Genomic DNA, 56638 nt, shown 5'->3' with positions numbered 1-56638 from the left:
TCGTCGAACGGAAGGTGCGGGCGTCCGCGCCCTGTCCGGCGGACGACAGGTCCAGGCGGATGTCATAGCCGGTGACGTCGAGCAGACGACTCCGGTCGGTCGCCTCGACCTGGGTCAGGTTACGCACTCCTGGCACGTGAATCTCCATCCGGTCTTCCCGCTGGCTGTCAGCGTCGACAGCACCGAGCCATCCCCACGGCCCGACGTCGAGTGTTTCATGCCGGCGGGATTGGCACTGGTGCTCCATGTCACGGTCTCATCCCGCTGTCGGTGGCGGCCCTCACGGGTGAAGATCTGTAACGGTGTCGCCGATCCCGGCCTGCCCCGATGACGAAGGGAGTCGCGCCGTGTCCGAGCGCGCGTCAGTTGACATGTTCTTCGATCCGATCTGCCCCTGGGCCTGGATCACCTCCCGCTGGCTGCTGGAGGTCGAGAAGGTCCGTGCCGTCGACATCCGGTTCCGGGTGATGAGCCTCGCGGTGCTCAACTCGGGCCGGGACGATCTGCCCGAGCAGTACCGGGAGGGGCTGAAGACCGCCTGGGGCCCGGTGCGGATCTGCGTCGCCGTGGAACAGCGGCACGGCTCCGAGGCGGTCGCCAAGCTCTACACCGCACTCGGCAACCGGATCCACCTGGCCAAGGAGGAGCGGGGCCCGGAGCTGTACCGGGCGGCGCTGGCCGACGCCGGGCTGGACCCGGCGCTGGCCGAGGCCGCCGACTCCACCGAGTACGACGAGGCGCTGCGGGCCAGCCACGACGCCGGAATGAAGCCGGTCGGCCAGGACGTCGGCACCCCGGTGATCCACGCTCCCGGCCCGGTGCCGGGGGAGACCGTCGCCTTCTTCGGCCCGGTGATCACGCCGGCCCCGAAGGGCGAGGCGGCCGGGCGGCTCTGGGACGGCGTACTGCTGGTCGCCGGTACTCCGGGCTTCTACGAGCTGAAGCGCACCCGTACCGAGGCGCCGAGTTTCGACTGAGCGGGCCGACGTGGGCGGTTCGACCGGTACCGGCGCCGGTCCGGGCCGCCCACGGGGTGGAAACGGCCGGGGTATCCGTACGCCGGGTCCGGCGCCGCCGGTAGCGTTCCGGCACATGACGGTCGTGCATCCGATCAGCCGTGCCTGGGTCACCACTGGCGGCACCGGCGCCCAGAACTACGACGAGTTCGCCGACGACGCCGAGATCACGGCGATCATCCGGGACAACCCAGCCAGCGCACTCGCGATCGAGATGCCGCACCGCGCCCCGGAGAGCGTCGGGCGGTCCTTCACCGAGGCGCTGCCTGACGCGGTCGCCCGGTTGGCGCAGGCCCGGGCCGACGGCAGCTACACCCCGGCCGAGCAGGTGGTGGTGCTCTACCGGATCAGCGCGCCGGGCGAGGAGCCCGGTTACGGGATGTTCGCCATGGTCGACACCGACCAGATTTCCACAAGTGCGGACGAACCCGGACTGGTGATCCGCAACGAGGACGTCTTCATCGCCAAGGTGCGGGAGCGGGTGGCGCTGGCCGAGGCGACCGGCCATCTCCTCTCGCCGGTACTGCTACTCCAGACCGGCAACCGGGCCGGCGCCGCCACCACCGACGGCGGCGCGACCACCGGCGCCGCCGGTACGGGTGACGGCGGTGGTGCGAGCGGCGACGGCGGTGCGCGGCCCAATGCCGGCGAGGCGCTGCACCGGGCGCTGGCCGAGGCGACCGACGCGGCCGGTCCGCCCGCCGCGACCGACACCGACCAGGCGGGGCGGACCCACGCCATCTGGTTGCAGGGGCCCGGACCCCGCCAGGACGAACTCCTGGCGCTGGCCGGTGCCGGGGAGCTGGTCGTCGCGGACGGCAACCACCGCAGCCTGGCCGCGCAGATCGGCGAACTGCCCCGGTTCCTCGCGGTGGTCACCACCCCCGCCTCGGTGGCGATCCAGCCGTACAACCGGCTGGTCAGCGAGCTGACCAGCACCCCCGACGAGTTGCTCGACCGGCTGCGCGCGGCAGGCTCCCGGGTCGAGCAGGTCGCGGGTCCGGCGGCGGTACCCGACTCCGGCGGCACGATCCAGCTCTATGCGGCCGGCAGGACCTACGCGATCACCCTGCCCTCGGGTCCGGGCGGGGGAGTGGAGAACCTGGACCATGCGCTCGTCGAGCGCGTGCTGCTGCGGGACGCGCTCGGGCTCGACCCCGGCGACAAGCGGATCACGTACGTCGGCGGCGACTACCCGGCGCGGTGGCTGGTCGGCGAGGTCGACGCGGGCCGGGCGGAACTGGCGATCCTGATCGCCCCGGTGACCGTGCAGGACTTCGTCGCGGTCAACCTGGCCCGGCAGAAGATGCCCCGGAAGAGCACCTGGTTCACCCCGAAGGCCCGGGCCGGCCTGGTCCTGGCCGAGCTGGGCCGGGACACCCCGGAGTCCTCCCGGGACTGACCTCGGACGCGGCCCGGGCGGGGGAGGGCTGTGATCTGTCCGGCTGTCGCCGTGCCTGCCGGCGGGTGACGGCGACGGGCTGACAGACTGCGCGGTATGCGCGTCTATCTGGGATCCGACCATGCCGGTTACGAACTGAAGGTGCACCTGGCCAACCACCTGGCCAAGCAGGGCTACGAACTGGTGGACGTGGGGCCGTTCCTCTTCGACCCGGACGACGACTATCCGGTGTTCTGCCTGCACTGCGGCGCCCGGGTGGTGGCCGACCCGGGCAGCCTGGGCGTGGTGATCGGCGGCTCGGGCAACGGCGAGCAGATCGCCGCCAACAAGGTGGCCGGGGTACGCGCCGCGCTCGCCTGGAACGTCGAGACCGCCCAGCTCGCCCGGGAACACAACGACGCGAACGTGGTCGCGATCGGCGCCCGCCAGCACACCCTGGACGAGGCGACGGCGATCGTGGAGGCGTTCCTGAGTACGCCGTTCTCCGGCAACGACCGGCACGCACGCCGGATCGCACAGGTCGCCGAGTACGAGAGCTCAGGCGCGCTGCCGGCACTGCCGGCGTCCTAGCCGACGGGCCGCCCGCCCCGCTGGTCGGTGGCGGGCGCTGCGCGCCCGCCGCGCGGCAGTTCGTCCCGGGGCACCCAGTTGCGCCGGACCAGCACCAGACGTTCGGCCGCCTCCGCGAGGTCGGCCTCGGTCGGCCGGGCCGCGTCCCGGGCCCGCATCGCCGCCGTGACACTCACCTGGGAGGCGCCCGAGCCGATCAGCCCGCGCAGGCCACGTTCCGCGTCCCGGTCGTCCCCGGCTCCCGGTCCGGTGCCCGGGTCACCGCCGCGCCGCCCCTGTTCGGACGGGCCGCCGCTGCCACTCGACGGATCGTGCCGCAGCCTCCGCCGTCGACGTTCCGGCTCGGTCATGCCACCTCCGCGATCGGTTCGGCCATGCCACTTCCGCGATCCGCTCGGTCAAGCCACCCCGCGATCGGCTCGGCCACGGTGCCGACCCTACCGGTCGGTGGCGTGCCGGTCCCGGTTCAGAAGCTACCCGGGCCGGCGGGTGCCCGGTGCCAGCCGAACGCGGCGGAGGTCCGGGCCAGGACGTCGGGGCGGAGCTCCCGGACCAGCCCGGCACCGGCCAGCGCGGCCAGGGTCGGGCCGCCGAGATAGGCGGCGGCGAGGTCGCGTACGTCGCAGGCGAGTTCGGCAGGTGCGTCGGTCCGGGTACACCGTGCGGCGCCGGGGCCGGCGGTCAGCCGCCACCGTCCCGCGTTCTCCGGCAGGAGCGGGTCGGTGACCTCGAGTACGACGTCGACGTCGACGACGTACCTGCGGGCCGACAGCGCCGACGGCAGGTCCACGATCCGGACCCAGAGCCCGTGGTCGAGCCGGGCACCGAGTTGGCGTACCTCGTCGACCAGGTGCTGTACCGGCTCGTCGACCGCCGCGTAGCCGTAGTGCACGCTCCGGGTCAGGTCGATGCCGAGCAGGAACCGCCACAGTGCCGCGTACGCGGCCGGATCGGCGGCCACCAGCTCGTCGAGGAGTACCTGTCCCTGCGGCCCACGGTCGTCCCAGCCGGGCCGGATCCGCCACAGGGCGTACCCGACCGGACCGTCCGGCGTCTCGGCGAGTACGGCCTGCCGGCCCGTCGTGCCGGAGCGTTGGCTGGCGGCGTCGGTCAGCAGGTACTGCCACCAGGGGTTGTTTCGGCTGGACCAGCCCGGCCGGTCGGGGCGGAGCCGGTCCCAGAGGGCGGCGAGCGTGGGGCGCAGTGCCACCGGAGCACCGGTGCGGAGGGTGATCGCCGCACCGGTACCGTCCGGGTCGACCGGGCGGAGCCCGCTGCTCTGCACGTCGAGCCGCCACCGCTGCGCCGCGTCTCCGTAGCCGAACCGGGGATAGATCTGCCCCTCGCTGGCCCAGAGCACGGCGATCGGCTCCCGGCCGGCGGCCAGCACGTCCCGCAACTGCCGCCGCATCAGCCGGCCGAGCAGCCCTTGCCGGCGATGGGTGGCCGCCACGGCGACCCTGGTCACGTGCGCCGCCGGTACGACAGCGCCCGGCACGGTCAACTCCCGGGTGAACGCCGCCGCGTGTGCCACCACGGCGTCCCCGGCGCGGACCAGCAGCGACCGTTCCGGTTCGGTGATCGCCTCACCGGCCTCCGCCTCCTCCTGCGCCGCGGCCGGGTCGGCGTGGAAGGCGGTGCCGAGCAGTGTGACGATGGCGGCCCAGTCGGCTGCGGCGCCGACCTCGATCCGGGGTTCCGAACCGGGGGTCGTGGGGGTCATCGTCCATGTCTAGCCGATCGATGCTGGCTCGGCGAGGTGTTTGCCGGCTGGCTACCCTCGGAACTGGAGCGGGTTCCGGACCCGAGGAGCGGGTTCCGGGCCCGGGCCGATGGGGAGGACAGGGACAGATGGCAGACCAGACGCAGCCGTGGGCCGAGCGGACCGTGGAGATGCCGCCCGGTGCGGAGGGTCCGGGGATGCCGCCGGGCTCCGAGGGCTTCCGGCGGGGTGTGGCGCAGGTCGGGGTGCCCCGGCAGCGTAAGGAGCCGGAGGCGCCGCATGAGCCGACCGGTACCGGCTGGCCGATGGTGGAGCCGGAGCGGCAGCAGCTTCCGCCGGGTTACCACTGGCGGCAGCTGCGCATCGGACGGCACTGGAGCATGCTGGGTGGCCTCTTCGCCTTCGTCTGCTGGGGGATCTGGGCGATCTCGGCCCGGGGGGATCTGACCAGTCCGGTGGTCACCTTCGTGCTGACCCTCTTCGTCGCGGTCGGCCTCTTCGCGCTGGCCCGGCTGGTCGGTCGGGTCTTCTGGGAGCGTCAGCTCGGCCGGATCCGGCGCAGCGCCCGGGGCGCGCACCTGGTCACCGGGATCTTCCTGGTCGGGGTCGGGGTGGCCTACCTGCGCCAGACGGAGTGGGTCGTCGACCTGTGGAACTGGGTGGCAGGGCTCTAGATCCGGACAGGTGCTGATCGAAGTGACAAATCACAATTTGGTCACTCGGTAGTTACGCAACGCCAGACAGGCGATTACTGGGCGCTACTATTCGGTCTCCGTCCTCCCTCGGAGGTTTCCACGGTGACCCTGCTCAGCGTGATAGTCCCGGTCTACCAGGTGCGGGAATACCTGGCCGACTGCCTGGACTCCATCCTCGACGCGTCCTTTCGCGACCTCGAACTGGTGGCGGTCGACGACGGTTCCCGCGACGGCAGCGCGGCGGTCCTGGCCCGGTACGCCGAACGCGACCCCCGGCTGGTGGTGGTCACCCTCGACCAGAACCAGGGGCTCGGGGCGGCCCGCAACACCGGCCTGTCCCGGGCCACCGGCGAGTACGTGTGGTTCGTCGACGGCGACGACTGGCTGCCCGAGGGAAGCCTCGCCGCCGTCGCCGAGCGGCTGACCCGGACCCGGCCCGACCTGCTGGTCACCGCGTACACCCGGTACTACCCGAACGGCGGGACCCGGCACCTGTCGCTCTCCCAGGTCGGTGCCGGCGGCCCGGTGCCGGAGACGTTCACCCTCCAGCAGCGGCCCGCTCTGCTGTCGGTGCTACACATCACCTGCAACAAGGTGATCCAACGCAGGTTCCTCCTCGACCTGGGCCTGACCTTCGGCCCCGGCTGGTACGAGGACGTCTCGTTCAGCTTTCCGCTGCTGCTCGCCGCGCGGCGGATCGCCCTGCTGGACCGGTGCTGTTACGCGTACCGGCAGCGTCCGGAGGGTGCGATCACCGCGACTGTCAGCGAGCGGCACTTCGATGTCTTCGCGCACTGGGACCGGGTGCTCGCCGGTCTGGACGCCGACCCGGCGGTACCGGCCGAGCTGCGTCACCTGATCTTCCAGCGGATGATCTGGCACCTGTTGCAGGTGCTCAGCCATCCCCGGCGGGTGCCGCCCGAGCGCCGCCGGGAGTTCTTCGCCGAGATCGTCACCCGCTACCGGGCACACCTGCCGCCCGCGGGCTACCAGCCGCCGGGCGGTGCGGCCGGGCTGAAGCACCGGCTGGTGGGTCGCGGGGCGTACGGGCTGTTCGCCGCGCTCCAGGCCGCCCGGCGGGCACACGTCGGCATGGTGGCCCGGGTCCGGCACCCGCTCGGGTCACGGCCGCCGGCCGGCACCGCCGGGTCGGCATCGGTGGCCGTGCCCGGCAGCCGGGTCGGGTCGGTGCCCGGTGAGTTGACCGACCGGGTGGGCTGAGGGTCCGACACCGGTCACCTCGACATCAGCCGTGTTCGCCGAGCGGGCCGACCTGCCAACCCTGGCGCCTGCACTCCTCCAGCAGGGCGGGCAGGGCGGCGAGACTTGACCGCCAGGCACCCGGCGCCGAGGTGCAGTCGGAGTCGTGCAGCAGCACCGTACCGCCGCCGGCCAGGCCGTCGCGCAGTGCCTCGAGTACCGAGGACCGGGTCGCCGACCGGCTCCAGTCCCGCCCCCAGCAGGTCCAGAGCACCGGGGTCAGATCCAGCCGGCGGGCGGCGACCAGGGCGGCGGTGCTGAACACCCCGTACGGCGGGCGGAAGAACCGGGGTACCCGACCGGTCACCGCCCCGATCAGCTCGCGGGTCCGGGCCAGGTCGCGGTAGGTGGCGTGCGGGCCCTGGAGCAGCAGGTTCTGGTGTGTCCAGCCGTGCACCGCGACCTCGTGCCCGGCGGCGACGAGATCCAGCCCGAGTTCCGGCGCGCGGGCCAGCATCGACCCCAGTAGGAAGAAGGTCGCCCGGGTCCGGTGCGCGGCCAGGGTCTCGACGAAGAGCGGGGTGGAGGCCGGATCGGGGCCGTCGTCGAAGGTGAGCGCGACGTGACCCGGCGAGCCGCGTCCGCTCAGCCGGGGAAAGAACCGCAGCCGTACCCCGGGCAGCACCGTCACCGCCGGCACCACCTGGGCGGCCAGTGCGGCAGCGACGGCGGTCGCCGGCACCACGCGTCCGCGCAATCGTTGCTGCACCCGCCGCACCATCTGCTCCGCCCGCCGCCCCGGTCGCGGAGGCGGTTACCCGCCCGGCCGGGGTTCATCCTCACCCGGACGGGTGGCCCGGGCCCGGCGCTGCGGTTGCCTGCCGGGCGCCGTGGTCGCTACCTCGGCGCTGCGCTGCTGCCTGGGCTGTGGTTGCCGTCCGGCGGCCTGGTCTCCGGCGCGTCCAGGAGTTTGCCGGGGCACCGGCCGGGTAGCCGGCGCGCGGCGACCGGGGAGGGCGCAGCGGTCCGGGAAGGCGCAGCGGTCCGGGAAGGCGCAGCGGTCCGGGAGGGTGCGGGACGGGGGGCGGATGCGGGGGCGACCTGCGGCGCGGGTAGCGGTGATCACCGGAGCGAGTGCCGGGGTGGGCCGGGCCACGGCCCGGCTGCTGGCCCGCCGGGGGATGCGGCTCGGCCTGCTGGCCCGGGGCGGCACCGGGCTGCGGGGCGCGGCCGAGGACGTCCGCGCGGCCGGGGGCGTGGCACTGCCGATCGAGGTCGACGTGGCGGACCACCGCCAGGTGGAGGCGGCCGCCGACCGGGTGACCGACGAGCTGGGACCTATCGATCTGTGGGTCAACAACGCCATCGTCTCGGTCTTCGCGCCCTTCACCGAGATCGGACCGGAGGAGTTCCGGCGGGTGACCGAGGTCTGCTATCTCGGGTACGTCTACGGCACCCGGGCCGCCCTCGACCGGATGCGCCCGCGCGGGAGCGGCACGATCGTGCAGGTCGGGTCGGCACTGGCCTACCGGTCGATCCCGCTCCAGTCGGCGTACTGCGGAGCGAAGCACGCCATCGCGGGCTTCACCGAGTCGCTGCGCTGTGAACTGCTGCACGACCGCAGCCCGGTCCGGCTCACCATGGTGCACCTGCCGGCGCTGAACACCCCGCAGTTCGACTGGGTACTCTCCCGGCTGCGTAACCGCGCCCAGCCGGTGCCACCGATCTATCAGCCCGAACTGGCGGCCCGAGCCATCGTGCACGCCGCCGACCGGCCGGACCGGCGGGAGTACTGGGTCGGTGCCTCCACGGTCGGCACCATCCTCGCCAACCGGCTGGTACCCGGGCTGCTCGACAGGTACCTGGCCCGGACGGGGTACTCCGGCCAGCAGACGGAGCAGCCGGCGCCGCGGGATCGAACGGCCAACCTGTGGCACCCGGTCGACGACGGCAGCGGGGTGGACCAGGGCGCGCACGGCTCGTTCGACACGCCGTATCGCACAAGGAGTCCGCAACTGTGGCTGTCCCAGCATCGGGGCGTGGTGACAGCGGGTCTGCTCTCGGCCGGTACGGTGGCCGGTGTGCTGTTCGGCACAACGCCCTGGCGCCGACGGTGACCAAAGAATCACGCCACCGACCAACCTGGACACGTTTTCGCACGTCAGGCCGGTGACTACCCGCTCGGTAACCGGTGACAACGCGCTTGGTAAATAGCCGACAGCGGCTAGTCGATAATGGTGGGCAAAGCATGACCTTCGATGCGCCTGAGGCGCCGTGATTACGGATAGTCGTTGCCTGGCAACGCTTTTGCCCGCGATCGGGTATTGCCATTCGGGAAGTGAAACCGGGTATGCTGTCTGCCGTTCATAGCCGCCGGCTACCGCGTGGTACCGGCGCTGATCGCCGCCTAATCGCCACACGGCGAGCCGGGGACCCACGCACCCCTGGGGTGAATCCGCGACAGCGGTAGGGACCACTTCCATCCCGAACCCGTCAGCTAACCCGGTCGGCGGCCGACGGAAGGGATACATGTGAGGGCACCCCTACGCCGAAGGCTGGCGACTGCCCTGGCACTGCTCACCGCCGCAGCTCTGGTCGTGGTCCCGTCGGAGGCGTCGGCGGCGCCCGCGCCGAAACCGGCCCCCCATGAGGAGGCCGACTCGCCGGTGCTCGGTGACGTGCTCGCCAGCGCCGGCAAGCGGCTGGCGGAGGCGAAGGCAGAACGCGCCAAGTCCCAGCGGCGGCAGCAGCAGCTCGGCAACCAGTTGAAGCAGGCGGAGGCCAGGCTGGCGGCGCTCACGCCGGAGGCGAGCGAGATCGCGGCCGAGTCCTACCGCAGCGGCAAGCTCAGCGCCATCTCGATGCTGCTGACGAACAACTCGTCCGACTCCGCGTCGAGCTCGTTCATCGAGCGGGCCTCGGCGCTCAACGAGCTGAACCTGTTCAACAACAGCAAGCTTCGGGCGCTCAACCAGGCGCGTAACGAGGTCGGCGCGGCCAAGAAGGCGATCGACGACGAGGTCGCCAAGCAGGCCGCGCAGGAGAAGATCATCCAGAAGCAGCAGACGGACGCGAAGAAGGCGCTCGCCCTGGTGGGCGGCAACTCGCGTCCGAACAAGGGGCTGGTGGCGGCCACCTCGCCGGTCGCCCGGCCGGGGCCGGGAATGGCCGACGGCTTCCCCGGGCTGCCGTGCAACAAGGACGATCCGACCACCGGCGGTTGCATCACCGCCCGGACACTGCACATGTACAACGAGGTGCGCCGGGCGGGCTTCAAGAGGTTCGTCGGCTGCTACCGGCCCGGTGGGCCGTTCGAGCACCCGAAGGGCCGCGCCTGTGACTGGTCGCTGCGCAACTCCGGGTTCAGCCGGGCTGCCAACGACGACCAGATGAAGTACGGCAACGACCTGGCCGCGTTCCTGATCCGCAACTCGGACCGGCTCGGCATCCTCTACGTGATCTGGTACAAGGAGATCTGGTTCCCCGGCGAGGGCTGGAGTTCCTACAGCGGTCCGAGTGACCACACCGACCACGTGCACGTCTCGATGTTGTAGGCCCGAACGAACGCCACCGCCCCGTCACCTGCTGTTCAGGGTGGCGGGGCGGTGGCGTTGTGCGGACAGGTTGCGCGCCGACTGGCATCATCGGCGGATGGCCGGCCGGTCCGACGGACTGACCGGCCGGCCCGCCCCGCTACCTGGTCCGCCCGCACCCGCCACGGTGGCGGCGGATAGGATGCGGGCCTCCGATCGGAGGCAGTTTGCGACGAACTCGTGTCGGTGTGGCGTTCGTGGTCGGGATCGCGGTGGTCAACACGATCGCCTGGGCGCTCTTCTGGCCCGCCGACGACGGCCGACCGGACTTCCTTCGGCAGGTGGTCGCCGAGTTCTTCGCGTCCACCGCCGTGCTGCTCTTCGCCGTCGCGCTGGTACTCGCCACCCGGGCGCGCTGGATCGAGCCCTTCTTCGGCGGCCTGGACCGGATGTACCGGACCCACCGCCAGGTTGCGGTCGCCGGATTCCTGCTGCTGGTTGCGCACGTCACGGTCGTGCCGTGGCTGCTCGACTCGCCGGGCGGCACGCCGTCCGGCCTGATCGCCTTCGCCGGGTTCACGGTGCTGGTGCTGTTGAGCGTCGGCCCACGGCTGCCGCTGCTGCGCAGGCTGGTGACGGTGAGCTATCGGCGGTGGCGACACTCGCACTGGCTGGTCGGGCTCTTCTTCGTGATCAGCCTGGCGCACACGCTCCTCGTCGACCAGGTCGTCGAGGCCAGTCCCGTGCCGTTCGCCCTGCTCCTCGCGGCTTACGTGGTCGGGGTCGTGGCGTACCTTTATACGCTGCTCCTCGCGCGACTCGTCCGGCCCCGCTACCGGTACGTCGTCGACGAGGTACGGCGCCTCAACACCAGCACCGTGGAGATCGCGTTACGTCCCCGCAAGACGCGCCGGCTGGTCTTCACCTCGGGGCAGTTCGTCTTCCTCCAGATCCGTCGGCCAGGGCTGCGCGAGCCGCACCCGTTCACCGTGAGCAGTGCCCCGGCGGAGGATCGGCTCCGGCTGACCGTCAAGGCGATCGGCGACTACACGGCCCGGCTGCACGAGCGCGCCGAGGCCGGTAGCCGGGCCACTGTGGAGGGCAGCTACGGCATGCTGGACTACCGGCGTGGTGGGCGGCGGCAGATCTGGATCGCCGGAGGAATCGGCATCACCCCGTTCCTGAGCTGGCTGCGCGACCCCGACGGACCAGGTGACCGGCGGATCGACCTGTATTACACGGTCCGGCAGCCGGTGGAGATGCTGTTCCGGGACGAACTGCGGGACGCCGCGACCCGCAACCCCGGGTTGCGGGTACACCTGAACGTTTCGGCGCAGGCGGGGTCGTTGGCCGTGGCCCGGATCGTCGCCGAGCAGGACGGCGACCTCGCCGATGTCGACGTCTACATGTGCGGGCCGGTTCCGATGATCAGGTCCTTCGAACGAGGATTTCGGCAGCGGGGCTTGCCAGCCACCCGGATCCACTTCGAGGAGTTCTCGTTCCGCTGACCGAGCTCCGCGCCGGCCGCCCGCCCCGACCTCGACGGCGGCGCGTGGCGGACGGCACCCGGCCGCCGAGGCTCACCTGATGCCGAGGCAGGCCAGGCTCACGAGCCGGCGAGCCGGAGGTCGAGCGCGTTCCGGGCCGGGAATCGTCGTTCCGCCCCTTCGAGCCTGGGAATCTGGCGTACGCGCTGGCGCTCAACGACCGGCGCGTGCTGGTGAACAACAACGGCGCGGTGCGTCACGCACTCTGACGCCGACGCTCCGGACGGCGGCGCGTGGAGGTTCTTGTGATTACGTGACCGGTCGACGGCTCGGCGTGCCACCGGCGTGATCACCTGTCGAACTGTCGGCGGTCGATCTGGACTGGGAATTTCGACACCTCGACCGAGTGGGTGCGGGCCGGCCGGCTCGCCCGGGACGAGCCCTGGGACTTCTCATCACCGCCGCCGGCAACGCGGAGGACGACCTGGCGCCAGGTCCCCGAGGCGTGGCGCCAGGTCTAACCGTTCGGGCGGGACTCCATCGCCTGCAACGACCAGCGGTTGCCGTCCGGGTCGCGGAAGTAGACGAAGTTGCCCCACGGCTGCCGGTCGACATCGCTCGCCTCGACGCCCGCCTCCAGCAACTGCCTGCGTGCCGCCTCGGCGTCGGCCACCACGACCTGGATCTCCTGGGTGCCGGGAGTCTTGTCCGTGATGCCGTCCCCGATCACGATCGAGCAGGCCGAGCCGGGCGGAGTCAGCTGTACGAACCGGAGGCCGTCGTTGACCCTGTGGTCGTGGTCGGCGTTGAACCCCACCCTCTGGTAGAAGTCCTTGGCCCGGTCGACGTCGGTCACCGGGACGGGGATGAGTTCGATCTTCCAGTCCATCGCCCGAGCCTATGCGGCGGGTACGACATCCCGGAGCTGCTCGCGGTCGCGCCCTCCCGGACGGCAGCACCGTCGACCGGGCCGGCCTGCGTACGCGACGGCAACGGGTACGGTCGGCCCGTGATCGACGACGACACCTTCGCCCAGCGGGTCGAACAGCACCGGCGCGAGCTGCGGGTGCACTGCTACCGCATGCTCGGTTCGTTCGACCAGGCCGAAGACCTGGTGCAGGAGGTGTTCCTGCGGGCGTGGCGCGGGCGGGACGGGTTCGCCGGGCGGTCGTCGCTGCGCACCTGGCTGTACCGGATCGCCACCAACGCCTGCCTCGACGCGCTCGACGGCCGGAAGCGGCGCCTGCTGCCCGACCAGGCCGGCCCGCCGATCGGGGCCGGGCAGACGGCGGACGAGGGCGAGCCCGGGCCGTGGCTACAGCCGTTCCCCGACCACCTGTGGGAGCCGGTCGCGCCGAGCACGGACGAGCCCGAGACGGCGGTCGTCGCCAGGGAGACGTTGGAACTGGCGTTCCTGGCCGCGATGCAGCACCTGCCGCCCCGGCAGCGCGCCGCGGTGATCCTCTGCGACGTGCTCGGTTGGTCGCCCCGGCAGACCGCGGAGGCCCTCGACGGCAGCGTCGCCTCGGTCAACAGCGCGTTGCAGCGGGCTCGAGCCACGCTGCGCGAACACCTGCCGCCAGGCCGCGCCGACTGGGCGCCGGCCGCGCCGCCGAGCGAGGCGGACCGGCGGGTGCTGCGCCGGTACATGGCCGCGGTCGAGCGGGGCGACCTCGACGAGGTCGCCGAGCTGCTGGCCCAGGACGTGCGCGCGACGATGCCGCCCTACCCGGAGTGGTTCGCCGACCGCGAGTCGGTGGTGGCGGCGCTGGTCGCCAGCTGGGACGCCGGCTCGCCGGACTACGTCGGGGAGTTGCGCATGGTCGCCACGAGCGCCAACGGGCAGCTCGCCGCCGCCGGCTACCGCCGGCCGCCCGGCGGGCAGAGCTTCGAGCCGTTCGGGATCGGGCTGCTGCGGGTACGCGACGGCCGGATCAGCGAGATCGTCACCTTCCACGAGCCGGCGCTCTTCCCTGCGTTCGATCTGCCGCCGAACCTGGACGGGTGAGCCCGGACCGATGACGTTTCGCGGTGGTCGCCGTCTGCACGAGTACGAGAACGATCACCGCGAGGAGAACCGCATGAGCGACTTCACACCACAGACGGCCGACGGAAAGGTCCTGTGGCACTTCACGATGTCCCTGGACGGGTTCGTGGCCGGGCCCGACCACGACATGAGCTGGATGATGACCGGCATCTCGCCGCAGCCCGGCCTGGTCGACCAGTACGTCTCCACGACCGGCGCGGTGCTCGGTGGCCGGCGCGGCTGGGATCTCTTCCCCAGCGCCGACAACATCTACGGCGGAGCCTTCACCGGGCCGGCCTTCGTGCTGACCCACCACCCGGAGGACGCCGAGCCGGCCGACCGGGTCACGTTCCTCGACTGCGACCTGGCCGAGGCGGTGCGGATCGCGCTGGCGGCGGCCGACGGCAAGAACGTGGAGGTGCTGTCGGCGGACATCGGCCGCCAGCTCCTCCAGCGGGGCCTGCTCGACGAGATCGACCTGCACATCGCGCCGGTGCTGCTGGGCCAGGGCATCCGGCTGTACGAGCACCTCGGCGGCAGCCCGATCTATCTGCACCGGGTCGGTGCGGACGACCCGACGGCCGAGGTGAGCGTGCGGTACCGGCCGGCGCCGAGGTAGGCGTACGCCGGTCCGGTGGCGGCCGTGCGTCGCCACCGGACCGGCAGACACGTCGGTTGCCGAGGGAGTCGGCGGGCCGGGGCGGCTGCCGTACCCGGACGCCTTTCGCCAGTGGAGAGCCCGGCCTACCGGGTGGGTAGGTCGGCGCCGATATCGCGGAGCCGGTCCGGCTGGGCGTACAGCGCCGCTCGGACGGCGGCGAAGGACAAGCCCGGCGCACGTCTGGTGCGTTCGACGTCCCGGACGATCCGGCCGATCATGCCGAGCCGGACCCTGGCCTCGGTCAGCCGGGACTGTAGCTGGCACAGGGCCTGCTGGCAGGAGGCAAGCTCGGCTTTCAGCCGTAGGTTCTGCTGTTCCAGCGTCACCGCTGGCGGGTCGGAACTGTACGCGTCCACTCGCACGGGCGTGCCTCCTCGACTGGTAGGCGGGCGGGGGCTGCCGCCGGGCGCCGGAGGACTGGAAGAGGACCGGCGGCAGCTCCCGTGTTCGGCACCCCGCCCGACCGCTCGCCATGGCTACCCGGACGGGGGCCCGTCCGGATCCTCTCCTGGCTTGCATTGCCCTGTCAATGTGTGCGCGCTGCATCATGCGCGCAAATTTGGGTAGGTCAGCCTGTGCCTACCGTCGTGCGCATGGGACAGGACCCTCCTCCGGGACCTTTGGTCGGTCCGGCCGAGCTTCTCCAGATGCTTGGCGTCGGCAGGTCGCGGTTGCGGCAGATCACGGCCGATCGCCGGTTTCCCGCGCCGTTTCAGACCTTGATCGCTGGCTCGGTGTGGCTGCGTAGCGACGTGGAGGAGTACATCCGGAAGTATCGGCCCCAGCAGTTGCGGGACCGGGACGACGAGGACGAACAGGCGTAGCGGTTCGCGGGTTACCGGGGCGCGCCGGACCGATCACCGGACTCGGCGAGGAGCCGCAGGGCGAGTACGGTGATCCAGGTCCAGCCGACGGTGATCATCACCCGTTGGATCAGGCCGGTTGACGGATGGTCGACCTGCCACGCCGTACCGAAGGTGACCAACAGGGCCAGGCCGGCGAGTCCGGTCAGCAGGTCGTACCCGATCCAGCCGCGACCGGTCCGGCGGCCGGCGGAGCGACGGGCCAGTACGAAGCAGGCGACCGGTAGCGACCCGAACACCACGATGCCCAGGGTGTCGTGCAGGATGCCCGGCCAACTGGTGGCGACACCGTCCAGCGGCGCACCAGGCGGATAGCCGTGGGCCGGGTCCATCACGAAGACGCCGGAGAGCAGCAGCGCGAGCCCGAACACGCCAACCGCCAGCGGCGCCCAGAGGTCGGCACGGCCCGGACGCAGTACCCGGCGCATCCCGAGGGCGAAGGCGAGCAGCAGCAGCCCGGTCAGTACGAAGTTGGCGATCTGGATCCAGCCGCGCGACCCGAGACTCAGCGCACTCACCGGGTGGTACGTCGGGTCGTAGCCGGCCCGGGTGGCACCGTCGACCAGGAATATCAGGATGAACAGTGGTGGGCCGACCACTCCGCAGTAGAGCAGGACCCGGGTCAGCCGACGCGGTGACACGTGGCCTCCAGAGGTGATGCCTGCGGCGTCGAGAACTCGTGAACCGGCTCGGCCGAAGGCGTGACCGGCACCTCCGCGACCAGCGGGGCGAGCAGGCCGGGCACCACCTGCTCGGCGAGGTCGACCACGGCGTGCGCGGGCATGTCGACCGCCCCGTACCTGCCGTGACCGGCCGCGGTGGTCGCGGTCAGGGTGGCCAGGCCGAGCCGTCGCTGCGGCACCGACTGGCGCAGCCGCCAGCCGATCACCGCCGGCCGGGACAGCGCCGCCGTGCTCCGGCTGACCAACCCGGACCGGACCACCAGGTACTCGCCGACGAGGCCGTGCCCGAGCGCCCGCCACGCCACCACCGCTGCGCCCAGCGCCAGCGGCAGCAGACCCGCCCCGACCATCCACAGCCGGGACGGCAGCGCCTCGACTGTCCCGCCCAGCCAGGCCAGCAGTCCGGTGACGGCGAGCGTGACCAGCACCGCCCAGCCGATCCGGCGGCGCAACGCGGCCGGCGGATGCCGCCTCGGCGGTACGGCGAACGGGCTGGCCCCGGCCTCGAGGTCGAGCACCCGGGCGGCCACCGACCGCGCCACGCCGACCGGGCCGCGCGGCAGGATCGTGGTGGCCGGCGTCATGCTCCAGATCGTCAACCCGGTCGAGATGACGTTTGTGTCCGCCATCCCCATCCAGCGCCAGAGCAGCGGCTCGGAAATCTCCACTCCACGCAGCCGGCTGACGTCCCGGTTCACCTCCCTGGTCCGGAACAGGCCCTGCGACGTACGCAGCACGGCGCCGGTCGGCGTTTCGACGCGTACCAGCCGGAAGCCCCAGTTCTCGGTGACGAACGCGACCGCCATGCCCAGCACCCCGAGCGCGCCGGCGCCGACGAGCGCGATCGCACCGGTACGCCACGGGCCGAGAGCCTGCCAGTCGAGGAGTCCGGCGACGAACCCGGCCGCGTCGAACCCGAACGACCGCGCCAGCCAGTAGCCGCCCCAGAGCAGCCCGGCCGCGGTGACCAGCGCCCAGATGCTGAAGACGTTGTAGCAGACCCAGGACCAGCGGATCCGGGCGAAGACCCGCTCACCAGGCGACTCGCCGTCGCGGTCAGCACCGGTCGGCGCCGTCTCCGGCGAGCCGGTCAGCAGCTCCCGGCGGAGTTCCTCGGCGGCCGTCCGGGTGACCGCGTCGAGATGCAGCGCCTCGTACCCGGCCGCGCCCGGCTGGCCGACCCCGATGGTGAGCACCCGCAGCCCGGCGAGCCGGTGCCGCAGCCGTGCGGTCGTGGTGACGGTGCGGATCCGCTCGCGGCGCAGCGTGCGGTGTTGCCGGACCAGCAGGCCGGTGCGCAGCTCCACCAGCTCCTCGGTGAGCCGGTAACGGGTCTTGACCCAGCGCAGGGTGTCCCGGGCCGCGCCGAGAATCCCACCCACGGCCACCGCGAGCACCGGGACCAGCGTGGAGGCGCGCGGCTCGTCGGTGACGAGCAGGGCCAACCCGGCGGGTACGAGCGACAGCAGCACGTAGAGCCCGTCGACCCAGATGATCCGGGCGTCGAGTCGCCGCCACGGGATCTCCCCGGCGGGGGTCACGTCGCGTCCCCGGTGGTCTGCCGGACGACTTCGGTCAGCCGTTCGGCGGTCCGGGCGGCAACGGCCGCGTCGAGTCCCACCAGGACGACCGGACCGCTCGCCGAGGCCGTCGTCACGGTCACCGTGGCCAGCCCGAAGAGTTGTTCCAGCGGCCCCCGTACCGTGTCGACCGTCTGGATCCGGGAGATCGGGGCGGCCCGCCACTCCCGGACGAACCATCCCGACACCGCGTACACGGCGTCCGGGGTGACCTCCCAGCCGTGTACGGCGTACCGCCAGGACGGCACCACCGCCAGGTACGCCAGCCAGGCCAACACCGTCACCGCCAGAACCGGGCCGAGCCAGCCCCGGGCGGCGGGCAGTACGGCGTACCCGACGGAGAGGGCCGTGACCAGCGGCGCGACGCCGAGGATCACCCGGGTGCTCCACCAGCCGACGGCCCGGCGGTCGACCCGGTGCCGGAGCGGGCGCAACCCCAGCGACCCGGTCACCGCCCCCGGGCCGGGCTCGGCCGGCTCCACCGGACGCGCCGGCGCGGCGGAGGAGGCGTTCGGGCGGTCCGAATCTGTCGGGTCTGTCGGGTGCTCGGGGCCGGCCGGTGGCCGGCGGGTCTGCGGTTGCTGCTGTCCCATCCCTGGACGTTGCGGTACGGACCCGGCCGGGCGCCGCTGCCGGTCGGCCATCAGTTCTGGTCGGTTGGCCAGGGCTGATGGCCGGTCGACCAGATCGGCGGCGGGCCGGCCGTTTGTAGTCTCGCCCCATGGAGCTGGCCCGACGCCTTCGGTGGCCCGGTCGAGGCCGGACCGCCGCGCCGACCGGGGCCGGTCACGCCGACGCTGGTACGTCCCCGCGGCGTCGCACCGGCCGGGACTGGGTCGTGGATTCCGCGCTCTTCGGTCTGGCGGTGCTCTACTGGGTGTGGACCTGGCGCAGCCCTCCGCTGTACTACGTCGGCGCCATCCCCGACTGGATGGTCGCGGTCGACCCCTGGGTCGGTGCCCTCGGCTGCCTGGCCCTGTGGTGGCGGCGGCGCTTCCCGATCCTCCTCAGCATCGCGATGGTGCTGGTGCTGGCGCTGGCGTCGACCGGGTTCGGCGCGGTCCTGATCATGGTGCTCACCGTCGCGGTGCACCGCAACTGGTTGCCGGCGACCCTGGTCACGGTTCTGCACCTGGTGCCCTCGCTGTTGTTCGGAGCCGAGAATCCGCCGCCCGGCGTCACCCGGCAGGTGTACCTCACGCTTGTCGTGCTGATGTACCTGGTGCCGCTCGGCTGGGGAATCGCGGTCCGGGCCCGGCGGGAACTCATCGCCAACCTGCGCCGCGAGGTCGACCGGGCACGCGACGAACACCGGCAACGGCTGGCCGGGGCCCGCCGGGCGGAACGGGAGCGGATCGCCCGGGAGATGCACGACGTACTGGCACACCGGATCTCGCTGATCTCGGTGCACGCGGGCGCGTTGGCGTACCGCACCGCGCAGGCCGACGCGGGTGCCGGGGCGCCGTTGGGAGCGGCCGAGGTCGGCGGGGCGATCGAGGTCATCCGGGACAACGCCCGGCAGGCCCTCGTCGAACTGGGCGACGTGCTCGCCGTACTGCGGCCGGAGCGGGGGGACCGGGACGACGACGGCGAACCGGCCCCGGAAGCCGGTACCGCCGAACATCCGGCGTCGCACCGCTCGGCGCGGGACCGTTCGGCGTCGGGCCGTTCGGTGTCGGACCGTTCAGCACCGGACGACTCGGCGTCGCACCGGTCGGCGCCGCAGCCGAGGCTGGCCGACATCGTCCGACTGGTGCAGGAGGCGCAGGCGGCCGGTCAGCGGGTGGCGTTCGAGATGGTCTGCGCACCCGGCGCGGCCGAGTCCCTGCGGCCGGCGGTGCAGCGTACGGTCTACCGCACCGTCCAGGAAGGACTGACGAACGCCCGGAAACACGCCGGCCGGGGCGAGGTGACGGTACGGGTGGAGGTCGACCCCGGCACCGGCATCGTCGCCACGATCACAAATCCGCTGCCGTCCGCGGCTGAGCCGCCCCGACACCCGCCGGATTCCTCCCGGCAGGCGGGAGATTCCTCCCGGCACCCGGCGGATCCCTCCCGGCAGGCGGGTGTCGACCTGCCCGGGGCCGGTGCCGGGCTGACCGGGCTCGCCGAGCGGCTGGCCCTGGACGGCGGGACCATCGAGCACGGCGTGATCGGCGGGACCTTCCGGCTCCGCACCCGGCTACCCTGGCCGTCATGACTCCGGGTGCCGGGCCGGGCCGTCAACCGGCCGCGACGGGTGGTGCTCCGGCGATCCGGGTACTGCTCGTCGACGACGACGCACTTGTCCGGACCGGGCTGCGGCTGATGCTCGGCGGGGCGCCCGACATCGAGGTCGTCGGGGAGGCGGCGGACGGAGCCGACGTCGCCGACGCGGTGACCCGGCTGCGGCCGGACGTGGTGCTGATGGACGTCCGGATGCCGCTGCTGGACGGTATCGCGGCGACCCGGGCGATCACCGCCCGATCCGGGCAGCGCCCGGAGGTCATCGTGCTGACCACCTTCGACGCCGACGCGACGATCCTCGACGCGCTCCGCAACGGGGCGGCCGGGTTCCTGGTCAAGCACACTCCGCCGGAGCAGATCGTCGACGCGGTACGCCGGGCCGCCGCCGGTGAGCCGGTGCTCTCCCCGACGGTCGCCCGTACCCTGATCGACCACGTGGCGGGCGTCGGCCCGCACCGCCGCCCCGATGACCGCCGCCAGCAGGCCCGAGAACGGTTCGGGCTGCTCTCCGAGCGGGAACGGGCGGTCGCCGTCGCGGTCGCGCAGGGGCTGTCGAACGGCGAGATCGCCGACCGGCTGTTCCTCTCCGTCGGTACGGTCAAGGCGCACGTCTCCAGCGCGCTTGCCAAGCTCGACCTGGACAACCGGATCCAGCTCGCGCTGCTCGCCCACGACGCGGGCGACGGGTAACCGCCGGCACGCCGGCTCTCCGCCGGCTCCGCCGCCGTGTCGTCCCGACAGTCGGGCGATCTCGAAGAGAGCTGAACCTGTCGATGCATCCGTGCGTGTCTTCCGCCGGAACGGTGCCTTCCGGCACCGGAGAAGTGTCCGCGCACAGGAGTACGGATGGAGACTGCGCATGATCCGACGTAATGTCCTGACCGGCTTCGCCGCGCTGGGGATCGCCGCCGCGGTCGGCGCCCCGGAGAAGGCGAGCGCGCACGCACCGGGCGGGCGTCCCCGCAAGCGCTTCCCCGACACGTTCGAGCTGCCCGACGGCTGGATGCCGGAGGGGATCACCATCGGCAGGCTGCCGTGCGCGTACTTCGGTTCCCGGGCCGACGGGTCCATCTACCGGGTCGACCTGGCGACCGGCGAGGGCCGGGTGCTCAGTCGGGGGCCGGGGGCGGGCTTCCCGTCGATCGGGCTCAAACTGGACGACCGGGGGCGGCTCTTCGTGGCCGGCGGTACGGCCGGCACCGGCCGCATCGTGGACGCCCGCAGTGGCCGGTTGCTCGCTGACCTCACCTTCACCACCGGTACGAGCTTCGTCAACGACGTGGTGCTGACCCCGCACTCGGCGTACTTCACCGACTCGCAGAATCCGGTGCTGTACGTCGTACCGACCGGAGGGCGCGGCGCCGTGCGCGGGTTGCCGCTGACCGGGGACATCGTCTACACCACCGGCAACAACGCCAACGGCATCTGCCGGACACCGGACGGCCGGGCGCTGCTTGTGGTGCAGTCCAACACTGGTCTGCTGTTCCGGGTGGATCCGCGCTCCGGGGTGGCCCGGCAGGTGGACCTGGGTGGTGAGCTGCTCACCAACGGGGACGGGCTGCTGCTGGAGGGCCGGACGCTCTACGCGGTGCTCAACCGGCTGAACACGGTGGCCGTACTGCGGCTGACCGCCGACGGTCGCTCGGGGCAGATCGTGGCACGGCTGACCGACCCCCGGTTCGACATCCCGACGACTGTCGCCTCGTACGGCAACCGGCTCTACCTGCCGAACGCGCGGTTCAGCACGCCGCCGACGCCGGAGACCACGTACACGGCGGTGGCCATCCCCAAGCCGTAGTCCGCACTCCGTCCCGGTTGCGCCGGCCACTGTCGGGGCTCGCCGGGGCGTGACGTCGTGCGGTACGGCGCCCGTCGGGGGGGCGGGCGCCGTACCGCACGGCGGAAAAAACCGGGCTGTGCGTCGGGGCTCCATTCCGTACACTCGTGACCAGCCCAGCGCGATCTTGGCCTGTCGATGCCGGACGCGCGAGACGACGAGTGAGGGGAGCCGGCCGTGCGCTACCGCACCGCTGTCGTCATTCCCCAGTCGCTGCACCGGGTGATTCTGGCGTCTTCCTGATCTCCGGTGTCGGCCCGCGCGGCCACACCGGAGATCCGTGACGAATCCCTGAGTCACACCCCGATCCGGCCGTCGCCGGGTCGGCGGCCAGCTCCCGGTGACCCTCGATGCCGGCTGTCCGGCACCAACCCGTCGCCACCCGGCCCCGTGACATGACGCGGCCCCGTGACATGACGCTGCGCGTCCCGTTGCGCGCGCACCTTCGCGGTCGCGGCGGGCCCGGCGGCGCCTCGCGGTGGCTCGGTCGTTTCGGCGGGCTCGGTCGTTTCGGCGGGCTCGGGGTGTCTGCCTGGCCGTGCCCTGCCCAGGGTCGTCGCGGAAATCGCGCCGTCGGAACCCAGAGAGATCAGACCACCCAGAGAGGCCATCGGCCATGCGTACCCAGCCGCACCGTAGCGTGTCCCACCCCCTGTCCCGGCTGCGCAACCTGGGCATCCTCGCCCACGTCGACGCCGGCAAGACCACCACCACCGAACGGATCCTCTACGCCACCGGAGCCACCTACAAGCGCGGTGAGGTGCACGACGGGACGACCGTCACCGACTTCGACGCCCAGGAACGCGACCGGGGCATCACCATCTTCGCCGCCGCGGTGAGCTGCGAGTGGGCCGGGCACCGGATCAACCTGATCGACACCCCCGGGCACGTCGACTTCGCCGACGAGGTGGAGCGGGCCCTCCGGGTACTCGACGGCGCGATCGCGGTCTTCGACGGTGTCGCCGGGGTCGAGCCGCAGAGCGAGTCGGTGTGGCGGCAGGCCGACCGGCACGGCGTACCCCGGATCGCCTTCGTCAACAAGCTCGACCGGGCCGGCGCCGACCTGGACACGGCGGTCCGGTCGATCCGGGACCGGCTCCGGGTCACCCCGCTGGTGGTGCAGTTGCCGATCGGTCGGGAGCACGACTTCACCGGCGTGGTCGACCTGGTCACGTTGCGCTCCCTGGTCTGGGCCGACGGCGCGGAGACCCCCGTCGAGGGTCCGGTCCCGGACGAGCTGCGGGCGGAGGCGGAGCGGCGTCGGCGGGTACTCGTGGAGCTGGTCGCCGAGCGCCATCCGGCCGCGCTGGAGGAGTACTGCGAGCGGTCGACGCTGGCCGCCGAGACGCTCCGGTACGCGCTGCGGGAGCTGACCCGGGGCGGGGACGGCGTGGTGGTGCTCTGCGGCTCGGCGTACCGGAACCGGGGGATCGAGCCGCTGCTCGACGCGGCCGTCGACTATCTGCCGTCGCCGTTGGACGTGCCCGCGGTTCGTGGCAGCACCACCGGTGGCGAGCAGCGGGAGCGGCCCGCCGACCCGGCAGCGCCGTTCACCGCACTGGTGTTCAAGGTCAACTCGACAGGTACCGGTCGGCTGAGCTACCTGCGGGTCTACGCCGGGACCGTCCAGAAGGGAGGAGTGGTGCTGGACGCCGGAGCCGGGCGTACCGAACGGATCAGCCGGATCCTGCGGGTGCAGGCCGACCGGCACACCGAGGTGGACCGGGCGGTGGCCGGCGACATCGTCGCGGTGATCGGGCTGAAGTCGGCGCGGGTCGGTGCCACGCTCTGTGCCCCCGATGCGCCGTTGCTGCTCGAACCGCCGACCGCCGCCGACCCGGTGGTCTCGGTCGCCGTCGAGGCGCGCCGGAGCACCGACACCGGACGGTTGGCCTCGGCGCTGGCCCGGCTGGTGGAGGAGGATCCCTCGCTGGCCGTCCGGACCGATCCGGAGACCGGCCAGACCGTCCTCTCCGGGATGGGTGAACTGCACCTGGAGGTGGCGGTGGAGAAGATCCGCCAGGACGCGGGCCTGGAGGTGACCGTGGGACGGCCGCAGGTGGCCTACCGGGAGACCGTCGTACGTGGCGTCTCCGGACAGGTGTACCGGCACGTCAAGCAGGACGGCGGCGCCGGCCAGTGGGCGCATGTCGTCCTGGACGTGGCGCCGATCACCGACGAACCGGCGGCGGGTGACGGGGACGTACCGGACTTCGAGTTCGCCTCGACGGTCGTCGGCGGACGGGTCCCGAAGGAGTACGTCCGGGCGGTCGAGGCCGGCTGCCGGGACGCGCTCGCCGACGGTCCCCTCGGCGGCCACCAGGTGATCGGGCTGCGGGTCACCCTGACCGACGGTGCCACCCACGTGAAGGACTCCTCGGAGCTGGCCTTCCGCACGGCGGGCCGGCTCGCGCTGCGGGCGGCGCTGGCCGCCAGCGATATGGTCCTGCTGGAACCGGTGGTCGAGGTGACGGTGACCGTGCCGGACGACGCCGTCGGTGCGGTGCTGGGTGACCTGGCCGCCCGGCGTGGCCGGGTCGTCGGTTCGACCACCCGGGCCGGCACCGTGGTGATCACCGCGACGGTGCCGCTGGCCGAACTCTTCGGCTACGCGACCCGGCTGCGCAGCCGGAGCCAGGGCCGGGGGACGTTCAGCACCCGGGCCACCGGCTACCAGCCGGTGCCGTCCGCCGTCGCCGACCCGGTGCCGCGAGGCTGACCGGATCCGCTGACGGGATCCGCTGACCGGATTCCGCCGCGCGGGGAGGACGGGTGGGGAGTTTCCGCATGGCGGCGACTCCCCACCCGTCGCCGAGCTGGTCCCGGTCGCACCGCACGACCGGTCGAGCCGTCGGGGCGTCCGGTCGGGGCGTCACAGCGTCCGGTCGACGTGGGCGTGGCTCGGGCCGGTGCCGGATGTGCCGGCCGCGCCGTCCGGCCTGGTCGCTGTCGGTACGTCGGCCGGTTCGGTCACGGCCATGGTCAGTCGCACCCACACGCCCTCGGCGTCGCTGCGCACCTCGATCGAGTCGGCGAGTTCCCGGGCCAGCCACAGCCCCATCCCGCCCTGGGCGGACGGCCGGGGGCGGCTGGCCGGAATGGTCTGTAGCGGGTCGGCGAAGCCGGTCCCGTGGTCGCGGATCTCACAGATCACATGCCGCCGCCGCCACAGCCGCAGCTCGCCCCGTCCGCCGCCGTGCCGGACCGCGTTGGTCATCGCCTCGTTGATCGCGGTCACGAAGTCGTCCAGCCGATCCCCGGTCAGGCCGGCCACGATGAGGCACTCGGTCAGCGTCCGGCGTGCGTCGGCGACCCGCTCCGCGTCGAACTCGGCCTGGAGCAACAGAGGCCCATGCTGTGTATCCGTCCGTTGATCGTGCAACGGACCGTCCGTCATGGCGCCTCCAAGGTCACCGGACCCGCCAGGGTACAGCGCGGACCGTACCCACCGGTGGCCGAGTCAATCAAAGCCGACCGAAGATTCAGCCTGCCGGGCGTGCTGAAACCGTCACCCCGGCAAAGCTGACATACCGATCGTTACTGACTGTTGATGGCAGAGTACACAGCGTAGGCGACCTGTTGACCGCTGACGTCGCCGTGCGAGCTGATGAACCTGTCCGCCCTCAGATTGAACACCCGCCCCGGCTGGAACTGGTAACCGCCGCCCACCTCCAGCAGATCGACACCGGGCTGGACCACCTCCGGTGTCTTCAGCGCCCCGTTCCGGCCGATTCCGCCGTACGGGTCGTTGGCGTCGCCGAGCCCGGCACCGGCCTGCCTGGCGAGCCGGGACGCCGCCGCGTACGCCAGGCCGACAGCGCGGTCGTTGACGGTGTGCGTGACCAGCATCGGACCGCTGAGTCGCCGGTCGGCCAGCAGTGATCGGAACAGTCCGTTCCCGCCCTGGCCGTCGAAGTTCACCGCGAACGCGTGGTGACTGAACGCACCCTGCATCAGCGTGTACGAGTGCAGCCGGGGCTGCCGTACGGCGGCTGCGGCCAGCGCCCGGGCACCGAACGAGTGGCCGGCCAGGTGCAGCCGTACGCCCGCCGTCGACGCCCGGGCCAGGTCGGACAGGAGGGTGGCGATGCCACCGGAGCCGACCTTCCCGGCCCGGTCCTTCATCGTGTAGTAGGTGGTGACGTTCAGCACCCCGCGCGCCTTGGCCAGCACACTGTCGAGGTCGAAGCCGAACCCGGCCGCCCCGCCGGCCGTGCCGCCGACCGATGCGCCGGCCATCCCGCCGGTCATCCAGTCGGCAGCCCCGCCGGCTGTCCCGTCGGCTGTGCCGTCAGGCGTGCCGCTGGCGGCGCCGCCGGGGCGCTCCGGCGACCCGAAGTCGACCTCGGGGCCACCCATCGCCTGGAAGACCGCCTCCGCGTCGGCGTGCAGCAGCGCGGTCGGCGGCGGGTCCTCGTCCACCTGAGTCGGGTCGGCCGACGGTGCGGTAGGCGAGGGCGGGATCTGCTCCCGCAGGGCGTCGAGGAACCGCTGCCGCGCCTCGGCCGAATCCGTCAGCCTCGGCACCAGCCGGGTCAGCAGTGCGGCCCGGGCCGGATCCTCGACCCGGGTGGCGATCGCGTCGGCGAGTGCCGTTGCCTCGTCGCCCACCGCGACTCCGCCGCCGGCCACCTCGTCCTCGTCCGACCAGCGGATCGACGGCCAGAGCGCGCCGACCACGACCAGGGTCCGGGACGCCGCGCCGGGCACCGCCGGGCGTACCGCCGCCAGGTTGTCGGTGAGCCGCTGGTAGAGGCGACGGGCCTGCGGGATGTCGTTGTTCCAGCCGTGGCAGAGCACGAGTACGTCGGTGGCGCCGGAGGAGGCGACCAGCTCCACCGCCGCCCGCCGCTGGGCGTCGTCGTGGATCTCGCCGGTGGACCGGATCTCCACCTCCGCGTACGGAAACTGCATGGGTACACCTCGTTCGTGGCGTTTCGGTCAGACCGACTGGAGGGCCCGCATCGCGTCCACGAGCCCGCGGCCCTGGAACGAAGGATCCCGACCGAGGTCGGTGGCGGAGTCGAGCAGCGCCCGCTTGACCCGGTGCGGGCGGCCGATGAACTCCTGGTGCACCGACATGAACGCCGCCGCCACCCCGGAGACGTGTGGCGCCGCCATCGAGGTGCCGGAGTTCTCCACGTAGGTGGCGCCCGGTACGCCCTGCCGGGCCTGGTCGAGCAGTCGGCCGGTACCGGCGCTGATCACCCGCTCGCCCGGGGCCACCAGGTCCGGCTTGGCCCGGCCGTCCCCGGTCGGACCCTTGGAGGAGAAGTAGGAGACACCGGAGGCGTGCGGCCGGCACGAGGTGGCGCCGACCGTGATGGCCAGTTCGGCGTTGCCGGGATCGTTGATGGTCAGGTCGAACGCCGTACGCATCCGCCGGCCACCGGCGTCGATGACGTAGCCGTAGCCGGTGTTGCCGGCCGCCGCCACCACGACCACACCAGACTGCACCAGCCGGTCGACCTCCCGGCAGATCGGGCTGAGACCGGTGGCGAACCAGGTCGGGTCGAACGGATAGCCGACCGACAGGTTGACCCCGTGCACGAGCAGTTCCCGGCCGTGGTCGTTGAGTTCCTGGATGTACTCCAGCGCGGCCAGCACCGCCGCCATGTCACCGGAACCGTCGTCCCGGAGGATCTTGCAGGAGAGCAGCCGGCAGCGCGGCGCCATCCCGCTTATCGAACGCAGGCGCAGCCGTTCGCTACGCAGGTCGCCCGCGTCCGGCTGGTAGAAGGTGGCGGCGGTCAGCGGCTCCTGGTCGTCCCCGACGATCTGCTCGCCGGCCAGGATCCCGGCCACGTGCGTGCCGTGCCCGGCCACGTCCTTCGTCGCCTCGGCGTCGCTGTCGCCGACGAAGGAGCGGTGCGCCAGCGGCGGGGTCAACGCCAGGTTGCCGTGCCGGTGGAAGTGCGCGTGCCGCTCGTCGATGCCGGAGTCGAGCACCGCCCAGACGATGTCCTGGCCGTACGCGTTGAAGGCCCGGTGCGCCGCCTGGCACTTGGTGGTCACCACCGAGCGGTGGATGAGCGGCTGGACCTCGAAGTTGGGCCAGATCCGGTGGACCGCCGAGCGCGGGGCCGGCCCGGCGCCGACCGTCGACGCCGACGGCTCGTCGGCGCCCGGTCCGGACCAGGGTGCCTGCTCCGCCAGCCCTGCCTCCAGTTCCGCCTGCTCCTGGGCGACCTCCTCGGCCTCCTCTGCGTCGGCGGCGACCAGGGCGCGGATCTGCGCGGCGGTGAGGGCGGTACTGACGTACGAGCCGATCGGCCAGACCGGCGTCTCGGCGTCGGCGACCTCCCGGATCAGCTCCGTCACCCGGGACTGTGCCCGGCGCACCCCGCCGACGTAGCGGGTACGCAGCTCGATCACCACACCGATCGGCTCCTCGCCCGACTCCCGCATCCGTTCCTGCAACGGCCGGGCGATCACCGAGTCGGTGACCAGGCTGGGTGAGGCCGGCACCGGCGACAGCGGGCTCGCCCGGTCGCCGCCGTCGGCGTTCTGCTCGGCCGAGCCGAACTCGGCGGGCAGCGGTTCCGCCGGAGGGCCCGGGTCGACGCTGTCGGAGTCCATCGATTCCTCCCGTGATTTCCGACCATCGTTTCCGCCCGGGTGGCCGGAGGAAAAGCGGTGGACGTGGATCTGACAGTCGTCGTCGACCGTGGTGCGGACGGGTCGGGTGCGACCGGTCGGGAAGCCGGGTAATCATACGGCGACGCCCCGCTTCGGGTGGGCCCCGTACGTTGGCCCGGACGCCTCCCACCGTCGCCGGCCGGAGGCGCCCGGGGCCGTGCCGGGAACTATCCGGTGCCGGTGCCGGTGCCTGTGCCGGTAGCGGTGCCGAAGGGCGCGCGGGCCAGTGGCACGCGTACCGGCTGGCGGCCGTTGAACCGGAAACGCAGCAGCTCGGCCGCGTCGACGACCGCGTCAGCCAGGTGCACGTCACGGCGTGCGGCGACCCAGTCGACCAGGGCCGCCGGATCGCGTAGCGCCCCGGTGAAGTGCACCAGGGTGGCGTACCAGATGTCCCGGGTGAAGTCGGCCTCGAACCAGCCGGCCAGCACCGCGTCGCGGCCCCGGGCGAAGAGCCGGTCGAAGGCGGCGCCGTAACGGGCGGACGGCTCGGCTACTCTGCGTTCCGACTTACCCACGGTCGCCGAAGAGCCGGCGGAGCAGTGCAGCCTGCCGGGGGAACTGGAAACCCGCCCCGCCCTCGTGCCCGTTGTACGGCCACACAGTCATCTCCTTCTCCTCGCCCGCGTAGTGGTTGAAGGCGGCGTAGACAGTCGACGGTGGACAGATCGCGTCCATCAGGGCGACGGAGAAGAGCGCCGGGGCGGTCGCCCGGCTGGCGAAGTTGACCGCGTCGAAGTAGCTGAGGGTGTGGAACGCCCGGTCCACGTCGTTGCGGTGCGTTCGCAGGTACGTCACCAGTTCCTGGTACGGGGTGGCGTCGGTTATCTCGGTGGCCCGCCGGTAGTGGCAGAGGAACGGCACGTTCGGCAGCACCGCCGCGAGTCCGTCGACGAGTCCGGCGACGGCGAGGGTGATCCCGCCGCCCTGGCTGGTGCCGGCCACCGCCACCCGTTCCGGGTCGACCCGGGGGTGTGCGCGAACCGCCTCCACGGCCCGGACGGCGTCGGTGAAGACCCGACGGTAGTAGTAGCTGCTCGGATCGGTGATTCCCCGGGTGAGGAAGCCGGGGGTCTGCGGCAGGCCGACCGGGTCCGGGTCCGGGGTGTCGCCGACCAGCTGACCGGCGCTGCCCTGGCCCCGGGTGTCCATCACCAGGTGGGCGTAGCCGGCGGCGCTCCAGGCCAGCCACTCGTGCGGCAACCCGCGCCCGCCGCCGTACCCGAGGTAGTCGACGACGCAGGGGAGCCGGCCGGTGCTGTGCCGGGGGAGCAGGAACCAGCCGCGTACCGGCTGGCCGGCGAAGCCGGCGAAGGTGACGTCGAAGACCTCCACAGTGGCCAGTCCGGCGTCGTACGGCTCGAACCGTGCGGGGAAGCCGGCGTCACGGGCCTGGCCCAGGGTGTCGGCCCAGAAGGCGTCGAAGTCGGCCGGTTCCTCGCGCTTCGGCAGGTAGTCGCGCAACCGGTCCAGTGGCCAGTCGACAAGCATGCGCCGTCTCCTCTCGTCGTCGCGGGCTCCAGGGGGTGCGGCCCGACGAACGGCCCCGGCCGCGAGCCGGGGATCCCGAGTCGGAGGGTAGCGCCCGCGGTGACCACCGCCATCTGCCCGGGCAGCGCCTTCCGGTCCGACTGGCACGAGACCGACGCCGACCACCCTGGGCGCCGGGGTGCCGGCTCCGAGCCGGGCGCGGACGGACGGGTTCCGCCCCGGCCCGCCCCCTCAGTCGGCGAGCGGCAGGTCGATGGTGTGCGCGGTGTGGTTGGCCTTCGTCCGTAGATATCGGGCGTTGGCGGCGGAGAGGTGCACCCCGGTGGGTACCCGCTCGGTGACCCGTACGCCGAGCCGGTCGAGTTGTTCCGCCTTGTCGGGGTTGTTGCTCAACAGGGCGACCCGGCTCGCGCCGAGGGCGCGCAGCATCTGCGCCGCCACGGTGTAGTCGCGCTCGTCCTCGCCGTGGCCGAGCGCCAGGTTGGCCTCGTAGGTGTCCAGCCCCACGTCCTGCAGGGCGTACGCGTCGAGCTTCGCGTACAGCCCGATGCCCCGGCCCTCCTGCCGCAGGTAGAGCAGGAACCCGCCCTGCTCGCTGATCCGCTCGACCGCCTCCCGCAACTGCGGGCCGCAGTCACACCGCTGACTGCCGAAGACGTCACCGGTCATACACTCGCTGTGCGGTCGCACCAGCGGGGCGGCGGGACCGTCGACAGACTGGCTCAACCTGCTCCGCCAGTCACCCAGCCCGAGCGCGAGATGCTCCCGGCCGTCCACCAGCCCGTCGAAGGTGAAGACACTCGCGGTCGCGGTGTAACCGTCGGCGAAGCGGAGCGGTACGGTCACCTGCCGACGGACGGTGGCGGCCGGAACCGCCCCGACGGTGTCGAGCGTTTCGGGTGCCTCGGCGGTGGTTACCTGGGGCGGTGTGTGCGGCATCAGTTCTCCCTCTTGGGGTCGGGTGCGTACGCCCTGAAGATCTAGGGTGCCTCTCTCGGGGGTGTGCCCGCCCGCGCATCTACAGAGCGTGGAGGCTGGTACCCGGTGTGCGGTCATCCGATGCGGGGCATCTGACCTGCGTCGGGACGAGGTCGGCGGGGACGGGCGCCGACGATGCGGAAGACTGACCCACCGCGCGGTGGAGATCATCGACGGAGAGGGGCGACAAGTGGGCGACCGGCCGTACGTGCTGCTCAGCTGCGGCATGTCAATCGACGGCTACCTGGACAACGCCGGCGAGACGCGCCTGCTGCTCTCCAACGACGCCGATTTCGACCGGGTCGACGCGGTACGCGCCGAGTGCGACGCCATCCTGGTCGGCGCGGGTACGGTCCGACAGGACAATCCGCGACTGCTGGTCCGATCGCCGCAGCGCCGGGCCGAGCGGGTGGCCCGGGGGCTGCGGCCGACACCGGTGAAGGTGACCGTGACCGGCCGGGCCGACCTGGATCCGACCGCCCGGTTCTTCGTCACGGGCGACATCGACAAGATCGTCTACTGCGCGAGCCCCAGCCTGGAGGAGGCCCGCAATCGTCTCGGCGAGGTGGCGACGGTTGTCGACAGCGGTGACCCCGTCGACCTCGAACTGGTGCTCTCCGACCTGCACGCCCGGGGCGTGTCCCGGCTGATGGTCGAGGGCGGCGGGCAGATACACACCCAGTTCCTCACCGCCGGTCTCGCCGACGAGTTGCAGCTGGTGATCGCGCCGTTCTTCGTCGGTGACTCCCGGGCGCCACGTTTCGTCGGTGACGGCCGCTTCCCGTGGGGACCGGACCGCCGGGCGGAGCTGGCCGATGTCAGCCAGATCGGTGACGTGGTGCTGTTGCGGTACGCCCTGTCGGAGCGGTTCGGCGGGGCGTGACCGGCACACGGCGGCCTGGCCGGCCGGGGCGGCGGGGAGCGTGCGGCGGGCCTTGCCGCCGGTCACGCGACCGCCCGGGGCAGCCGGAGCCGCGCCGTCACCCGCTCACCGGATGTCACGGTCGCGGGTGCGACGACGACGGAGGCCACGGTCACGGGTGTGCCGACCGTGGTGGCGTCGATCGTGGTGGTGCCGGCCGCGCGGAGTCCGGCGACCCAGCGGGCGACCAACACCACGGCTCCGGGCAGACTCGCGACGAAGGCGAGCACCCCGTAGACCACCGCGACTGTGAGGCCGAGCGAGGCGCCCAGCCCGGCGGCGCCGAAGGCCCAGGCGGTGACGCCCTCCCGGGGACCCCAGCCGCCGACGTTCAGCGGCAGCGCCATCGCGATCAGGGCCAACAGCATCAGCGGTACGAGTTGGTCCACCGGCGCCGACGAGCCAGCGGCCCGGGCCGCGACGACGAAGGTACCGAGATGTCCGGCCAGCACCACGGCGGAGGAGAGCGCCACGCCTGGCCAACTGCGCCGGGCCAGCAGCCCGAGCCGTACGTCGGAGACGGCCGTCCGGCACGCCCGGCGCCACCGTGAGCCGGCGGGACGGGCCGCCTCCGGCTCGGCGGGTCGGGTGAGCCGCCGTCGACGCCGCAGCACCAGCCAGCCGCCGATGCCGAGCGCACCGGCAGCCAGCAGGATGCCGCCGAGCAGGACGGCGGCCGGCAGCGGACCGGTCGGACCGGAGCCGACAACGGTCGGCAACGGGGCCGGATAGCTGAGCAGCAGCACCAGCACACCGACGGTGACCAGCACGATCTGTCCTGCCGAACGTTCCAGCACCACGGCCCGAACGCTGCGACCCACATCGTGTACGTCCCTGCCGTGCCGTACCGCCCGGTGCACGTCCCCGAGTACGCCACCGGGCAGCGCCGCGTTGAGGAAGAGCCCCCGGTAGTAGTCGGCGATCGCCCTGCCCAGCGGCAACCGGATGCCGAGACCCCGGGCCACCAGGCACCAGCGCCAGGCGCTGAAGACAGTGGTCAGCAGCCCGATCCCGAGCGCGGCGAGCAGGGTGCCGGCGTCGATCACCCGCAGGCCGTCCAGGAACGCCTCGGTGCCGAGCCGCCACAGCAGGAAGCCGAGGATGGCGGCGCCGCCGAGCAACCGTGCCCAGGCCCAGAAGGTACGCCTCACGACGCCGCCCGGTCCGCCGGAACTCCCCGCCGTGCCGTACTCGCCCCGCACATCCGCCAGCCTCCCTCGATCGGTGTCCCGCCAGTAGTACGAGGCAACCGGGCCTGCGGTTCATCCGAGCGTGACGAGGTGGCGGTACGGCTTGATCTGTGCGTGGCGAGCGTGGCTTGATTCGTGCGTGGCGAGGGTGGCTTCAGGCGTACGTGGCGAGCAGGTCGGCGTGCCCGACGACCACCCGCAGCTCACCGGCGGTCGCGGCGGCGAGCCGGCGCTGCAGGTATCCGGCGGCCGGGCCGGCCAGCTCCGGACGGTGCTCGACGGCGGCGGCCACCCAGCCGCGCAGCCACCACGCGGCCAGTTCCGCCTCGGCCGGGCCGAGCCGCCAGGGGCTGGGCCGGACCCGCACCTGTGCCCCGAGCCGGCGGAACGCCTCGGCGGTCGCGTCCACCGCGTCCGGGCCGAGCAGCCGTTGGCCGTCGCCGGTGCCGCGTCGCTGGTGGGCGTTGAACGCGGCGGCGATCTCGGCGTCCAGCGGGTCGGCCGGGGAGAGTTCCACCTCGCCCAGCACCGAGAGGGTCAGCAGCGCCGGACAGCCGGCGTCGACGCAGGCCGTGACCAGCCGTTCCACCTCGGCCAGGCTGAGCAGGTCGAGCAGGGCGGAGGCGGTGACCAGGGACGCCCCGGCGAGATCGTCGGCGGTCAGTTGGGTGAGATCGCACACCCGGGTCAGCACGCTGACCGGCGAGCCGTCGGCGGCGGTATCCGGAAGGTGGTCCCGGGCGTGCGCGAGCAGCCCTGCCTCACGGTCGTAGAGCACCCAGTGCTGCGGACCGGGCAGCCGACCGGCGAGCCAGCGCCCCATCGAACCGCTGCCGCAGCCCAGGTCCCGGATCACCGTCGGACCGGTCTCGGGCAGGACGCCGCGCAGCGCCTCCACCAACTCGTCCGCCCTGGCCCGGGCGTCGGCCGGCTCCCGCAGCCCGAGCCAGGCCAGGCTGTACGGCGAATCGTCGACCCCGCCGTCGGGTTGAGTTCGCTCACCGTGCTCAGTCATGCGGTCCCCTCGGTGCGCTCGCTTCCGTGCTCAGTCATGCCGTCCCCTCGGTGCGCTCGACTCCGCGATCCTTCCAACGGATCGTCCCGACCGGGCGACGACGGATCGTCCCCGGTTTCCCGTGGCTGCCTGGGTGCTCCCGGTTGCCGGGCCAGCGCCGTCAGCACCTCACCCAGACGGGCGGCGGTGACCTCCCAGCCCGGCAGTTCCGCCCGGCGGTGCCGAGCGGCGGTCCGGAGCCGGTGCCGCAGCTCCGGTTCGTCCAACCAGCGGCGCAGCGCCGTGGCCAGCGCCGCCGGGTCGCCGGGCGGCACCAGCAGCCCGGGTACGGCGCCGTCGGGTGCCCGCCCGACCGCCTCCGGTAACCCGTCGACCTCGCTGCCCAGCACCGGTACGCCCCGGGCCAGCGCCTCGGTGACGACCATGCCGTACGGCTCGGCCCGGGACGGCAGCACCAGCAGGTCTGCGGCTTCGTAGTCGGCGGCCAGCTCGGCTGCGGTACGCGGACCGGCGAACCGTACCCGGTCGGTCAACCCGGCCGTCCCAGCCGCGTGCCGCAGCCGGTCGACGTAGTCCGGATCGCGGTCGACGGGGCCGACGAAGCGGCAGCTCCACTGTTGGTCGGCGAGGCTCGCCAGCGCTTCGACAAGTACGTCCTGCCCCTTGCGGGGGATGACCGAGGCGACGCAGAGCAGGTTCGTCGCGCCGTCGGTACCCGATGCCAGCGGTGCGGCCGCGACCCCGGGTGGCACGACGTGCACCCGCCCGGCGGGCAGGCCGTGCCGGCGCACCAGGGCCCGCCCGGTCCCGGCGCTTGTCGCGACGATCGTCGGGACCGCCCGCAGGGTGCGCCGTTCCAGGTCGTCGAGCCGGGCCGCCACCTCGGGTGGCAGCCCGGTCTCGTCGCGCAGCGGCAGGTGCACCAGCACCGCCAGCCGGAGCCGATCGGCGGCCGGGGCCACGACCTCGGGTACCCCGCAGGCCACCAGCCCGTCCAGCAGCACCACCGCGCCGTCCGGTACGCCGTCGAGCGCGGCGGCCAGCGCGGCCCGCTCGGCCGGGTCCGGCCGGGGCCAGTTCCCCGGTACGGCCAGCTCGTGCACCTGCCAGCCGAGCCCGACCAGCCCGGTGATGACCTGGCGGTCGTAGGCGTTGCCGCCGCTCGGGGTGCCCGGGTCGTCGATGTCCCCGGGCAGCACCACGTAACCGGTCCCGGCGCTCACCGCGCCGCCTGCCTCCCCGGCTTCCGCCGGGCGCCGCCGGGACCCGCTGCTGTCGTGCCGGGATCCGCTGCTGTCAGGCCGGGGTCCGTTCCGGTCATGCCGGGATCCGCTGCTGTCACAGGGTCCGCTCGTAGCTGGCCCAGGCGATGTGCGACTCGTGCAGCGTGACGGTGATGCCGGTCAGGCCGCGCGCCCCGGCCCCGAGCGACCCCGCGTGCACCCGTTCGGCGAGCCGGTCGGCGATGATCTGGGCGAGCGCCTCGGTGGAGGTGTTGATCCCGGCGAGCGAGGGCTCGTCGTCCAGGTTGCGGTAGTTGAGTTCGCCCAGCACCTCGGCCAGCTGCCCGGAGGCCAGCCCGATGTCCACGACGATGTTGTCGGCGTCGAGTTCGGGCCGGCGGAACGTGGCGTCCACCACGAAGGTCGCCCCGTGCAGCTTCTGCGCTGGCCCGAAGACCTCGCCACGGAAACTGTGCGCGATCATGATGTGGTCACGGACGGTGATGCTGAACAAGGCTCTCCTCCTGGGTGTTTCCCGCTCGGGTCGGTCTGTCGGAGCTAACGGTCGGTGGCCGCGTCACCGTAGTCGACCAGGTGACACAGCGCGGACAGTTCCCCGCTGACCAGCCGGGGTAACACCTCGGGCAGCTCGGTGAAGGCGCAGGTGCCGGTGAGCAGGGCGTCGAAGACCGGGTCGGCGAGCAACTCGAGGGCGAGCGCGAGCCGGTCGGCGAAGGTACGCCGTCCGCGTACGTTCGGTGACACCGTACCGACCTGACTGCTGCGTACCACCAATCGGCGGGAGTGGAAGTTCTCGCCGAGCGGCACGCTTACCTGGCGGTCGCCGTACCAGCTCAGCTCGACGACGGTCCCCTCCGGAGCGAGCAGTTCCAGCGAACGGGTCAGCCCGGCCGACGTGGCGCTGGCGTGCACCACCAGGTCACGGTCGCCGGCCGCGTCGCCGGGCAACGCGAAGTCGACGCCGAGCGCGGCGGCGACACCCGCCCGGCCGGGATCGGCGTCGACCAACTGCACCCGGGCACCGGGGAACCGGGCGAGGACCCCGGCCACCGCGCTGCCGACCATCCCCGCCCCGACGACAGTGACCCGGTCGCCGACCAGCGGCGCGGCGTCCCAGAGCGCGTTCACCGCGGTCTCCACGGTGCCGGCGAGCACCGCCCGGGACGCCGGCACCCCATCCGGTACGACGGTGACCGCCGACGCCGGCACGATGTACCGGGTCTGGTGCGGGTAGAGGCAGAAGACGGTACGCCCGAGCAGGTGCTCCGGCCCCGCCTCGACAAGTCCGACGTTGAGGTAGCCGTACTTCACCGGGCCGGGAAAGTCGCCCTCCTGGAACGGGGCGCGCATCGTCGCGTACTGGTTCGGCGGCACCTTGCCGGCGAAGACCAGCGTCTCGGTGCCCCGGCTCAGCCCGGAGTGCAGGGTGCGGACGAGCACCTCGTCGGCACCGGGTGGCGCCAGCGTCGCCGACCGGATCTCGCCCCGGCCGGGTGTAGCCAACCAGAAGGCCTGGGTACGCACTGTCAGCAACTCCTTTCCCGGTGCGATGAACCGAACGCGGATGTTTTCCGTTTCCACGGGGGTGGGCAGCGGCAACGATACGCGGCGCGTCGATCGTGCCAAACCGTGACGGAGGAACGTTGACTGTCAGTGATCATCTGATCCCATCATCCCTGGTCCGGCTGCGTCCCGCGCGGCAGCGGGCGGGATCCGCACCGCTCGACGCCGGCCGTCCCGTACCGGCGGGTACGCCGGCCCACCTGGAGGGACCTGGCGACCTGGACGGACCGGCGGTGGGGCTGGCCGTCCAACTCGTACTGCTGGCGGCGCTCTCCGCCACGGTAGGGCTGGGGCCCGCCGGCTGGCTGGCCGGCTCGGCGTACGCGGTGGTCACCTGGCTGCTGCTCAGCCGGGCGATGCGCCGATCCGGCGCGCGGCTGCTCGGTGCGGCCAACCAGGTCACCCTGGCCCGGGGCACCCTGGTCGGCGCGGTGACAGCCCTGGTGGCGTCCTCCTTCTGGGCGCCGGCCCCGGTCGGGCTGCTGGTGGCGGTGGCGGGCGTGGCGCTGGCGCTGGACTGGGTCGACGGTCAGGTCGCCCGGCGCACCGGCACGACCTCCGCGCTCGGCGCCCGGTTCGACATGGAGGTCGACGCCTTCCTCATCCTGGTCCTGAGCGCCTATTTGGCGCAGTCCCTCGGCCCCTGGGTGCTGGCCATCGGCGTCCTCCGGTACCTCTTCGTCGCGGCCGCCTGGGCGCTGCCGTGGCTGAACGCGGCGCTGCCGCACCGGTTCTCCCGGAAGGTCGTCGCCGCGATGCAGGGCATCGTGCTGGCGGTGGCGAGTTCCGGGCTGCTTCCCGGACCGCTGGCGTACGCGTCGGTCGGGCTGGCGTTGGCGCTGCTCTGCTGGTCCTTCGGCCGGGACGTCGGCTGGCTGTGGCGGGCACACCACCGCGACCCGGTACCGGCCGGCCCGCGCTGAACCCTGCCCGGCCCGTGCCGAACCAACCGCACCGTCGACCACCGCACAGTCAGCACTGCCGCACAGTCAGCGCTGCCGCAACGTCAGCGGCCGCACAGTCAGCACAGTCATCCAGTCAGCGCAGCCGCTCGATCGTCACCGGGATCAGCCCCGCCGTCCTGGCCGCCGTGGTCAGCTCGCGCAGCAGTGCTCCGATGGCGTCGTCCCGGCTGCCGGCCAGGTCGGCGGTCAGATCCAGGCACCAGGCGGCACCGGCACCGATCCGGCGCAGCTCCCAGGTGAAGGCGTCGGCACCGATCCGGCGTGTGGCGGTACCGACGACGCCGGTCCGGGTGCCGCCCCGGCCGGGCCGCATCCGCCAGGTGCCGAGCAGTCCGGTAAGCGCCTCTGTATCGAGCCCGGCGGTGAAGAGGACCCGGTGTATCCGGGTTTCGCTGAAGCCTGGGGTGGCCAGGCCCGGGTTCAGCCGCAGCGGTGCCGAGACGGGCAGCCGGATGCCGTCGTCGAAGTAGCCCCGCAGCATCTCCTCGCCCGGTAGTTCACCCCCGCCGAGATGGCGGTAGACGAACTCGATCTCCTGCCGGCTGGCGGCGACGACCCGGTCACACAGGGCGGCGTCGGCGCGTACGCCCCGGCTGAACTCCGAGGCGCCCCGCCAGCGGGAGCCGCCGGCCGTCCACCCGGCGCTGTCGAGCCGTACCGCCGAATGGTCCCGGCCCAGCACGAACTCCTCGACGAGGATCCCCGCCGGGCCGGCGAAGTCCGGATTGTCGGGTCGGACCAGGTAGTAGTCCAGCATCGAGCCGGCGGCGACCGGCCTCGCCGCCGTCCCCGGGCGGGATGCGGCCGGGCGCGGCCACCGGGCCGCGCCGTCCGGTTTCGCGGATACCGTCGGCATGCCATGCATTCTCGGCCGGGAATCCGTTCCGACGGTCGCGGCTCGCCCGGAAAGGGTCGCCGGAGATGGTTCCGACGCCTCCACGCCCTCGGCAGACCTGGGAGTCAGCGGATCTCGGGAACGGCGGGCTCCTGCTTGTCGTACCGGCCGAGGGTGCGTTGCCAGGCGGCCCGCCAACGACCGTCGGCGACGATCCGGCGCAACGTCTCGCTGAGCCAGGCCCGGAACGGCTCGTCGCCCCGGCGCAGGCCGATCCCGTACGGCTGCGGTGCGAAGGCCGGGCCCACCAGCCGGAATCCGGTTCTGCCGTCGGCGGCCAGTCCCACCAGGGCCGGTCCGTCCCCGGTGATCGCGTCGACCGCGCCGGTGCGGAGCGCCTGCGCGCACTCCTGGTAGCCGCCGAGCGACGTCAGCCCCAGCGACCGGCCGCCGAGGTGCTCTTCGAGGAGACGGCCGTGCGGCGTGCCGGTGACGGTGCAGATCCGGTACCCCTTGGTCCGTAGCGACTCGGGGCCGGTGATGGTGGTCTCGTCAGGCCGTACCAGCAGTCGCTGCCCCGGCAGGTGGTACGGCCCGGCGAACGTGACCCGTTCGGTGCGGGTCTCGGTGATGGTGTAGGTGGCGATGACGAGGTCGACCGCGCCCTGCTCGATGAGTTCCTCCCGCCCCGTCGACGGCGCCTCGGTCCACCGCACGCGGTCGGGGTCGATGCCGAGTTCACCGGCGATCAGCCGCCCGATCTCCACGTCGAACCCGGTCATCGTCCCGTCGGGCTCCCGGTAGCCGGTGCCGGGGAGGTCGAACCTGCTGCCGATGGCGATCTGCCCTGCCGCCTGCAACCGTCGCATGGTCGTACCTTCGGCGAAGGCCGGCGACGTCTGCGCACTCGGCGTCGGGTCGGCCGCCCCACCGCCCGGGCGGTCCCACGGTCGCCACACCACGGCGACGGCCAGCACGGCCAGCGCGAGCAGCCCGGCGAGCAGCATCCGACCGCTCTTCCAGGGCGGCGCCGGGCCCGTGGCGCCGGCCGGCGGCTCGCCCCCTGCGGCCGGAGCTGGCGGGCCGGGCACCGGTACCGGCGAGGCGGGCGCCGGCACCAACGGGTCGACCGGCGGTATCGCAGAGCCGGTCGGGGGAGAAACGGCCCGCGCAGAGCCGGTCGAGGGAGAGCCGGTCGGGGAAGAGAGCGGCGGTGCCGGGGCGGGGCCGGTCGGCAGCATGTCGTCCGGCGGTACCGCGAGGGCGCCCTCGGCCACGACGAGTTCAGGCTGCTCGGTGACGACCGGTGCCACCCCGAGGGCCCGGTGCAGCAGCGTCGCCGCCAGTGGTATCCGGCTCGCGCCCCCGACCAGGACGACGGTGGCCGGTCCCGCGCCGGGGCCGGCCGAGCGGATCGCCGCCACCGTCACCTCGACGGTACGGTCCAGCACCACCCGGGCCAGCCGTTCGAACTCCTCCCGGCCGACCGGTACCGACTCCTCGAAGAGCGGGACGTGCAGGTAACCGACCGAGCTGCGGCTCAGACTCTCCTTCGCCCGGCGGGCCTCGTCCCACAGTGCCAGCGCGGCGCGGCGGTCGACGTCGTCGCCCGGTGCGGTCAGCCGCTGCCACCGGACCGGATCACGCTGTGCCAGCAGCCGGCCGACGTGCCCGACGAGCGTCGCGTCGAGATCCAACCCGCCGGTCTGCGGCAGCCCGTCGGTGGCCAGCACGGTGAAGCCGCCCGTGGCGGTACGCCGGACGACGGTCGCGTCGAAGGTGCCCGCACCGAGGTCGTAGACGGCGACGTGACCACCGGCCGGTACGTCCAGTACGCCAGCCCCCACCAGGTAGCTCGCGGCGGCGACCGGCTCGGCGGCGAGTCGGGGCTCGGGCAGGCCGGCTTCGACGGCGGCGGAGACCAGCAGCGCCCGCCGGGTCGGCCCCCAGGTGGCGGGCACGGTGAACAGTACGGATCCGGGCCCGCCCGGCCCTGCGACCCGGTGGGCCTCGTCGGTGACCCGGGCCAGTGTGGCGGACACCAGCGAGGTGACCGGGACCTCCCGGTCGCCGAGCCAGACCGTGCCCTCGCCGATGCGCCGCTTCGGGTACGGCTCGAAGCCCTGCGGCCGTCGTCGGGCGGCATCGATGGCGTCCTGACCGGACAGAATCGTGCTGCCGTCCTCCACACAGGTGGCCGAGGAGAGCAGTGGCGAACCGTCGAAGAGCAGTGGTCGGGTACGCCCGTCCGGCCAGCGCAGCACGGCGACGGTGTGCGACGTTCCATAGTCGACACTCAGCCGGAAGCCATCGTCCGCCACGGTGGCAGCCTAGTCGGCGCCCGACGGTCCGGGACGTCGGCGTCCCGCCCCGGTGGCCTCAGTGCCGGCGCAGCGCCACCACGGCGATGTCGTCGCTGACCTCCACCGGGCCGAGTTCGGCCAGCAGCCGCTGGCAGAACCCGTCCAGGTCCGGTTCGACGGCCGCCGCGCTGCCGGCCAGGTCGTCCAGCCGCCGGTCGAGGTCGACGTCCCGGCGTTCGACCAGGCCGTCGGTGTAGAGCACCAGGGTGGCACCGCGAGGAAGGACGAACTCCAGGTCGTCCGGCCGGTCGGCCCGGACCCCGAGCAGCGGAGCCCGGTGTACGACGAACTCGGTCGAGTCCGCCGTGACGACAAGCGGAGGCAGGTGTCCGGCACTGGCCAGCCGGATCCGGCCGGTCGCCGGCTCGAGGGTCAGCAGGCAGAGCGTGGCGAACTCGCCCGGCAGCAGGGTGCGCAGGAGTTCGTCGACCCGTTCCAGGATGGCGCCGGGCGGGTGCCGCTCCACCGCGTACGCCCGGATCGCGTGCCGGAGTTCGGCCATCACGGTCGCGGCGTGCAGCGAGTGCCCCGCCACGTCGCCGATCGCCACGACCAGCCGGTCGTCGATCATCGCGAGTTCGTAGAAGTCCCCGCCGACCTCGGTCTGCGCGCTCGCCGGCTCGTAGCAGACGGCCAGATCGAGTCCGGGCACGGTGGGCAGCCGCCGGGGCAGCAGGCTGCGTTGGAGCGTGACCGCGATCCGGTGCTCCTCGTCGTACGAGCGCTGTGCCTCGACCGCCGTCGCCACCGCCTGGACGAGCTGGCTGAGTACGGCGGACTCGGTGGCCAGCACCGATTCCGGTACCCCCACCTGCACGGCCGGGCGATCGGGCCGCAGCCGTGCGGTGGCCACCCGGATCCGGTCGTCCGGACGGCCGGGCACCGGCCAGTCCGTCGCCGCCTCGGTGCGCATCCCGAGTCCGACCGGCACCGCCCGGAGGTCGGCCGTCCACTCCTGGATCGTCGCCGGCCCGTCCGGTTCGCCTACCACCGCCGCGAAGCCTCGCCCGTCGGCGTCCTGGCCGGCGACCAGCGCCCCGGTGCCGAAGATCCGGGCCGCTCCGCTCGCCGCCGCGGTGAGCATCGACGCGAACGAGGGTGCCGCGTTCACCGCCAGGGTGGTCTCGGCGAGCCGGGCGAGCCGGGTGGCGAGCAGTTCGGCCCGGCTGCGGGCCCGGTAGTAGCGCAGCGCCGCCTGGGTGGTGGCGATCAACTCGTCCGGCTCGATCGGCTCGACGAGGTACGCGTCCGCGCCCCGGGTCAGCCCCTGCGCCCGGTCGGCCACGCTCACCGCGTGCGCCGACACGTGGATCACCGGTCGGGAGGCGTGCCGAGGATCGGACTTGATCCGCTCGCTCACCTCGAACCCGCTCATGTCGCCGAGCCGCACGTCGAGGACGACCAGATCGATCTCCTCCCGCTCCATCCGCTCCAGCGCGGCACCGCCGCTGTCCGCCTGCACGACTGTGAACCCGGCCCGGGTCAGCCAGCTCACCAGCAGGTACCGCTTGGCGGCGCTGTCGTCGACCACCAGGATGGTGGCGCCGGTGCCGACCTGTTCCGGGCTGTTCACGGCACCGGACTCAACGGCAGGTGGACGGTGAACGTACTGCCCCGGCCGGGCTCGCCGGTCACCCGGAGGTCGCCACCGAGCAGTCGGGAGAGCCGCCGGGCGTACGGCAGCCCGAGTCCGGTACCCCTGGCGCCGGTCGCGGATCCACTCCCCGGTACCTGGTAGAACTCCTCGAAGATCCGTTCCTGGAGTTCGGTGGGTATGCCGATCCCGGTGTCGCTGACCCGGACGACCAACTCGTCGCCGACGACCTCGGCCGTCATCCGGACCTCGCCGTGCTCGGTGAACTTGAGCCCGTTGTGCAGCAGGTTGCGCAGTACCTGGGTCAGCAGCACCTCGTCGGTGCGGATCACCGTCGGTGGTTCGGGGTCGACGACCACCAGCTCGACCTCGGGCCGGGTGGCCATCGCGCGTACCGTGCCCCGGAGCTGGCCGAAGACGGCCCGCAGCTCCACCTCGGACCAGTTCGGCTCGATCGCGCCGGACTCCGCCTTGCCGAGGTCGAGCAGGTCGTTGACCAGCGACAGCAGGTCGGCGGCGGAGCCCCGGATCAGTTCGGCCTGCTGCCGCTGCTCGGCGGTGAGCGGGTCGGAGGCCGGGTCCAGCAGCAGCCGGGTCAGCCCGATCACCGCGGTCACCGGTGCACGTAGTTCGTGGCTGACGTTGGCCAGGAACCTGGTCTTCGCCTCGCTGGCCGCGCGGAGCTGCACCGAGCGGTCCTCCAACTCGGCGTGCAGCGCGACGACGCCCCGGTTGGTCTCGTCGAGTTCCTCGGAGAGCTGCGTGTAGAGCGCCAGCACGCCGTGGTTGGTCTCGGCGAGTTCCGCGTTGAGCCGGGCGAGTTCGTCGCGCTGGGCCCGGGTCTCCTCGAGTGCCGCGAGGAGTTGCTCGTTCTGCTCGGCCATCTCCTCCAGCGGAGTACGGGCGGCCGAGCCGTTCAGGTTGTCGCGTATCACGTCGAGCCGCTCCGGCGTCAGCGTGGTAGTGGCGGGGATCTTGCGGGTCATCCGGATGACTGTGGCGGCACCGTCGTGGCCGACGTCGAAGGTGTCGACCAGCCGGCCGACCAGCAGGGCGCCGGTGAGCGTCTGCGCCGACGTGCCGGCGGGCAACACGGTGGTGATCTCGGTGACCAGCGTCGCCCTGGGCTCGTCGACCGCCGCCGTGAAGGCGACATCGGCCCGTGCCGGGGTGGACAGGGTGACCACTAGGTACCGGCCGATCTCGCTCAGCGCGGTGGCGAGCCGGACCTGGTCCTGGTGTTCCAGACCGACGGCGGCGGCGACCTCCCGACCACGCTGGCGGACCAGGAACACGTCCGACTCGGCACGCAGCGTCAGCCGCAGCAGCGTCGGACCGGTCGGCGTGCCCTCGGTCATGCCCGGTCCCCGGTCACGGCGCGCCCCGGGCGACCAGGACGCAGGCGTCGTCGCGGCGTACGGCGGCGTCCCGGAGGAGCGTACCGGCGATCACCTGGGGCGAGCGCCCCCGCAGCCCGGGATAGTCGGCGAGCCGCCAGCGGTCGGTCACCCCGTCGCTGTGCATGATGAGGCAGGCGCCGCCGGGGAACGGGTAGTCGAACTCGCGTACGGTCCGGCGTTGGTGACCGACGATGCCGGGCATGGAGACCAGGCCGCGCCGCTCGTCGTAGTGCTGCACGGCGCCGGAGATGTTGCCGAGCCCGGCGTACCGCAGCAGTCCGGCCTCCGGGTCGAACTCGGCGACCGCGGCGGCGGCACCCCGGGTGTGGCTGATCGCCCGGTGCAGGTGTTCGAGGACCGCCGCCGGGGGCGCCGCCGGGGCGAGGTGGAACGCGTTCACGGCGGCCCGCGCGGCCAACGCGGCGAGCGGCCCATGCCCGAGCCCGTCGCAGACGAGCACCTGCCGCCGGCCCTCGACGGTACGCATCGCGAACCCGTCGCCGCAGGACTGCTCGCCGCTCATCGGCCGGCTGAGTCCGGCGATCCGGTCCGGCTCCGGTGCTTCCGCCGGCCAGACCTGTGCGGCGCTCACCGTGCCGCGTCCGGGCAGGGAGTAGACGTCGAACCAGCTCGACTGCCGGCCGATCGCCCCCAGCCCGATCCCCAGCGAGCCGGCGGTGGAGTGGCCGTCCTGGGTCGACGAGAGCACGTCGGTCATCCCGGGGCCGGAGTCGACGGCGATCAGCTCCACCCCGGCCACCTGGTCGGTCCGGACCGGCCGGACCAGTAGCTGCCCGTGGTCGGCGTGCTTGACGAGATTGCTGGCGAGTTCGGCCGCCACGATGGCCAGGGCACCGCTGTGGGCCTCGTCGAGCCCCAGCCGGCCGGCCAGCGATTCGGCGGCCCGGCGTACCGTGCCGACCGCACCGGGCTCCTCGACCTGGAACCATATGCCCTCGTCGACGAGCCGGTGGTCGTTGCTCACATTGATCGCGCCCATTTCGTGATGGTTACCCGGGTGCCCCGACCGACGCCGGTGTCCACCTCGAACTCGTCGACGAGTCGACGGGCGCCGCCGAGGCCGAGGCCCAGCCCGCCGCCGGAGGTGTAGCCGTCGGTGAGCGCCAGCTCCAGGTTGGCGATCCCGGGGCCGTCGTCGGAGAAGACGATCCGGATGCCCCTGCGGCGGCCGTTGTCCACGATCTCGACCTCCGCGCCGCCACCACCGCCGTAGACCAGGGTGTTCCGGGCCAGCTCGCTCGCGGCGGTGACCAGCTTGGTCTGGTCGACCAGGGAGAGCGAGACCGCCACGGCGGCGGTGCGGACGAGCTGCCGGACCCGGACCACGTCCGCGTCCGCGCTGATCGTCACGAGCTGCGCGGTGGCCAGCCTCGGATCCCCGGTCAAGGTGTGGTCGCCGTCGGGTGGCCGGAGTCGGGGCCGAGGGCGAACATCCACGCCGTGTCCGATTCCGCGCCCGGTTCGGCGTACGGCTCCTCCTGCCGCGACCGGGCCAGCAGTTCCATGCCGCGTTCGACGTTGAGTGCGGTCCGGATGCCGTTCAACGACAGGCCCAGCTCGACGAGGGTGATGGCGACGGCCGGACGCATCCCGACCACCACTGTTTCGGCGTCCAGCACCCGGGCTATCGCGGCGATGGTGGAGAGCATCCGGCCGACGAAGGAGTCGACGATGTCCATCGCGGTGATGTCGATGATCACCCCGTGGCAGCCGCTCTCCACGATCCGGTCGGAGAGGTCCTGTTGCAGGGCCAGCGCGGTCTGGTCCTCCATGTCGACCTGGATCGAGACCAGGAGCAGGTCGCCGATCTTGAGGACCGGTACCCGGTCCATCAGGCGCCCCGGGTCGCGGCCGGGCCGGTGCCGTTGTTTCGTCGGGACTGCTCGATCATCCGTAGGGCGTGCCGGAGCGCGTCGGCCAGGGTCGCCTTGGTGGCGATGTCACCGAACTCGATGCCGAGCGCCACGATGGTCTGGGCGATCTGCGGCCGGATCCCGGAGACGATGCACTCGGCGCCCATCAGCCGGGCTGCCACCACGGTCTTCAGGATGTGCTGCGCGACCTGGGTGTCCACCGCCGGTACCCCGGTGATGTCGATGATCGCGTACGGCGAGCCGGTGTCGACGAGGGTCTGCAACAGTCGTTCCATCACGACCTGGGCCCGGGCCGAGTCCAGGGTGCCGACCAGTGGGATGGCGACCACGCCCTCCCAGAGTTTCACCACCGGGGTGGAGAGCTCCAGGAGCTGCTCTGCCTGCTCGCTGAGCAGCTCCTCCCGGGACCGGGCGTACCGCTCGAAGGTGAACAGCCCCAGCTCGTCGACGACCGCGGAGGCGGCGACGTAGTCCGCGAGCGCCTGCTTGTCACCGGACCGCACGTCCAGCACGTCGAGCAGGGCGTCCTTGAGCGCGAGTACGCTGACCGCGGTCTCCGAGGCGGTGAAGCCCTGCTGTGCCCGGCTGCGGGACATCTCCACCAGGTTGGCCCGGAGTGCGGCCGAATTCTCGGCGGCCAGGTCGAACCGTCCGTGCTCGAGCGCGGCGGTCAACGCCCGGTAGATCTCCTGCACCTGCTGGCGCAACTCCGCCTGGGTCATCCGGCTGCGCAGGGAGGTGGCGACGACCTCGATCCAGCGTTCGACCAGTCGTTCCGAGTGGGTTTCGAGTACCCCGGCGAATCGGCTGCTCTCGTCGGCCGTGATGCCCATCGTTCCCTCCCCGATCCTGGTCACGACCACGTTGGCGGTCGATCCGGCCGGTGGACTGTATCACCGGCCAGGTGAAAGCGGTTTCGAGACCGCCGTGGCCGGCCGCTCGACCACGACCATCCGATCGACACGTGAGACGGTATGGTCGATGATCATGGTGAACCAGCACTGGCTTCTTGGCGGAGACCTGACCATCGACCGAGTCGGCTACGGCACCATGAAGCTCACCGGATGGCCGAGAGGTGAACGACCCGATCGGGACAGCGCCCTGGCGATCCTCCGCCGGGCTGTAGAGCTCGGCGTCAACCACCTCGACACATCCAATTACTACGCGCGCGACGGCGTGGCCGCGAACGAGTTGATTCGCTCCGCCCTGCATCCCTACCCGGACGATCTGGTGATCGTGACCAAGGTCGGCGCGCTGGTCGAGGGCGACGACATCACCCTCCCTCCCGCCGAGCAGCGTGGCCTCACCTCCGACGGTCTTCGCCGCGGCGTCGAGGCGAACCTGCGCTCCCTCGGGGTGGACCGGCTGGACGTGGTCAACCTCCGCATGGGCGATCGCGGGCACCCCGACGTTCCGTTCGAGGCCGCGCTGGAAACCCTCGCGTCGCTGCGCGCCGAGGGTCTCGTCCGGCACCTCGGCGTCTCCAACGTCAGCCAGGACCAGGTCGTCCGGGCGCGCGCCGTCACCGACATCGTGTGCGTGCAGAATCTGTACAACGTCGCGGCACGAGACGACGATCCCCTCGTCGACGCCTGTGCGCACGCCGGCATCGCGTACGTCCCGTTCTTTCCCGTCGGCGGGTTCCAGCCGCTGACCGCCGAGCCGCTGACCGCGGTTGCCGGCCGCCTCGGTGCCACCGTGCCCCAGGTGGCGCTGGCCTGGCTGCTGGCCCGCTCGCCCAACATCGCACTCATTCCCGGCACCGGCTCGCTGGCACATCTGGAGCAGAACATCGCGGCCGGGCGGCTGCGGTTGACCGACGACGATCTCGCGCTACTCGGAACCTGACTCCCATCCACTTCTCGGCGCCCCTGGGCAGGCGGTCCGCCTAGACTTGCCGGGCAACCCGGAGGAGAGCCGTCGTGACCCTGACCAGTGACGCCCGGCCGGCGCCCGCCGGCGAGGTACGGCCCACCGAGGGCGAGCCGGAGACCCCGTTCCTGGTGGTCGACCCGGAGCGGGTGACCCGGAACATCGACCGGCTCCGGGCCCGGCTGGCCGGGTTGGGCACCCCGCTGCGCCCGCACGTCAAGACGGCGAAGTCGCTGGCCGTCGCCCGGCTGCTCTTCGACGGCGAACCGGGGCCGATCACCGTCTCGACGCTGCGCGAGGCGGAGGCCTTCGCCGCACACGGTTACACCGACATCCTGTACGCGGTCGGGCTCGCCCCGCAGAAGCTGGGCCGGGTGGTGGCACTGCACCACGCCGGGGTGGACCTTCAGGTACTCGTCGACAGCGTCGCCCAGGCCGAGGCGGTGGCCGCCGTCTCGTCCCGGACCGGGGTACGCGTCCCGGCGCTCATCGAGATCGACTGTGACGGGCACCGAGGCGGGCTGCGCCCGGACGATCCGACGGCGGTGCGGATCGCCGAGACGCTGGAGCGGGGCGGTGCCGAGGCCCGGGGAGTGCTGTTGCACGCCGGTGGCTCCTACCACTGCCGGTCCCGGGAGGAACTGGTCGCTGCGGCGGAGAACGAGCGGGCCAGCGCTGTCCGGGCCGCCGAACTGCTCCGGTCCGCCGGTTTCGCCACGCCTGTGGTGAGCGTCGGCTCGACCCCGACCGCGCACTTCGCGGCGGACCTCACCGGGGTCACCGAGGTCCGGGCCGGGAACTTCGTCTTCTTCGACCTGGTGATGGCCGGCATCGGCGTCTGCACCGTGGACGACCTGGCGATGTCCGTGGTCGTCACGGTCATCGGCCACCAGCCGGAGAAGGGGTGGATCGTCACCGACGGCGGCTGGATGGCCACCTCGCGCGACCGCGGGACCTCGGACCATCCGGTCGACCAGGGGTACGGCCTGGTCGCCCGGCTCGACGGGCCGCTCCATCCGGATCTGGTGATGACCGACGCCAGTCAGGAACACGGCATCCTGACGGTCCGCCCGGGAAGCTCCGCCGCGCTACCCGAGCTTCCGGTCGGTACCCGGGTACGGATCCTGCCGATCCACGCCTGCGCGACCGCCGCCCAGCACGACGAGTATCTGGTCCTCGACCCGGCCACCGGGCACGCGACGCAGGTCTGGCCCCGGCTGCGCGGCTGGTAGCCGCCCGACGACTCACCCCGTCAGTCGGCCCGGCGTCGGTCAGTCGAGGAACGCCAGGACGACGACACCGATCCCCAGCGGTACGTCGAGCAGCATGCAGAACTCCGCCAGCGACCGGGACACCACCTGCCCGCGCCGATAGTGCACGAGGTCCCACACCCCGTGGGCCGCCAGCAGCAGCCCGGCGAGCACCAGACCGGCGCGGGGCGCGACCCAGAGGGTGGCCACGGCGAGACCGCCGTACCCGAGCACGGCCGCGACCTGGGCGGTGAACGCCGGCCGGGGTGCCCGGCGGAGCAGACCGACGACGACCAGTGCTACCGCCGCGACGGCGATGCCGGCCCACCAGGCCAGTCCGAGGATCTTGCTGACCGCCACCAGCAGACTGCTGCCGGGGATCGCCGCCCAGGCGACCCACGGACGGTCGAGGGCGGCGGCACCGAGGTAGCAGAGCGTGGCCACGCAGACCACGATCGCCACCGACTCGTGTTCCGCGCCGAGCACCAGTTGCGGTACGGCGACCGCCAGTCCGAGCAGGCTCGGCCAGCGGTGCAGCACAGCCTGCCAGCGCGGTGTCTCAGCCCGCGCGATGCCGACCGACGAATCCATTCCCTGGCCTCCCTGCCACCCGTCGACGCGCCCCACGCCCGCTGGCGGCGGTCGGGCTCGCCGCCGTGCGGTGCCACGCGGGCCCGCAGAGTCTGGCAACCGTCGGCTTCAGATCGGCTTCACGGCACCGCCGACCGGCCGGTTCAGCGCAGTTGGGCCAGTGGCAGCGGACCACGGGTCTTCACGGTCCGGATGGCGAAGGTGCTGCGGGCGTCCACGATCGCCGGGATGGCCAGAATCTGGTCGATCAGCAGCCGCTCGTACGCGGCGAGGTTGGCCACCGCCGCCTCGACCAGGAAGTCGGCGGAGCCCGAGATCACGTGACAGGCGACGACCTCGGGGATGCCGCTCAGCACCGACTCGATCCGGGCGGCCGTCTCCCGGGAGTGCTGCCCGACCTTCAGTTCGATGAAGACCGTCAGGTCCAGCCCGAGCCGGGTCCGGTCCAGTTCGGCCCGGTAGCCGGCGATCAACCCGTCCTTCTCCAGGGCGCGTACCCGGCGCAGGCAGGCCGAGGGGGAGAGGGCGACCGCCTCGGCGAGGTCGACGTTGGCGATCCGGCCGTCGGTCTGGAGGCGCTCCAGGATCGCCCGGTCCGTGGAGTCGTAGGTGGCCATCGGCACATCGTGCAGCAGACGCCGCCGTTGGCGCAACGATGTTGCGTGGACGGCCCTCACAGCGCGCACATTTGCCATCGCGTGCCGCCCGTACGCTGCAAGACTCCAGCGCATGACCATCCTGAGTGGCCGGCGTGCGGCCGTCGTACCCGATCTCGGTGTGCTGCGCGGAGCCGCGCTCTATGTCGGGGCGCTGCTCGGGCCGGGCCTGTTGCTCCTGCCCGGCCTGGCGGTGACCCAGGCCGGGCCGGCGTCGATCCTGGCCTGGGCCGGCCTTCTCGTCGCGTCCGGTCTCTTCGCGGTCGTCTTCGCCGCCCTCGGCGTGCGTTACCCGTCAGCCGGCGGAATCCGGGCCTACGCGGAGGCGGGACTCGGCGCCCGGGCCGGCCGTGCGGTCGCCTGGTGCTTCCTGGCCGGGGTGGTCACCGGGGCGCCGATCGTCTGCGTCACCTGCGGCAACTACGTCGCCGACCTGCTCGGTGGCGGCGTGCGGCTCGCCTGCGCCACCGCGGCCGTCCTGCTGCTCGGCACCCTCGCGGTGACGCTGCGCGGCCTGCGTACCTCGGCCACCGTGCAGTTCGGCCTGGTCGTGCTGCTCGTCACCATCGTCGTCGGTGCGGTCGCCGGGGCGGCACCGGCCAGCAGCACCGCCAACTGGACGCCGTTCGCGCCGCACGGCTGGGCGGCGATCGGTCCGGCGGCCTCGACCCTGATGCTCGCCTTCGTCGGCTGGGAGGCGATCGCGCCGCTGACCAACCGGTTCCGGCAGCCCCGCCGGCAACTCCCGGTCGTCATCGGCATCGCCTTCGGCGTCACCACGGTCATCTACCTGGCACTCGGCGCCGTCACCGTCGCCGCGCTCGGCCCGGGGGCGAACACCTCGGTGCCGCTCGCCGCGCTGCTCACCCTCGCGATCGGCCCGGCCGGGCAGGCGGTCGCCGCCGTCGGCGCGGTCGTGCTCACCGTCGGCGCCGTCCTCGCGTACCTCTCCGGGGCCGGCAGCCTGGCCCGCTCGCTGGCACCCGGCCGGGTCGTCCGGGACACCGCACCGCCATGGCTGGTCGCCGGTCTCCTCGGCTCGGGAGTCGTGCTGATCGGGTTGCTCGGCACCGGGGCGGTCACCCTGGCCACCCTGGTCAACGTGCCGACGACCTTCTTCCTGGTGGTCTACCTCGGCTGCACCGCCGCCGCCTGTCGGGTGCTGCCCGGGCCGCTGCGGGCGGTCGCCGCCGTCGCCCTCGTCGCGGTCGTCGTGGTGCTGGCCTTCAGTGGGTACGCCCTGGTGCCCGCCGCCTGCGTCACCGCGCTGGCCCTGCTCGCCCCGACCCGGCCCGGCTGACTCGGATCCGGCCCGCCCGCCCGCCCGCCGGTACGACGGAGATCATCGAGGATACTGGGGGGCATGTCCGACCTGGAACTGCCGATCCGTACCGAGCGACTGCTGCTGCGGCCCTACCGCGCCGACGATGTGGACGCACTGTATTCGTACTACAGCGATCCCGTGGTCGCCCGCTACATCCCGTGGGAGCCGTGGACCCGGGAGTTCGCGACCGAGATGGTCGGCCGGCGGATCCACTACACGAGCATCACCGGGATCGAGTCCCGGCTGGCGCTGGTGGTGGAGCACAAGGGCGAGGTGATCGGCGATGTGATCCTGTGGCCGACCGACGAGACGCTGTCCCGGGGGGAACTGGGCTGGGCCTTCCATCCGGCGGCGTCGGGGCAGGGGTTCGCCACCGAGGCGGTACGCGCGTTCGTCGGTGTCGCCTTCGCGCACTACGGCATGCACCGGGTGATCGCCGAACTCAACCCCCGGAACGAGGCGTCGGCCCGGCTCTGCGAGCGGGTGGGCATGGTCAGGGAGGCGCATCTGCGGCGGGACTACTGGACCAAGGGCGCCTGGGTGGACAACGTGATCTACGGACTCCTCGCCGAGGAGTGGCCGGGCGCAGCTGCGTCGGGGTAGCGGCGGAGCCGGGTTGCCGCCACGGTTCTGCGGGGCACGGCGGTTCTTGGGTGCACGGCGTCGCGGGTCAGCCGGTGGAGTTCGCGTAGTAGCGCCGGGCCTTCACCCGGGCTCCGCAGACCGCCATGCTGCACCAGCGACGCCGGCCGCCGCGGCTGGTGTCGAGAAAGAGCCAGCGACAGGACGGGCACTCGCCGATCCGGTCGGTCGGGCCGTCGAGTAGCAACCGTACGGCGGACGCCGCGACCGCCCAGGTGATCCGCGGGATCGTGTACGGCGGCGGCCAGTGCAGGTCGAAGCGGGAGCCGTCCCGTCTGAGTTCGGCGGACGTCACCGCCGGGGCGTAGACCGCCATGATCGGGGTGAGGTCGGCCGGGTCGGGATCCCGCCCCGACGCGACGGTGGAGAAGACCCGGTAGATCGCCTCCCGGAGGTGGCGCGCCGCGGCGAGTTCCGTGCTCGTGTCCCGCGTCGACGGTTGTCGGGACGTCTCCGTCGTGAGTGGGAGTCCTACCGCTGCGGCCCAGTCGCCGAGCGCGTCGATCGAGGCGAGCCGGTCCGCGTCCGGGGTTGGTCGCTTGTTGACGGTGTTGGCGAAGTCCAGGCACAGGGCGTTGCCGACGAGGTCGATCTTGCTCACGTGACGATCCTCTCACCGGATAACCGACCTTGACAGGTTATCCCGGGCTGACGGACGATCTCACCGGTAAGAGCGGTTTTATCGGTGATAAGAGAGTTCGGAGGCGCCGCGATGGGAACGACGGCCGACGTACCCGGCGGCATTCGCCGTCCGGCGGTGCTCGACGCTCCGTCCAACCTCGGGCTCTCGCCGCCGGGCGACGGCATCGTCCCCGGCTGCTACAAGCTCGCCGGCGCGCTGCGCGACCACGGTCTCGTGGCGCGGCTCGGCGCCGCCGACGCGGGCTACCTGACACCGCCGCGCTACGACCGCACCGGCTGGAAACGGGGTGACGGGCTGTTCAACGCGGCGGGAATCGCCAGCTACACGCGCCGGCTCGCCGCCCGGGTCGACGAACTGCTGGCGGACGCGCGCTTTCCGGTCCTGCTCGGCGGGGACTGCAGCATCCTGCTCGGCGCGGCCCTGGCGCTTCGGCGCCGTGGCCGTTACGGCCTGGCCTTCCTGGACGGGCACTCGGACTTCCGGCACCTCGGCAACAACCCACTGGTGGGTGCGGCCGCCGGGGAGGACCTGGCCCTGGTGACCGGGCGCGGTCAGGCCGACGTCACCGACCTGGACGGGCTGCGGCCGTACGTGCGCGACGAGGACGTCGCCGTGCTCGGCATCCGTACCGAGGACGACGATATCGACGAACTGCGTACCCTCGGTGTGCCGGTGTGGGAGGTGGCCAGGCTGCGGGCCGACGGGGCGGACGAGGCAGCCCAGGCCGCGCTGCGGCACCTCGAACGGGACGATCTCGACGGCTTCTGGCTGCACCTCGACGTGGACATCCTCGACCCGACGGTGATGCCGGCGGTGGACAGCCCCGACCCGTTCGGCCTGCGCCGGGACGAACTCGTCACCCTGCTCGGCAACCTGGCCGCCTCACCTCGCTGTGTCGGCCTGGACGTGACGATCTTCGACCCCGATCTCGACCCGGACGGCACCCTCGCCGGGGAACTCACCGACACCCTGGTGACCGCGCTGGCCCCGGCGTTTACCGCAGCGGAAGGGTAGGGGAGTGGCGATGTTGCCCTGGGCAGCCGATCTCGTCGGGCGCATCGAGCAGCACACCTTCGACAGCGCGCTGCTCGCCGACAATCCGCTCGGCGACCCGCACCAACGCCCGCTCTGGGTCTACCTGCCACCCGGCTACGACGACCAGCCCGATCGGCGCTACCCGTCGATCTACGTCATCCAGGGCTACAGCGGCCACCTCGGCATGTGGTTCAACCGCACGCCGTTCCGGCAGCCGTACCCGGAACTGGTCGACTCGGTATTCGCGTCCGGCAAGGTGCCCCCGGCGATCGTCGTCTTCGTCGACGCGTGGACCGCCTACGGGGGCAGCCAGTTCCTCGACTCCCCGGGGACCGGGCGCTACCACTCGTACCTCTGTGCCGAGGTGGTGCCGTGGGTGGACCGGCACTACCGTACGGTCCCGCACCGCGACCAGCGGGCGATCACCGGAAAGTCCAGCGGTGGCTACGGTGCGATGGTCACACCGATGCTCCGGCCCGACCTCTTCGGGGCGCTGGCGACCCACGCCGGGGACGCCCACTTCGACCTCGCGTACCGGCCCGACATCCCGCTCTGCGCCCGCCTGCTCCGCGACCACCACAACGGCTCGTACCAGGAGTTCCTCTCCGGCCTGCGGGACCGGGTCTTCGGTACGAAGCCCGGCGACATGCAACTCGTCGAGATGTACGGCTACGCGGCGGCCTACTCGGCCGACGAGGACGGCACGATCCGCCTCCCGTTCGACGACGTGGGTGCCCTTGAGCCCGCCGTCTGGGAACGGTGGCTGGCCCGGGACCCGGTGGTGATGGCCGCCCAACCGCGGTACGCAGAGGCGCTGCGCGGGATGCGGGCGATCTGGATCGACGCCGGAACCAGGGACGAGTACTACCTGGACCTCGGTGCGACCGCGTTCCGTCGTGCCGTGGCGGCGGCCGGCGTACCGGACGCCAGGGTCTACTTCGAACTGTTCGACGGCGGACACGGCGCGATCGAGTACCGGTATCCGCTGGCCCTCGCCTTTCTCGCCGAGCGGTTGACGACACCCGGCTGACCCTCGGCCGACGCCCCGGTTTGAGCCAGCCACTCACCGCCGCCCGGGCGGATGTTCAACTGCGGAACTGCCCACGTTGAACGTGCGGCGCTGTGCCGTACCCGACGCCGTCTCTGCCCACCCGGCCCGGCCCGGTCGCCCGGCGAGGTCAGGCGGTCGCCTGCTCACGCTGCTCGAGCTGGCTCGCGAACTGCGTCCACGACTCGGCCAGCCGGCGGGCGTAGGAGGCGACCGTCCCCACGCAGTGCGGCGGCACCCGCTCCAGCATGTTGGCCTGCTCGGCGAGGCGGACCTGGCGGATGTTGAGCCAGCGCAGCAGGACCCGTCCGGAGTCGGTGTAGCGCAACACGGGGTCCCGCATCAGAATCTCCAGGATGACTCCGGGGTCCTGGAGGGCGGCCGGCTCGGTCGATCCGGCTGCCCGTGCCCGCCTGGCGATCCGGCCGCGCTCGTCGTCGGTCAACTGCCTCGGCTGCGGTACCGGCACGGTGACCGGCCGACCGGGCCGTACGTCGTGCGTCGGCACGACCGGATCCTCGCCGCGCAGCATCCGCCGCCGTACGTCGTGTGCGGTTCCCACCGAGACCCCTGCGGCCTTGGCGACCTGCCGTAGCGAGGCGCGTGGGTTGGTCCGCAGGATCTCGCCGGCCAGTCGACGCCCCTCCGCGCTGCTCAGCGGTCGGCGTCTGCCGTCCTGCCCGATCCGGGCGCCCAGCCGGGGCACCCCCGGGGCGCGGCTGCGGATCGTGCGCACCGTCTTGTCGGACAGCCCCGTCACGCTCGCTATCGCGCGGTCCGACATCTGGGGGTGGGACTGCACGATCCGGGCGGCCGCCGCCCGCCGTTCGGCAAGGGTGAGCGGCAGGCCGTGGGCGATGTTCGCCTTGACGGCGAGCACGAACAGGTCAGCCTCGTCGACGCCGTCGACGAACACCACGCGCACCCGCGCGGCACCGCGCAGCGCAGCGGCGCGGAGCCGGTGCATCCCGTCGACCACCCGCATCGTCGGGCGGTGCACCACGATCGGCGGGAGCGCGTCCTTCGACTCGGCGAGTACGCGTACGTGGTCCAGGTCTTCCCCGGCCAGCCGGGGTGAGTCGGCCGGGAGCAGGTCGGCGACGGCGACCAGCGCGATGTGCGTCCCGCCCTCGGTGTCAGGAGAGCCTTCCGGCAGTGCCGGACTCTCGTGTTCGCCTGCGTGGTTGTCACTACTCACGTGGCGGTTCCCCCCGTTGAGAACTTCCAGCTGCTCAGCTTGACGATGCTGCCCGGGACGACCGATCCGCCGGCCGGGAGGTGGCGCGGTGGGCGCGGGCTGCCCGACGGCACGAGGACGGATCGTGCCGTGACGAACTTCTCGCAAACCGCGTCAGGACAGGACGGAACGGCTCCGTCGTGATGCTATCGCTAATCCGGCCGGCGCACACGGCGCAAGGTCCGCAGGGCATTGACATCAGTCGGCAACACCGCGCGACGTGCCATTCGCTGCTGTGAAAGCGTCCTGTCCGTTCATTGTCGCTCTCCGTGGCGGCGAGCGGTCACTTCGGATCATCTGCGGCGGGTTTGTCCGAAGCGACCGCACAGGGCGCCGAAGAGGTGGCCCGTTCGACGACATGTTCGACTGTCCCGTCGGCTTGCCCATCGATGGAGCCAGATATAAGTTGGGCTGTTGTGCACCCGCGCAAAGGGTGTTCGATCGTTTTCCGGAAATCCGGCGCAGCCTTGACCGGTAACCCGTGCTGACGTCATTCTGAAGCCTCACCCTGTGTCGTCAGTGGAGGAGGGACCCATGCCGCCCAACGGCAGAAGTCAGCAGGAGAAAGTCGTGACCGGCGACATGACGTCCGCGATTGAGGACGTCACGGAGAACGGCGCTGGCGCCTCGCCGGACAACGAGCAGAAGGAGCCGCGTCAGCGTGTTCGCGTCCTCCAGTACTCCCGCTCAGATCTGCTCATCTGAGCCACTGTGATGCGAGAGCAGTAAGCGGTCTTGCCTGCT

Annotated in this window: 54 protein-coding genes, 1 pseudogene and 1 riboswitch (1 of these 56 only partly in view); of the genes and pseudogenes, 23 read left to right on the top strand and 32 right to left on the bottom strand. The window is 72.4% G+C overall.

Annotated features, from left to right (window positions below; all coding sequences use genetic code 11):
• Positions 1 to 127: the beginning of an aminopeptidase N gene (gene pepN, locus CLT71_RS15025; protein WP_101367657.1), read on the bottom strand. It extends 2426 nt beyond the left edge of the window; 127 of the gene's 2553 nt are visible here — the first part of the coding sequence; the start codon lies at positions 125 to 127; its stop codon lies beyond the left edge, outside the window.
• 220 nt (positions 128 to 347) lie between these two features.
• Here pepN and CLT71_RS15020 point away from each other — a divergent pair, with 220 nt between their 5' ends.
• The 3 genes and pseudogenes from CLT71_RS15020 to CLT71_RS15010 all read left to right on the top strand — a co-directional run bounded on the left by CLT71_RS15020 (position 348) and on the right by CLT71_RS15010 (position 2988).
• Positions 348 to 977: a DsbA family protein gene (locus tag CLT71_RS15020; protein ID WP_101367656.1), complete on the top strand. Its 630-nt coding sequence runs from the start codon at positions 348 to 350 to the stop codon at positions 975 to 977.
• 115 nt (positions 978 to 1092) lie between these two features.
• Positions 1093 to 2044 (top strand): annotated as a pseudogene (locus tag CLT71_RS15015) (DUF1015 family protein); the annotation flags it as partial.
• Positions 2045 to 2514: 470 nt separating this feature from the next.
• Positions 2515 to 2988 (top strand): ribose-5-phosphate isomerase, encoded by a 474-nt coding sequence (locus CLT71_RS15010; protein ID WP_101367655.1) that lies wholly within the window; start codon positions 2515 to 2517, stop codon positions 2986 to 2988.
• Here the strand turns inward: CLT71_RS15010 and CLT71_RS15005 are convergent.
• Positions 2985 to 3338, bottom strand: a complete 354-nt coding sequence (locus CLT71_RS15005; protein WP_101367654.1) for a hypothetical protein — start codon at positions 3336 to 3338, stop codon at positions 2985 to 2987. The two genes, CLT71_RS15010 and CLT71_RS15005, sit on opposite strands and share 4 nt — an antisense overlap.
• A 116-nt stretch (positions 3339 to 3454) precedes the next feature.
• Positions 3455 to 4711 carry a GNAT family N-acetyltransferase gene (locus CLT71_RS15000; RefSeq protein ID WP_101367653.1) on the bottom strand — a complete coding sequence of 419 codons (1257 nt, stop codon included), beginning with the start codon at positions 4709 to 4711 and terminating at the stop codon, positions 3455 to 3457.
• A 128-nt stretch (positions 4712 to 4839) separates the two neighbouring features.
• Between CLT71_RS15000 and CLT71_RS14995 the strand changes: the two genes are divergently transcribed.
• Positions 4840 to 5385 (top strand): hypothetical protein, encoded by a 546-nt coding sequence (locus CLT71_RS14995; RefSeq protein ID WP_101367652.1) that lies wholly within the window; start codon positions 4840 to 4842, stop codon positions 5383 to 5385.
• A gap of 123 nt (positions 5386 to 5508) precedes the next feature.
• Complete coding sequence (locus tag CLT71_RS14990) at positions 5509 to 6627, top strand: glycosyltransferase family 2 protein (RefSeq protein WP_158242242.1); 1119 nt, start codon at positions 5509 to 5511, stop codon at positions 6625 to 6627.
• 25 nt (positions 6628 to 6652) lie between these two features.
• Here the strand turns inward: CLT71_RS14990 and CLT71_RS14985 are convergent, their stop codons facing one another.
• Entirely contained in the window at positions 6653 to 7375 is a 723-nt protein-coding gene (locus tag CLT71_RS14985; RefSeq protein WP_486483270.1) for a polysaccharide deacetylase family protein, read from the bottom strand.
• A gap of 319 nt (positions 7376 to 7694) precedes the next feature.
• Between CLT71_RS14985 and CLT71_RS14980 the strand changes: the two genes are divergently transcribed.
• From CLT71_RS14980 to CLT71_RS14970, 3 genes are all read left to right on the top strand, one after another.
• Positions 7695 to 8723 (top strand): SDR family oxidoreductase, encoded by a 1029-nt coding sequence (locus tag CLT71_RS14980; RefSeq protein ID WP_101367649.1) that lies wholly within the window; start codon positions 7695 to 7697, stop codon positions 8721 to 8723.
• Positions 8724 to 9000: 277 nt separating this feature from the next.
• Positions 9001 to 9134, top strand: a riboswitch (cyclic di-AMP (ydaO/yuaA leader).
• Positions 9135 to 9137: 3 nt separating this feature from the next.
• Positions 9138 to 10160 carry a VldE C-terminal domain-containing protein gene (locus CLT71_RS14975; RefSeq protein WP_101367648.1) on the top strand — a complete coding sequence of 341 codons (1023 nt, stop codon included), beginning with the start codon at positions 9138 to 9140 and terminating at the stop codon, positions 10158 to 10160.
• A 206-nt stretch (positions 10161 to 10366) separates the two neighbouring features.
• Positions 10367 to 11647, top strand: coding sequence for a ferredoxin reductase family protein (locus CLT71_RS14970; protein ID WP_101367647.1), 1281 nt, complete (start codon positions 10367 to 10369; stop codon positions 11645 to 11647).
• Between the two features lie 496 nt (positions 11648 to 12143).
• Here the strand turns inward: CLT71_RS14970 and CLT71_RS14965 are convergent, their stop codons facing one another.
• Positions 12144 to 12515, bottom strand: a complete 372-nt coding sequence (locus tag CLT71_RS14965; protein ID WP_101367646.1) for a VOC family protein — start codon at positions 12513 to 12515, stop codon at positions 12144 to 12146.
• Positions 12516 to 12635: 120 nt separating this feature from the next.
• On the opposite strand from CLT71_RS14965, the gene CLT71_RS14960 reads away from it, so the two are divergent.
• The gene (locus CLT71_RS14960) at positions 12636 to 13634 is read left to right on the top strand and encodes a sigma-70 family RNA polymerase sigma factor (RefSeq protein ID WP_486483269.1); all 999 of its coding nucleotides are present in this window, start codon (positions 12636 to 12638) and stop codon (positions 13632 to 13634) included.
• 73 nt (positions 13635 to 13707) lie between these two features.
• A complete protein-coding gene (locus CLT71_RS14955) occupies positions 13708 to 14271 on the top strand; it encodes a dihydrofolate reductase family protein (protein WP_101371460.1) in 564 nt (187 codons plus the stop codon).
• A 125-nt stretch (positions 14272 to 14396) separates the two neighbouring features.
• Here the strand turns inward: CLT71_RS14955 and CLT71_RS14950 are convergent, their stop codons facing one another.
• The 4 genes from CLT71_RS14950 to CLT71_RS14930 form a co-directional block, all read right to left on the bottom strand.
• A complete protein-coding gene (locus CLT71_RS14950; protein WP_143743483.1) occupies positions 14397 to 14675 on the bottom strand; it encodes a hypothetical protein in 279 nt (92 codons plus the stop codon).
• Positions 14676 to 15148: 473 nt separating this feature from the next.
• Entirely contained in the window at positions 15149 to 15817 is a 669-nt protein-coding gene (locus CLT71_RS14940) for a DUF998 domain-containing protein (RefSeq protein WP_101367644.1), read from the bottom strand.
• Complete coding sequence (locus tag CLT71_RS14935) at positions 15799 to 17400, bottom strand: PH domain-containing protein (RefSeq protein ID WP_101367643.1); 1602 nt, start codon at positions 17398 to 17400, stop codon at positions 15799 to 15801. Before CLT71_RS14935 ends, CLT71_RS14940 begins: the two co-directional genes overlap by 19 nt.
• On the bottom strand, positions 17397 to 18032 hold the full coding sequence (locus CLT71_RS14930; protein WP_101367642.1) for a PH domain-containing protein: 636 nt from the start codon (positions 18030 to 18032) through the stop codon (positions 17397 to 17399). Before CLT71_RS14930 ends, CLT71_RS14935 begins: the two co-directional genes overlap by 4 nt.
• A gap of 245 nt (positions 18033 to 18277) precedes the next feature.
• On the opposite strand from CLT71_RS14930, the gene CLT71_RS14925 reads away from it, so the two are divergent.
• The 4 genes from CLT71_RS14925 (at position 18278) to fusA (ending at position 24221) form a co-directional block, all read left to right on the top strand.
• Positions 18278 to 19639, top strand: coding sequence for a histidine kinase (locus CLT71_RS14925; protein ID WP_158242241.1), 1362 nt, complete (start codon positions 18278 to 18280; stop codon positions 19637 to 19639).
• A complete protein-coding gene (locus CLT71_RS14920; RefSeq protein ID WP_101367640.1) occupies positions 19636 to 20355 on the top strand; it encodes a response regulator transcription factor in 720 nt (239 codons plus the stop codon). Before CLT71_RS14925 ends, CLT71_RS14920 begins: the two co-directional genes overlap by 4 nt.
• A gap of 169 nt (positions 20356 to 20524) precedes the next feature.
• Positions 20525 to 21463, top strand: a complete 939-nt coding sequence (locus CLT71_RS14915; RefSeq protein ID WP_101367639.1) for an SMP-30/gluconolactonase/LRE family protein — start codon at positions 20525 to 20527, stop codon at positions 21461 to 21463.
• A 679-nt stretch (positions 21464 to 22142) separates the two neighbouring features.
• Positions 22143 to 24221, top strand: coding sequence for an elongation factor G (gene fusA / locus CLT71_RS14910; protein ID WP_486483268.1), 2079 nt, complete (start codon positions 22143 to 22145; stop codon positions 24219 to 24221).
• Positions 24222 to 24374: 153 nt separating this feature from the next.
• Here fusA and CLT71_RS14905 read toward each other — a convergent pair whose 3' ends face one another.
• The 6 genes from CLT71_RS14905 to CLT71_RS14880 all read right to left on the bottom strand — a co-directional run bounded on the left by CLT71_RS14905 (position 24375) and on the right by CLT71_RS14880 (position 30571).
• Complete coding sequence (locus tag CLT71_RS14905) at positions 24375 to 24845, bottom strand: ATP-binding protein (protein WP_486483267.1); 471 nt, start codon at positions 24843 to 24845, stop codon at positions 24375 to 24377.
• A 194-nt stretch (positions 24846 to 25039) separates the two neighbouring features.
• Positions 25040 to 26416: a hypothetical protein gene (locus tag CLT71_RS14900; protein WP_101367636.1), complete on the bottom strand. Its 1377-nt coding sequence runs from the start codon at positions 26414 to 26416 to the stop codon at positions 25040 to 25042.
• Positions 26417 to 26443: 27 nt separating this feature from the next.
• Positions 26444 to 28081, bottom strand: a complete 1638-nt coding sequence (locus tag CLT71_RS14895; protein ID WP_101367635.1) for a S8 family peptidase — start codon at positions 28079 to 28081, stop codon at positions 26444 to 26446.
• Positions 28082 to 28308: 227 nt separating this feature from the next.
• Positions 28309 to 28659 (bottom strand): hypothetical protein, encoded by a 351-nt coding sequence (locus CLT71_RS14890; protein WP_101367634.1) that lies wholly within the window; start codon positions 28657 to 28659, stop codon positions 28309 to 28311.
• Positions 28652 to 29632, bottom strand: a complete 981-nt coding sequence (locus CLT71_RS14885) for an acetylxylan esterase (RefSeq protein WP_101367633.1) — start codon at positions 29630 to 29632, stop codon at positions 28652 to 28654. Before CLT71_RS14885 ends, CLT71_RS14890 begins: the two co-directional genes overlap by 8 nt.
• Positions 29633 to 29863: 231 nt before the next feature.
• Entirely contained in the window at positions 29864 to 30571 is a 708-nt protein-coding gene (locus CLT71_RS14880) for a GTP cyclohydrolase II (RefSeq protein WP_101367632.1), read from the bottom strand.
• A 229-nt stretch (positions 30572 to 30800) separates the two neighbouring features.
• Here CLT71_RS14880 and CLT71_RS14875 point away from each other — a divergent pair, with 229 nt between their 5' ends.
• Entirely contained in the window at positions 30801 to 31493 is a 693-nt protein-coding gene (locus CLT71_RS14875) for a dihydrofolate reductase family protein (protein ID WP_101367631.1), read from the top strand.
• Positions 31494 to 31555: 62 nt separating this feature from the next.
• Here CLT71_RS14875 and CLT71_RS14870 read toward each other — a convergent pair whose 3' ends face one another.
• From CLT71_RS14870 to CLT71_RS37475, 5 genes are all read right to left on the bottom strand, one after another.
• Positions 31556 to 32683, bottom strand: a complete 1128-nt coding sequence (locus tag CLT71_RS14870; protein WP_101371458.1) for a lysylphosphatidylglycerol synthase transmembrane domain-containing protein — start codon at positions 32681 to 32683, stop codon at positions 31556 to 31558.
• Positions 32684 to 32876: 193 nt separating this feature from the next.
• Positions 32877 to 33737: a class I SAM-dependent methyltransferase gene (locus CLT71_RS14865; protein WP_101367630.1), complete on the bottom strand. Its 861-nt coding sequence runs from the start codon at positions 33735 to 33737 to the stop codon at positions 32877 to 32879.
• Positions 33734 to 34960 carry a glycosyltransferase family 4 protein gene (locus CLT71_RS14860; RefSeq protein ID WP_101367629.1) on the bottom strand — a complete coding sequence of 409 codons (1227 nt, stop codon included), beginning with the start codon at positions 34958 to 34960 and terminating at the stop codon, positions 33734 to 33736. The genes CLT71_RS14865 and CLT71_RS14860 overlap by 4 nt, the downstream gene beginning before the upstream one ends.
• Before the next feature lie 115 nt (positions 34961 to 35075).
• On the bottom strand, positions 35076 to 35474 hold the full coding sequence (locus CLT71_RS14855) for a 6-carboxytetrahydropterin synthase (RefSeq protein ID WP_101367628.1): 399 nt from the start codon (positions 35472 to 35474) through the stop codon (positions 35076 to 35078).
• A gap of 44 nt (positions 35475 to 35518) precedes the next feature.
• The gene (locus CLT71_RS37475) at positions 35519 to 36511 is read right to left on the bottom strand and encodes a zinc-dependent alcohol dehydrogenase (protein WP_199187908.1); all 993 of its coding nucleotides are present in this window, start codon (positions 36509 to 36511) and stop codon (positions 35519 to 35521) included.
• 113 nt (positions 36512 to 36624) lie between these two features.
• On the opposite strand from CLT71_RS37475, the gene CLT71_RS14840 reads away from it, so the two are divergent.
• Positions 36625 to 37467: a CDP-alcohol phosphatidyltransferase family protein gene (locus CLT71_RS14840; protein ID WP_486483266.1), complete on the top strand. Its 843-nt coding sequence runs from the start codon at positions 36625 to 36627 to the stop codon at positions 37465 to 37467.
• Between the two features lie 115 nt (positions 37468 to 37582).
• Here CLT71_RS14840 and CLT71_RS14835 read toward each other — a convergent pair whose 3' ends face one another.
• The 8 genes from CLT71_RS14835 to CLT71_RS14800 form a co-directional block, all read right to left on the bottom strand.
• A complete protein-coding gene (locus CLT71_RS14835) occupies positions 37583 to 38365 on the bottom strand; it encodes a hypothetical protein (protein ID WP_101367626.1) in 783 nt (260 codons plus the stop codon).
• A 104-nt stretch (positions 38366 to 38469) separates the two neighbouring features.
• Entirely contained in the window at positions 38470 to 40665 is a 2196-nt protein-coding gene (locus CLT71_RS14830; protein ID WP_101367625.1) for an Hsp70 family protein, read from the bottom strand.
• A gap of 58 nt (positions 40666 to 40723) precedes the next feature.
• Positions 40724 to 42280: a fused response regulator/phosphatase gene (locus tag CLT71_RS14825; protein WP_101367624.1), complete on the bottom strand. Its 1557-nt coding sequence runs from the start codon at positions 42278 to 42280 to the stop codon at positions 40724 to 40726.
• Positions 42277 to 43659, bottom strand: coding sequence for a sensor histidine kinase (locus CLT71_RS14820; protein ID WP_101367623.1), 1383 nt, complete (start codon positions 43657 to 43659; stop codon positions 42277 to 42279). Before CLT71_RS14820 ends, CLT71_RS14825 begins: the two co-directional genes overlap by 4 nt.
• Positions 43660 to 43672: 13 nt before the next feature.
• On the bottom strand, positions 43673 to 44701 hold the full coding sequence (locus tag CLT71_RS14815) for an ATP-binding SpoIIE family protein phosphatase (RefSeq protein WP_101367622.1): 1029 nt from the start codon (positions 44699 to 44701) through the stop codon (positions 43673 to 43675).
• A complete protein-coding gene (locus CLT71_RS14810) occupies positions 44683 to 45108 on the bottom strand; it encodes an ATP-binding protein (RefSeq protein ID WP_101367621.1) in 426 nt (141 codons plus the stop codon). Before CLT71_RS14810 ends, CLT71_RS14815 begins: the two co-directional genes overlap by 19 nt.
• On the bottom strand, positions 45105 to 45554 hold the full coding sequence (locus CLT71_RS14805; RefSeq protein WP_101367620.1) for an STAS domain-containing protein: 450 nt from the start codon (positions 45552 to 45554) through the stop codon (positions 45105 to 45107). Before CLT71_RS14805 ends, CLT71_RS14810 begins: the two co-directional genes overlap by 4 nt.
• Positions 45554 to 46429 carry an STAS domain-containing protein gene (locus tag CLT71_RS14800; protein WP_101371456.1) on the bottom strand — a complete coding sequence of 292 codons (876 nt, stop codon included), beginning with the start codon at positions 46427 to 46429 and terminating at the stop codon, positions 45554 to 45556. Before CLT71_RS14800 ends, CLT71_RS14805 begins: the two co-directional genes overlap by 1 nt.
• A gap of 154 nt (positions 46430 to 46583) precedes the next feature.
• Here CLT71_RS14800 and CLT71_RS14795 point away from each other — a divergent pair, with 154 nt between their 5' ends.
• Both CLT71_RS14795 and CLT71_RS14790 read left to right on the top strand, forming a co-directional pair.
• Positions 46584 to 47444, top strand: coding sequence for an oxidoreductase (locus CLT71_RS14795; RefSeq protein ID WP_101371455.1), 861 nt, complete (start codon positions 46584 to 46586; stop codon positions 47442 to 47444).
• A gap of 74 nt (positions 47445 to 47518) precedes the next feature.
• Entirely contained in the window at positions 47519 to 48700 is a 1182-nt protein-coding gene (locus CLT71_RS14790; protein ID WP_199187602.1) for an alanine racemase, read from the top strand.
• A 39-nt stretch (positions 48701 to 48739) separates the two neighbouring features.
• Here CLT71_RS14790 and CLT71_RS14785 read toward each other — a convergent pair whose 3' ends face one another.
• Both CLT71_RS14785 and CLT71_RS14780 read right to left on the bottom strand, forming a co-directional pair.
• Positions 48740 to 49309, bottom strand: a complete 570-nt coding sequence (locus tag CLT71_RS14785) for a hypothetical protein (protein WP_101367619.1) — start codon at positions 49307 to 49309, stop codon at positions 48740 to 48742.
• Between the two features lie 143 nt (positions 49310 to 49452).
• The gene (locus tag CLT71_RS14780; RefSeq protein ID WP_101371453.1) at positions 49453 to 49926 is read right to left on the bottom strand and encodes an Lrp/AsnC family transcriptional regulator; all 474 of its coding nucleotides are present in this window, start codon (positions 49924 to 49926) and stop codon (positions 49453 to 49455) included.
• 112 nt (positions 49927 to 50038) lie between these two features.
• Here CLT71_RS14780 and CLT71_RS14775 point away from each other — a divergent pair, with 112 nt between their 5' ends.
• Complete coding sequence (locus tag CLT71_RS14775; RefSeq protein ID WP_101367618.1) at positions 50039 to 51265, top strand: amino acid permease; 1227 nt, start codon at positions 50039 to 50041, stop codon at positions 51263 to 51265.
• 63 nt (positions 51266 to 51328) lie between these two features.
• On the top strand, positions 51329 to 51892 hold the full coding sequence (locus CLT71_RS14770) for a GNAT family N-acetyltransferase (RefSeq protein WP_101367617.1): 564 nt from the start codon (positions 51329 to 51331) through the stop codon (positions 51890 to 51892).
• A gap of 67 nt (positions 51893 to 51959) precedes the next feature.
• Here the strand turns inward: CLT71_RS14770 and CLT71_RS38025 are convergent, their stop codons facing one another.
• Entirely contained in the window at positions 51960 to 52532 is a 573-nt protein-coding gene (locus CLT71_RS38025; protein WP_101367616.1) for an ABATE domain-containing protein, read from the bottom strand.
• 111 nt (positions 52533 to 52643) lie between these two features.
• Here CLT71_RS38025 and CLT71_RS14760 point away from each other — a divergent pair, with 111 nt between their 5' ends.
• On the top strand, positions 52644 to 53588 hold the full coding sequence (locus CLT71_RS14760) for an arginase family protein (RefSeq protein ID WP_486483265.1): 945 nt from the start codon (positions 52644 to 52646) through the stop codon (positions 53586 to 53588).
• Between the two features lie 10 nt (positions 53589 to 53598).
• Entirely contained in the window at positions 53599 to 54639 is a 1041-nt protein-coding gene (locus tag CLT71_RS14755) for an alpha/beta hydrolase-fold protein (protein WP_101367615.1), read from the top strand.
• 148 nt (positions 54640 to 54787) lie between these two features.
• Here CLT71_RS14755 and CLT71_RS14750 read toward each other — a convergent pair whose 3' ends face one another.
• Positions 54788 to 55855, bottom strand: coding sequence for a ParB N-terminal domain-containing protein (locus tag CLT71_RS14750; RefSeq protein WP_199187601.1), 1068 nt, complete (start codon positions 55853 to 55855; stop codon positions 54788 to 54790).
• Positions 55856 to 56428: 573 nt separating this feature from the next.
• Between CLT71_RS14750 and CLT71_RS37010 the strand changes: the two genes are divergently transcribed.
• Positions 56429 to 56599 (top strand): hypothetical protein, encoded by a 171-nt coding sequence (locus tag CLT71_RS37010; RefSeq protein ID WP_158242240.1) that lies wholly within the window; start codon positions 56429 to 56431, stop codon positions 56597 to 56599.
• Positions 56600 to 56638 lie beyond the last annotated feature (39 nt).

The sequence above is a fragment of the Plantactinospora sp. CNZ320 genome (genome assembly GCF_002846275.1).
This window is presented reverse-complemented; position numbering and strand designations above follow the sequence as displayed.

What these genes read in the sequence shown, in the direction of transcription:
- CLT71_RS15010 (WP_101367655.1), top strand. Translation starts at nt 2,515, where the DNA reads ATGCGCGTCTATCTGGGATCCGACCATGCCGGTTACGAACTGAAGGTG.
- CLT71_RS15005 (WP_101367654.1), bottom strand. Translation starts at nt 3,338, where the DNA reads ATGACCGAGCCGGAACGTCGACGGCGGAGGCTGCGGCACGATCCGTCG.
- CLT71_RS15000 (WP_101367653.1), bottom strand. Translation starts at nt 4,711, where the DNA reads ATGACCCCCACGACCCCCGGTTCGGAACCCCGGATCGAGGTCGGCGCC.
- CLT71_RS14995 (WP_101367652.1), top strand. Translation starts at nt 4,840, where the DNA reads ATGGCAGACCAGACGCAGCCGTGGGCCGAGCGGACCGTGGAGATGCCG.
- CLT71_RS14980 (WP_101367649.1), top strand. Translation starts at nt 7,695, where the DNA reads ATGCGGGGGCGACCTGCGGCGCGGGTAGCGGTGATCACCGGAGCGAGT.
- CLT71_RS14965 (WP_101367646.1), bottom strand. Translation starts at nt 12,515, where the DNA reads ATGGACTGGAAGATCGAACTCATCCCCGTCCCGGTGACCGACGTCGAC.
- CLT71_RS14955 (WP_101371460.1), top strand. Translation starts at nt 13,708, where the DNA reads ATGAGCGACTTCACACCACAGACGGCCGACGGAAAGGTCCTGTGGCAC.
- CLT71_RS14930 (WP_101367642.1), bottom strand. Translation starts at nt 18,032, where the DNA reads ATGGGACAGCAGCAACCGCAGACCCGCCGGCCACCGGCCGGCCCCGAG.
- CLT71_RS14920 (WP_101367640.1), top strand. Translation starts at nt 19,636, where the DNA reads ATGACTCCGGGTGCCGGGCCGGGCCGTCAACCGGCCGCGACGGGTGGT.
- CLT71_RS14915 (WP_101367639.1), top strand. Translation starts at nt 20,525, where the DNA reads ATGATCCGACGTAATGTCCTGACCGGCTTCGCCGCGCTGGGGATCGCC.
- CLT71_RS14900 (WP_101367636.1), bottom strand. Translation starts at nt 26,416, where the DNA reads ATGCAGTTTCCGTACGCGGAGGTGGAGATCCGGTCCACCGGCGAGATC.
- CLT71_RS14895 (WP_101367635.1), bottom strand. Translation starts at nt 28,081, where the DNA reads ATGGACTCCGACAGCGTCGACCCGGGCCCTCCGGCGGAACCGCTGCCC.
- CLT71_RS14885 (WP_101367633.1), bottom strand. Translation starts at nt 29,632, where the DNA reads ATGCTTGTCGACTGGCCACTGGACCGGTTGCGCGACTACCTGCCGAAG.
- CLT71_RS14880 (WP_101367632.1), bottom strand. Translation starts at nt 30,571, where the DNA reads ATGCCGCACACACCGCCCCAGGTAACCACCGCCGAGGCACCCGAAACG.
- CLT71_RS14865 (WP_101367630.1), bottom strand. Translation starts at nt 33,737, where the DNA reads ATGACTGAGCACGGTGAGCGAACTCAACCCGACGGCGGGGTCGACGAT.
- CLT71_RS14835 (WP_101367626.1), bottom strand. Translation starts at nt 38,365, where the DNA reads ATGCCGACGGTATCCGCGAAACCGGACGGCGCGGCCCGGTGGCCGCGC.
- CLT71_RS14820 (WP_101367623.1), bottom strand. Translation starts at nt 43,659, where the DNA reads ATGACCGAGGGCACGCCGACCGGTCCGACGCTGCTGCGGCTGACGCTG.
- CLT71_RS14815 (WP_101367622.1), bottom strand. Translation starts at nt 44,701, where the DNA reads ATGGGCGCGATCAATGTGAGCAACGACCACCGGCTCGTCGACGAGGGC.
- CLT71_RS14805 (WP_101367620.1), bottom strand. Translation starts at nt 45,554, where the DNA reads ATGGACCGGGTACCGGTCCTCAAGATCGGCGACCTGCTCCTGGTCTCG.
- CLT71_RS14800 (WP_101371456.1), bottom strand. Translation starts at nt 46,429, where the DNA reads ATGGGCATCACGGCCGACGAGAGCAGCCGATTCGCCGGGGTACTCGAA.
- CLT71_RS14795 (WP_101371455.1), top strand. Translation starts at nt 46,584, where the DNA reads ATGGTGAACCAGCACTGGCTTCTTGGCGGAGACCTGACCATCGACCGA.
- CLT71_RS14785 (WP_101367619.1), bottom strand. Translation starts at nt 49,309, where the DNA reads ATGGATTCGTCGGTCGGCATCGCGCGGGCTGAGACACCGCGCTGGCAG.
- CLT71_RS14780 (WP_101371453.1), bottom strand. Translation starts at nt 49,926, where the DNA reads ATGGCCACCTACGACTCCACGGACCGGGCGATCCTGGAGCGCCTCCAG.
- CLT71_RS14775 (WP_101367618.1), top strand. Translation starts at nt 50,039, where the DNA reads ATGACCATCCTGAGTGGCCGGCGTGCGGCCGTCGTACCCGATCTCGGT.
- CLT71_RS14770 (WP_101367617.1), top strand. Translation starts at nt 51,329, where the DNA reads ATGTCCGACCTGGAACTGCCGATCCGTACCGAGCGACTGCTGCTGCGG.
- CLT71_RS14760 (WP_486483265.1), top strand. Translation starts at nt 52,644, where the DNA reads ATGGGAACGACGGCCGACGTACCCGGCGGCATTCGCCGTCCGGCGGTG.
- CLT71_RS14755 (WP_101367615.1), top strand. Translation starts at nt 53,599, where the DNA reads ATGTTGCCCTGGGCAGCCGATCTCGTCGGGCGCATCGAGCAGCACACC.
- CLT71_RS37010 (WP_158242240.1), top strand. Translation starts at nt 56,429, where the DNA reads ATGCCGCCCAACGGCAGAAGTCAGCAGGAGAAAGTCGTGACCGGCGAC.